Below are 57,671 nucleotides of genomic sequence, written 5' to 3'. Positions count from 1 at the left end.
TCTAACGGCTCCGTTCGCTTCAGATGGGGTTCTGAGATTTCCGGGATGTTTCGGTTCCGTATCGAAGGCCGAAGGCTGCATCAATTGTCCGATTCTTGTGTCTGTTCCTGCGTAAACAACGGCGAAGGCGTCGATGTCGGTCGCGATCCCTAGACTGATGAACCGTGAGCCCCGCAACCACAACTCGGTCCAGCACGTCCACCGCTCCAGCCGGCACCACCGGCAAGGCGGACGATCGCCCTCTCTTGATGCTTCTTGACGGGCATTCGTTGGCGTTTCGCGCCTTCTACGCGCTGCCTGCAGAGAACTTCAAGACACACAGTGGGCAGGCCACCAACGCGGTGTACGGCTTCACGTCGATGTTGATCAACCTTCTTCGTGACGAGCAGCCCACCCACTTGGCCGCGGCTTTCGACGTGTCGCGTCAGACGTTTCGCGCCGACCTGTTCCCCGAATACAAGGCGCAGCGCGCGAAGGCTCCGGACGAATTCAAGGGCCAGATCGACATCACCAAGGACGTTCTCGGCGCGCTGGGCATCCCGGTCATGGCCGAGGAAGGTTTCGAGGCCGACGACGTGATCGCCACCTTGACCACGCAGGCGGAGGCACTCGGATACCGGGTTCTCGTCGTGACCGGCGACCGCGACTCGCTGCAGCTGGTGACCGACAACGTCACTGTGCTTTACCCGAAGAAGGGTGTCTCGGAGCTCACCCGATTCACGCCGACGGCCGTCGAGGAGAAGTACAGCCTCACTCCGTCGCAGTATCCGGATTTTGCTGCCCTGCGCGGCGACCCGAGTGACAACCTCCCCGGTATCCCCGGCGTCGGCGAGAAGACCGCTACCAAGTGGATCCGTGAGTACGGCGACCTGCAGGGACTGGTCGACAACGTGGACAAGGTCCGCGGCAAGGTGGGCGACTCACTGCGGGAGAACCTCGCGAACGTCCTGCTCAATCGTCAGCTCACCGAAATGGTTCGCGACGTTCCCTTGCCGTACACGCCCGAGCAGTTGGTGTTGGCCCCGTGGGACCGCGAGAAGATTCATGCGTTGTTCGACGATCTCGAGTTCAAGGTTCTCCGCGATCGACTGTTCGCGACCCTGTCGTCGTCCGAGCCCGAAGCAGAGGAAGGGTTCGAGGTCAGCGGCGACGCACTCGCCCCGGGTGCGGTTGCCGCGTGGCTCGACGCCCACGCACGAACCGGTGAGCGTCACGGCGTGACGGTGCTCGGAACCAGAACTCCGTTCGCCGGCGACGTCACTGCACTCGCGATCGCGGCCTCCGACGGTGAATGTGCATACATCGCGGCGTCGACGGCAACACCGGAAGACGAAGCAGCTCTCGGTGATTGGCTCGCCGACGCATCGCAGCCGAAGGCGCTGCACGAAGCCAAGTGGGCGATCCATGCTCTGCGTGGGCGTGGTTGGACGCTCGGTGGACTGACCAGCGACACTGCTCTGGCCGCGTACCTCGTCCGGCCGGGCCAGCGCAGCTTCAATCTCGACGACCTCTCGCTCCGCTACCTCAAGCGTGAACTGCGCGCCGAAACATCCGGCCAGGAACAGCTTTCACTGCTCGACGACACCGAGCAGCTCGATGCCGAAGCGGCCGAGACCGCTATGCTCAGCGCTCAGGCCGTTCTCGACTTGGCGGCTGCACTGGACACCGAGTTGGAGTCGATCGAATCCAAGTCGCTCCTCTCCGACATGGAACTGCCGTTGACGATCGAGCTCGCTCAGATCGAGGCCACCGGCATCGCCGTCGACAGCGCGCATCTGCACGATCTTCAGAGCCGTTTCGCCTCCCAGGTCGCCGACGCAGCAAACTCGGCCTACGAGGTGATCGACAAGCAGATCAACCTGGGTTCGCCGAAGCAGCTGCAGGTGGTCTTGTTCGAAGAACTCGACATGCCCAAGACGAAGAAGACGAAGACGGGCTACACCACCGACGCCGAGGCGTTGCAGGGTCTGTTCGACAAGACAGGACACCCGTTCCTCGAACACCTTCTCGCGCACCGTGATGCGACGCGTATGAAGGTGACCGTCGACGGTCTTCTCAAGGCCGTAGCCGAAGACGGACGCATTCACACGACGTTCAACCAGACGGTTGCCGCGACCGGACGTCTGTCGTCGACCGATCCGAACTTGCAGAACATCCCGGTGCGAAACGACGCGGGGCGCGAGATTCGCGACGGATTCGTAGTCGGGCAAGGGTTCGACGTTCTACTCACTGCCGACTACAGCCAGATCGAAATGCGCATCATGGCGCACGTATCAGGCGACGAGGGACTGATCGAGGCATTCAACACCGGTGAGGACCTGCACAGCTTTGTCGGCTCGCGCGCATTCGGTGTACCGATCGAAGAGGTGACTCCAGAACTGCGGCGCCGGGTCAAGGCGATGTCCTACGGTCTGGCCTACGGGCTCAGTGCCTACGGATTGGCGTCGCAGCTGAAGATTTCGACCGAAGAAGCGAAGCAGCAGATGGATGCGTACTTCGCTCGTTTCGGCGGCGTGCGGGATTACCTCCACGCGGTGGTCGAGCAGGCACGTAAGGACGGCTACACCTCGACGCTCTACGGTCGTCGTCGCTACCTGCCGGACCTCAACAGCGACAACCGTCAGCGTCGTGAGGTTGCCGAACGTGCTGCCCTCAATGCGCCGATCCAGGGCACTGCGGCCGACATCATCAAGGTGGCGATGATCAACGTGCAGAAGGCTCTCGCCGACGCCGGATTGAAGTCGCGCATGCTGTTGCAGGTGCACGACGAATTGGTGCTCGAAGTGGTTGCCTCCGAGTTGGAGGAGGTCACCGCGCTGGTCAAGGACAAGATGGCCACAGCCATCGAGCTGTCGGTACCCCTGGATGTTTCAGTGGGAACCGGTCGAAGCTGGGACAGCGCGGCTCACTAGGCAGCAACGAAAAAGGCTGGGCCGGAATCGACTTCGATTCCGGCCCAGCCATTTCACGCTATTCAGCAGATGCGGTCTGCTCTGCGATCTGCTTGCGGACCTCGTCCATGTCGAGTGCCTTGACCTGAGTGACGAGCTCTTCGAGCTGAGCGGCGGGAAGCGCGCCGGCCTGGTTGAACACGAGTACGCCTTCGCGGAAGGCCATGATCGTGGGGATGGAGCGGATGTTGGCGGCCGCTGCGATTCCCTGCTCGGCCTCGGTGTCGACCTTGGCGTGAACGACGTCGGCATGCTTCTCCGAAGAGGCTTCGAACGTCGGTGCGAACTGGCGGCACGGGCCGCACCAGGAGGCCCAGAAGTCCACGAGGACGACGTCGCTGCCGTTGATCGTTTCGTCGAAGTTCTGCTGGGTGAGTGTCTGGGTGGCCACAAGGGTCCTTTCCATTGTGCGGGCTGTTGGTGTGTGCAACGCCCCGGAACCGCTGATTCTTCCCTGAGCCGATTTCAGCTTGCGTTCTCGGTCGCCCGAAACGTCCGGCGGTAGGCCTGCGGCGTGGTGCAACGCAGACGAATGAAGTGCTGGCGAAGCACGGCCCCGCCGCCGAATCCGACGCGTTCTGCGATGACGTCGACGGAGAGGTCGGAATTCTCGAGGAGGTGTTGGGCGGCCAGTACTCGCTGATCGCTGAGCCAGCGGGCGGGGGTTGTTCCCGTTTCCGCTTGGAAACGGCGCGCGAACGTGCGCGCGGACATGTTCGCGCGGGCCGCGACCATGCCCACAGTGAGGTCGAGGGCGAGGTTCTCCGTCATCCAGTCGAGGAGCGGGGCAAGGGTTGCACTCGGCGTCGAGGCGAGGGGAGTGGCAACGTACTGGGCTTGCCCACCGTCACGATGGGGCGGCACCACCATCCTTCTCGCGATGCCATTGGCAACGCGAGAACCCTGTTCTTTTCGGACGATGTGCAGGCACAGGTCAATTCCTGCCGCGGTGCCTGCGCTGGTGAACACCGGATCTTCGTCCACGTACAACACGTCCGGATCGACCTTGGCTTCCGGATACGTCTGGGCAAGCCTCTCTGCATGCCGCCAATGCGTCGTGCATCGCCTTCCGTCCAGTAGTCCAGCCGCCCCGAGGACAAACGCTCCGGTGCACAGACTCGCCACCTTGGCGCCCCGGGCTACGGCCTCGTTGAGTTTGACCAACAGGGGATCGACACTCGAGTCGGGACTCGGTGAGCACATGTACGCGTCGCCGGCGTCGTAGGTTCCGCCGGCGGACACGACGATGAGATCGGCGTCGTCGAGAGAATCGAGGTTGTACGGAACATCGATGTTGTACCCGAACCGCGTTCGGATCGGACCCGGAACTGCGGCGATCAGAGAGAAGTCGTACGTGGGGAGGCCGTCGTCGGATCGGTCGAAGCCGAAGACTTCACATGCCACGCCGAGTTCGAACGCCTCGGTCATCGGCATCAGTGGGACCACCACTTTCGCGAGCATCTTTCGAGTGTGACAGAAAAACAGGAAAGTGGCAGAAAATCGTCCAAGTCTGGCTTTTCTGCCACTACTGCCACGTGGGACATTCCGTCAGGCTGGACACATGGCAATCATCGTCGTCAGCGTCTTGGTCCTACTGGTCCTGAACGTACTAGCTCTTGCCGGCCGCACGCCCGACACTCGTCACGACGTCAGTCCGCACGGAGACTTCACCCTTTGAGGGCAAGTCTGGCCTTTCAATACACCGCAGCTGCGGTGGTGTGGGGAGCTAGTTTCCTCTTCATGAAGATCGGGCTCGAAGGTCTGTCCTTCACGCAGGTAGTTCTGTGGCGCTTGGTCTTCGGTGCGCTCGCGCTGGTTCTCGTGTCATCGGTCAGCCGGATAGGCCTACCGAGGGACTTTCGCGTCTGGAAACACATGGCTTTTCTCGCAGCGACACAATGCATCGTGCCGTGGCTGCTGTTCAGTTGGGCGGAGCAAAACATGTCCTCGGGACTCGCGAGCATCTACAACGCCACCACACCACTGATGACTATGGCTGTCTCCCTTGCCTTTCTGCCGGGGGAGACGCTGACGCGATACAAATCGCTGGGGTTGCTTCTCGGATTCGGTGGGGTGCTGATCGTATTGGCGCCGTGGAATCTCGGCGTCGGCGGAAATGTCAGTTCTCAGGTCGCTTGCCTGGGAGCGACTGCGTCGTACGGGATTTCGTTTGTCTACCTCAGACGTTTCGTGCTTCCTCTCGGCGTCGACACCCGCACAGTCGCGCTATTACAGATCAGTATCGGAGCTTTCGTGATGGTTCTGGCCTCACCGGTCATCGCAAACACGCCGATGCTCCTGACGCCGGCAGTTGTCCTGTCGATGATCGCTCTGGGCGCACTGGGGACCGGGCTCGCATTCATCTGGAACACCAATGTCGTTCAGGGGTGGGGGCCGACTGCGGCGTCCACCGTCACTTACCTCAGTCCAGTGGTGGGCGTCGCTCTCGGCGCAATAGTCTTGAACGAAAGCGTTGGCTGGAATCAGCCGGTTGGTGCACTCGCGGTGATCGCGGGAATCCTGGTGACCCGACGTGCAACCCGATCTGTCACAGCGGCGGCGTCAGTAACCACTCCGTCTTCTGTTCGCCGTCCCAGCGCCTGATCGCGCCGCTGCGCCCGTGAATCACGTCGTTACCGACCAGGGCAATGGCTTCACCCAGACATGCAGGTTCGACGCGTCGGGCGAGCGTCACATGAGGAGTCCACCCGCCGGGCTCGACGTGGGCGGGAAGCGCCGTCGAACCAACGGTTGCCTCGGCTATTTCTCGGTGCAGGTGAAGGAGTGCGCGCGAAGGAATGACCGAGCGCGCCAAGACCATCTGCTTGCCGCCGAACACGATGTAGCCACCGAGTCGGACCTCGAAGTCCGGGGCCGAGAAGCGCCGCTTCAACAGTCCGTCGACCTCCGCGGGGATCTCACGGGCGACGAACAGTGTGATGTGCGGACGGTTGGACGGGCTGTGATGAGAGGCCTGACTGGGTAAACCGGCGTCGGCGAGAAGCTGCCACTGTGCTCGGACTGCCGACTCACTCACCGGATCGAGGAGCAATTCCACCGACTGGACCATGGTGAGCAATGATTGCCTGATGACAGGTGCGAGCGCAATCGGTACTTCGGCCATGCGGCTGGGACTCATGCACGGCGACGGAATCGGCCACGAAATCGTCCCGGCGACACGGCAGATCGTGGATGCGGCGTTGTCAGCGGTTCATGCTCCGCCCGTCGAGTGGGTCGAGCTTCCGCTCGGGAGTACGGCCATCGACACTCACGGCACGCCGATTCCCGACGAAACCATCGATGCGTTGGGGCAGCTGCAGGGTTGGATTCTCGGACCCCACGACAGTGCGTCCTATCCGGAGAGGTTTCGCGGACAACTCACACCCGGCGGCGTCATCCGGAAGAAGTTCGAGCTGTTCGCGAACATTCGGCCGGCAGCGGCGTTCCCCGGTGTCAAGGCAATGGTCCCCGACATGGATCTGGTGATCGTCCGCGAGAACACCGAGGGGTTGTACGCGGATCGGAACATGGCAGTCGGCAGCGGCGAGTTCATGCCGACGCCCGACATCGCGCTGGCCGTCGGTGTGTTCACCCGCGCTGCGTGTGAACGGATCGCACGCACTGCCTTCGCGTTGGCGTCGCGACGGCGCAATCACGTCACGATCGTCCACAAAGCCAACGTCCTCACACTGACCACCGGCCTGTTCCGTGACGCCTGCCGAACAGTCGCTGCGGAGTACCCACACGTAGTCGTCGACGACGAGCACGTCGACGCGATGGCGGCGCACCTGGTTCGGCGCGGCGGCGACTTCGATGTCGTGGTGACCGAAAACATGTTCGGCGACATCTTGTCGGATCTGGCGGGCGAGCTGTCCGGTTCACTCGGAACCGCGCCGTCGATCAACGCTTCCGAGACGCAGGTCATGGCTCAGGCTGCGCACGGTGCCGCACCCGACATCGCCGGGAAGAATCGGGCGAACCCGACGGCACTGTTCCTCTCGAGTGCAATGATGCTCGACTGGCTCGGTGATGCGCGTGGCGATCGGTTGTTGTCTGCGGCAGCACGCCGGATTTCAGATGCCGTTCGCACGACCATCGCGTCGGGCATCGCGACCGCCGACCTCGGCGGTTTGGCATCGACCAGCGAATTTTCCGAAGTCGTGTACGCACACACTCTGCGTCGCTGATTCTTGTACGACAGGCCGGAATCTTGCGAAGTCGGCGACGGTGGAACTCCTGCCGTAACCTACCGTTCGACTGAATTTCGGATGGACGTTGCAAGTGCGGCGATCGACGAGTGGAGAGCAGAGTCGTGGTCGATGAAAACGCACGGGCACCAAGGCCACGTAGCGTGAGTTATGGCTCGAGCAGTGGCGGGCGTATCCGCGCCAACGTGGTGCGAGTGTTGTTGGTGGGCTTGATCGTCGCACTGTGCGGCGGGTGTGTGACCAACAACGAGGGCCTCGTTCCGGAGGGGCCGCCACTTGACATCCAGAAGGTGCCCGAGATCGCCGCCCTGTTGCCCCCGAACGTCAGGGAGTCGGGCAAGCTGCAGGTCGGGGTCAACATTCCTTACGCACCAAACGAATTCAAAGATGAGAATGGCAAAATCGTCGGCTTCGACGTCGACATCATGAACGCAGTGGCAACTGTGCTCGGGGTCGAAGCTGTCTATAACCAGGCCGACTTCGACAAGATCATCCCCGCTATCCAGTCGGGAAGCTACGACCTCGGCATGTCTTCGTTCACCGACTCCAAGGAGCGGGAGAAGTCGGTCGACTTCGTCACGTACTACAGCGCAGGTATCCAGTGGGCTCAGCGGCCGGACAATCCCGTGGACCCGAACAATGCGTGTGGGTTGCGAGTGGCGGTACAGACCACAACTACCGAGGACATCGACGAAGTACCCGCCAAGAGCGAGGCATGCGTTGCTGCGGGCAAGCCGCCCATCGAGAAGATCAAGTACGACAGTCAGGACGATGCGGCCAACGCACTCATCCTGGGTCGAGTCGACGCGTTGTCTGCGGATTCACCGGTGACCGGCTACGCGATCAAACGGAGTAAGGGGCGGATGGAAGCTGCGGGTCAGCCCTTTGATTCCGCGCCGTACGGCTGGCCGATCGTGAAGGGTTCCGCCCTTGGTCCCGCCCTGCAGCAGGCAATGCAGTACCTGATCGACAACGGCGTCTATCAACAGATCGCGCAGACCTGGAGTGTCGAGGCCGGCGTCATCGAAGTATCCAAGATCAACGGCGCGGAAAGCTGATGAACATGACAACAACTGAGACTGGCGATCCGGCGCCGATCAAGGCGATCCCACTGCGCAGACCGGGCCGATGGGTCGCAGCAGTCGTGGTGGTGGTCCTGGTAGGGCTCTTTATCTACGGTTCGGCGACCAATGAACAGTTCGGCTGGGCGACTTACCGCCAGTACCTCTTCGACGCTCGAATTTCGAAGGCCGCCTGGGTCACCATTCAACTGACAATTCTGTCGATGGCAGCCGCGATCGTTCTGGGCATCGTCCTCGCGGTAATGCGGCTGTCGCCGAACCCGGTGCTGAAGTCCGCTGCCTGGGTGTATTTGTGGGTCTTCCGCGGCACGCCCGTTTACGTCCAGCTCGTCTTCTGGGGTCTCTTCCCCTCCATATACAAGAGCATCGATCTCGGCGTTCCGTTCGTCCATCAGTTCGTGCATTTCGACATGCAGGATCTCCAGGCGGCGTTTCTCTTCGCAGTCATCGGACTCGCATTGAACGAGGCGGCGTACATGGCCGAAATCGTCCGTGCAGGTATCGCCTCGGTCAACGAAGGTCAGACCGAAGCGTCAGTGGCTTTGGGAATGACGTGGGGCCAGACGATGCGGCGAACGGTCCTTCCCCAGGCGATGCGGGTGATCATCCCACCGACCGGCAACGAATTGATCAGCTTGCTCAAGACGACTTCGCTGGTGACCGCAGTGCCGTTGAGTACCGAACTCTACGGACGAGCGAGAGACATATCCGGTGCAAATTTCGAGCCGATCCCACTCTTGATGGTCGCGGTTACGTGGTACCTCGCAATGACCAGTGTTCTCATGGTCGGCCAGTACTACGTCGAACGCCACTATTCGAAAGGGTCGACGAGGACGCTCACCACTCGCCAGCTTCAGGCACTCGCCGACGCACAGGGCAAAGAAACGGTAGTGGAGACACTCCCGGATATTCCAGGAGGAGAACGCAGATGACACCGATGGTCAAGGCAGACCGGGTCTGTAAGAACTTCGGCGCGCTCGAGGTTCTCAAAGGGGTCTCACTCGAAATCGATCCCGGCCAAGTTCTGTGCCTCGTCGGGCCGTCCGGGTCGGGCAAGTCGACGTTCTTGCGCTGCATCAATCACCTCGAGCAGGTCAACGCCGGCCGACTGTACGTCGACGGCGACCTGGTGGGCTACTCGGAGAAGAACGGAAAACTGTACGAACTTCACCCGCGAGCAGCGGCCAAACAGCGCCGCGACATCGGGATGGTGTTTCAGCACTTCAATCTGTTCCCACACCGCACCGCTCTCGAGAACATCATCGAAGCGCCGACGCAGGTGAAGCGCGTCAGTAAGAAGAAGGCTGTCGAACGAGCGAAGGACCTCCTCGATCAGGTCGGGTTGAGCGCCAAAGCCAACGCCTACCCGGCCCAGTTGTCGGGTGGTCAGCAGCAAAGAGTTGCCATCGCCCGCGCACTCGCGATGGACCCGAAGCTCATGCTGTTCGACGAGCCGACGTCCGCGCTCGACCCCGAACTGGTCGGTGAAGTTCTCACCGTGATGAAGCAGTTGGCCAAAGAAGGCATGACGATGGTGGTCGTCACCCACGAGATGGGTTTCGCCCGCGAGGTCGCCGACCAGTTGGTGTTCATGGACGGGGGAGTTGTGGTCGAGGCAGGCGAGCCGCGGGAACTCCTGGCCAATCCTCAGCACGACCGGACCAAGGCTTTCCTGTCGAAGCTGCTGTAGCCGTCAGGGTTTGACGGCGCTGAAAATTGCAGTGCCCGGAAAGAGTTGGCCGCGCAGGGGACTCCACTGTCCCCATTCGCGGTCCAACCACTCCGGCCATTCGGGCTCGATGATGTCGCGCACCTGAAGTCCGGCGGCGACGATCTCACGAACCCGGTCGCCGATGGTGCGGTGATGCTCGACGTAGGTGGGGACTCCGTTGTCATCGACCTCGACATACGGGGTGCGGTCGAAGTAGGGGAGGGTCGCGGTCAAGCCCTTCGGCCCGGGATCGTCGGGGAAGATCCATCGAATCGGATGGTTGACGGCAAAGACCCACGATCCGCCGGGACGCAGAACCCGGGCGACTTCGTTCATCACTCGCTGCGAATCGGCAACGAACGGGACGGCGCCGAACGCGGAACAGACGATGTCGAAACTCTCGTCGGCAAACGGCAGGAGTTCCGCACTTGCCTGAATCAACGGGACTGCCGGTCCGCCAGCATTCATCGCGTCCTGCCCGCGGGCGAGCATCCCCATCGAGATGTCGAGACCGACGGCCCGAGCACCATGTCCGGCGAGCCATCGGGCACACGGTGCCGAGCCGCAACCCACTTCCAATATGTCTTTGTCGACTATGTCGCCGAGCAAGTGGTGATCGCCCTCGTGCAGCCCTTCGGGGCACCAGACGAATTCACCTTCCGCGCTGTTCACGCCCAGAAACTCGCCGTGGGTTCGGTGGTAATCGTCGGCGTCGGCGTCCCACCACGCACGGCTGGCGCGGTCGCTGGCACTCGAATCGACACGGACTCGGCCGACGCCGCTGGTACCGAGAATGGAATTGGCAGCGGCATGGCGCTCGTCAGACATGAACAACACAGTAGAACGGGTGATGCGGGCGCAGGGTACCCGGGTTTGCCCGGCAAGATAGCCGACGCGTAGTCTTACTCACGCGAGTGTCTGTCATCCGACCGATTGTCTATACGAGATCTTTACCAAGGTCTCGGAATCAGTCGGACCGAGGGAGCTCGCGGTGCGCTTCCGCGGTGTGGAATGTGATCCGGTATTCGGTTGTTCGTTATTGATGCAGCTGGGTACTTCGATCTAGTACTTCACAAAGTACTTCCAACATTTGTACGCCACAGTTGCGCATCTCGTCCGACAAAATCCATCAACCGACCACAACTCGTCCGGAGCAATTCAACATATGCCCTCCACAACCGTCACCTCGCCGCAGGTTGCCATTAACGACATTGGCTCCGCCGAGGACTTCCTCGCCGCCATCGATGCCACGATCAAGTACTTCAACGATGGCGACATCGTCGAAGGAACCATCGTCAAGGTCGACCGCGACGAGGTTCTGCTCGACATCGGTTACAAGACCGAAGGCGTCATCCCTTCTCGTGAGCTCTCCATCAAGCACGACGTCGACCCCAATGAGGTCGTCTCCGTGGGAGATGCGGTCGAGGCTCTCGTCCTCACCAAGGAGGACAAAGAAGGTCGACTGATCCTGTCGAAGAAGCGCGCTCAGTACGAGCGTGCCTGGGGCACCATCGAGGAGCTCAAGGAGAAGGACGAGGCCGTCAAGGGCACCGTCATCGAGGTCGTCAAGGGCGGTCTCATCCTTGACATCGGTCTTCGTGGCTTCCTCCCCGCTTCGCTCGTCGAAATGCGTCGCGTCCGCGACCTCCAGCCGTACGTCGGCAAGGAGATCGAGGCCAAGATCATCGAGCTCGACAAGAACCGCAACAACGTGGTCCTGTCGCGCCGCGCATGGCTCGAGCAGACTCAGTCCGAGGTTCGCAGCGAATTCCTGCACCAGCTCCAGAAGGGCCAGGTCCGCAAGGGCGTCGTGTCCTCCATCGTCAACTTCGGTGCATTCGTGGACCTGGGCGGCGTAGACGGTCTGGTTCACGTTTCCGAGCTGTCTTGGAAGCACATCGATCACCCGTCCGAGGTTGTCGAGGTCGGCACCGAGGTCACCGTCGAGGTTCTCGACGTCGACCTGGACCGCGAGCGCGTCTCCCTGTCGCTCAAGGCAACGCAGGAAGATCCGTGGCGTCAGTTCGCCCGCACGCACGCCATCGGCCAGATCGTGCCCGGCAAGGTCACGAAGCTGGTTCCGTTCGGTGCATTCGTGCGCGTCGAAGAGGGAATCGAAGGCCTCGTTCACATCTCGGAGCTCGCTGAGCGCCACGTCGAGGTTCCGGACCAGGTTGTCGGCGTCGGCGACGATGCACTCGTCAAGGTCATCGACATCGACCTCGAGCGTCGTCGTATCTCGCTGTCGCTGAAGCAGGCCAACGAGGATTACAACGCCGAGTTCGATCCGTCCAAGTACGGCATGGCCGACTCGTACGACGAGCAGGGCAACTACATCTTCCCCGAGGGCTTCGATCCCGAGACCAACGAATGGCTCGAGGGCTTCGACAAGCAGCGTGAAGAGTGGGAGAACCGCTACGCCGAGGCTGAGCGTCGCCACAAGATGCACACCGCTCAGATGGAGAAGACCGCTGCAGACGAGGCCGCTGAGGCTGCCACCGCTGCTGCCGGCTACTCCTCGGAGACGGCTGCTGCAGACGACGCCGAGGCTCCGGCTGCTGCCGGCTCCGCTCCGGCCGAGTCCGCTGGCGGATCGCTTGCCAGCGATGCACAGCTCGCCGCACTTCGCGAGAAGCTGTCGGGCAACGCATAAGGATTACCGCTTGATCTGATCAGGCGAGATCTGTGAAGAACCCCGCCCCTGCACGTGCAGGGGCGGGGTTCTTTTCTCTGCCAGGTGTCACTTGCGAGCGAAGAATCAATTCAGTGAGTGAACACAAAAATGACCGGCACCGAAGGGTTGCCGGTCATTTTGTACTTCGTGAAGAGAACTCAGTTTGCGGGAGCAGGCACCCAGTAGGTGGCGGTCGCTTCGGCTGTGCGCTTACGCATCGACGCGAAGCTGTGTCGGCCTTGGCTCACGAGCATCGTGAACCATGTACGACGGTGCTCTGCCAGGGCAAAAGCAACTTCGGGAAACTCTATGCAGTGCACGCCGTTCGGCATTCCGAGGCGGTGCTGACCGTGATGGTCGCGATCTGCTCGCATGGCGTCCACTTTCTCGAGAAGGTGCAGGTACAGGTGCGTTCGCTAGAACATAACCGCACGGTCACCGAAATTGTGGTATTTGAGCCTCGAACGCCCCGGCGTGTTCGATCAGTAGGCGTGTCTGAATCTCTCGGGCGCGGAGATGAGAGACTGTCGAGTGTGTTGAGAGTTGGCCTCACTGGAGGCATCGGAGCCGGTAAGTCGACAGTGTCGAAAATCCTCAGCGAACTGGGAGCCGTCATCGTCGACGCCGACCTGATCGCCCGAGAAGTGGTCGAGCCCGGTACTCCGGGACTTGCCGCTCTGGTCGATGCATTCGGCGACGGGATTCTGTCCGAGGACGGCAGCCTCAACCGACCCGCGCTAGCGTCGTTGGCGTTTGCCGACGACACGTCACGCGGAACTCTCAACGGCATCCTCCACCCACTGATCGGTGCGCGGACGATGGAGCAGATTTCGTCTGCGCCGTCGGATGCAGTGCTCGTTCAAGATATTCCGCTGTTGGTCGAGGGTTCGATGGCGCCGGCATTCAATCTGGTCGTCATCGTTTACGTCGACGAGGAGGAACGAGTTCGGCGCTTGGTGGGCTCGCGCGGCATGCCTGAATCCGACGCTCGTGCGCGCATCGCAGCGCAGGCAAATGACGATCAGCGTCGTGCTGTTGCCGACGTGTGGCTCGACAACAGCGGAGAGCCGGGTTCACTCGACGACGTGGTCCGCGACTTGTGGGCGAATCGACTTGTTCCCTTCGAGAAGAACCTCCGCGAGGGCACGGTAGTGCGCGCACTGCCCGAGCTGACTCCAGCCGACCCGTCGTGGCCGGCGCAGGCCGAACGAATCATCGGCCGGTTGTCGTTGGCGTCCGGTGACCGTGCGCGCCGTATCGATCACATCGGATCGACCGCAGTGCCTGGTCTCGATGCCAAGGACGTGATCGACATTCAGATCACTGTCGAGCACCTCGGCGTTGCCGACGACCTCGCGGAAGATCTGGCCGCTGCCGGGTTCCCCCGGATCGAGCACATCGTCGCTGACGACCCGAAACCGTCGTACCTCGGTGGCGAGACCGATCCGGCGGTGTGGGCGAAGCGAATTCACGGAAGCGCCGATCCAGGGCGCCGCGCGAACATCCACATTCGGGTGGATGGTTGGCCGGGTCAGCAGTTCGCGATCCTCTTCCGTGACTGGCTTCGCGCCGACGCAGCGGCGCGTGCCGAATATGCCGAACTCAAGGTCAAGGCAGCCGAGAGTGCCGCCGGCATCGACGACTACGCCGCTGCGATCGATGCCTACCTGGGAGTCAAGACGCCGTGGTTCGACGCCGCTTTCCACCGGGCATGGGAGTGGGCCGAGAAATCAGGCTGGTCCCTCTAACCACTCAGCGCCACGTGACCGGCATGCCCACCGAGGTGAGCCAGGCGTCGAGATCGTGACCGTGGGCGGCGATGCCCTCGATAGCGCGGGCCGCGTTCAGCATCGCACGCTCTGACGTCTTCGGGTCGAGAATCCCGGCGGTGTTCGCCTCGAGCAATTCGTCGACGTCGAGCAATTCGACGCTGCGTCCGGTCTGCACGATCAGGTCGAGGTAGTGGTCCTCGGACGTCCAGACCTGGTCGCCGCGGATGAAGTCGCCGATGTCGACATAGAAATCCCAGTCTCGGATGTGTTCCGGGGTGAAGTGCAGGATCGACGCCCGAATTCCGAGTTCGGGAATGATCCAGGACTCCAGGTAGTGAAACCGGGGATGGTCGGCGTGGCGCGCCATGTACAGCCCCCACGGTTCTTCGCGGTAGTGCTCGACCGGGCGAACGAAGCCCTTGGGATCGACGTTGGTGTGAGCTGCGATGTCGAAGGTTTCGACCTTCGGCCGGTGAATGTGGGGACGTTCCTCGCTCATGGTCGAAGAACCTACCGCCGAACTGCATTTTCGGCTGAACGCGGACGAGCGGGCATTGTGTCGGTAGGTGCGCTTACCCTGGTTTCATGGCGTTTGCTTCCGAACATCCCGTGGTCGCGCATTCCGAGTTTCGGCCGGTTGGTGACATCGAGCGCTCAGACGCGCGCTTCGAGGTCGTCAGCCCGTACGAACCGGCAGGCGATCAGCCGGCAGCTATCGCCGAGCTGGAGAAACGGATCAACGAGGGGGAGAAGGACGTAGTCCTCCTCGGTGCGACCGGTACCGGTAAGTCGGCCACGACTGCGTGGTTGATCGAGAAGCTGCAGCGCCCAGCTCTGGTGATGGCTCCGAACAAGACTTTGGCGGCTCAGCTCGCGAACGAGCTTCGGGAAATGCTACCCAACAACGCGGTCGAGTACTTCGTCTCGTACTACGACTACTACCAACCCGAGGCGTACATCGCCCAGACGGACACCTACATCGAGAAGGATTCGTCCGTCAACGACGATGTCGAGCGGCTGCGCCACTCGGCGACGTCCAGCCTTCTGTCACGACGGGACGTGGTCGTGGTGGCCTCGGTGTCGTGCATCTACGGCCTCGGTACACCGCAGTCGTACCTCGATCGCTCGATTCAGCTGGACGTCGGTGTGGAGGTGCCGCGGGATGCGTTCCTGCGTCTGCTCGTCGACGTTCAGTACAACCGCAACGACATGGCGTTCACGCGAGGTTCGTTCCGCGTGCGCGGCGACACGGTCGAGATCATTCCGTCGTACGAAGAGCTGGCGGTCCGCATCGAATTCTTCGGTGACGAGATCGAGGCACTGTACTACCTCCATCCACTGACTGGTGACATCGTTCGCCAGGTCGACACGGTTCGTATCTTCCCGGCGACGCACTACGTCGCCGGCCCTGAACGCATGGAGCGTGCCGCCAAGGACATCGAGGCGGAACTCGAAGAGCGACTCGCCGAGCTCGAAGGCAAGGGCAAGCTCCTCGAGGCTCAGCGTCTGCGCATGCGTACGCAGTACGACCTCGAGATGATCAAACAGGTCGGATTCTGCTCCGGCATCGAGAACTACTCGCGCCACATCGACGGCCGTGGCCCTGGAACTGCCCCCGCAACCTTGATCGACTACTTCCCGGAAGATTTCCTTCTGGTCATCGACGAGTCGCACGTGACGGTTCCTCAGATCGGCGCCATGTACGAGGGCGATATGTCGCGCAAGCGAAACCTGGTCGAGTTCGGATTCCGGCTACCGTCGGCAACAGATAACCGCCCTCTGACTTGGGAAGAATTCAGTCAGCGGATCGGTCAGACCGTCTACTTGTCGGCGACACCAGGTAAGTACGAGTTGGGTCAGTCCGGCGGTGAGTTCGTCGAGCAGGTGATCCGCCCGACCGGATTGATCGATCCCGAGGTCATCGTCAAACCCACCAAGGGACAGATCGACGATCTCGTTCACGAAATCCGCGAGCGAGCGGAACGTGACGAGCGTGTGCTGGTCACGACGTTGACCAAGAAGATGTCGGAAGATCTGACCGATTACCTGCTCGAACTCGGTATTCGCGTCCGCTACCTGCACTCGGATATCGATACGCTCCGGCGAGTCGAGTTGCTCCGTCAGCTCCGCCTGGGGGAGTACGACGTGCTGGTCGGCATCAACCTCCTGCGTGAGGGACTCGACCTTCCCGAGGTGTCGCTGGTCGCGATTCTCGATGCCGACAAAGAAGGTTTCCTACGTAGCTCCACCAGCCTCATTCAGACGATCGGCCGAGCGGCTCGAAATGTATCCGGTCAAGTGCATATGTATGCGGACAAGATCACCGCTTCCATGGCGCAGGCCATCGAGGAAACCGAGCGACGACGCGAGAAGCAGGTCGCCTACAACGAGAAGATGGGCGTCGACCCACAACCTCTACGCAAGAAGATCGCGGACATTCTCGATCAGGTGTACGAGGAGGCAGAGGACACTGCGGCGTCCGTGGACGTCGGTGGTTCGGGTCGCAATGCGACGCGTGGTCGGCGTGCGCAGGGTGAGGCCGGTCGTGCGGTCAGTGCGGGTGTGTACGAGGGGCGCGACACCAAATCGATGCCTCGGGCCGAATTGGCAGATCTGGTCAAGGAACTCACCGATCAGATGATGAACGCTGCACGTGACCTTCAGTTCGAGTTGGCTGGGCGATTGCGAGACGAAATCTCGGATTTGAAGAAGGAGCTTCGAGGAATGGACGCCGCGGGTCTCAAGTAGGTCGCCTCGCGTGCGTTCGTGCTTTCGACCGCTACGGTTTCAGGTATGGATGCACAGACTGCAGGCAAGACCGCGCGGACTCTCGAACTTCTCCATTCCTTGGCGTACTTCGTCCCGGAGACGGAGAAGGAACTTGTCGGCGTCGGGTTGGAGCCTGGCCGAATGGTGTACTTTGCCGGGCGATCAGCTCCGCTCGGCGCTCCACCCGCGACTGTCGTCACGGCCACCTTCTTCAACTTCAATCCTGAATTGATCGCCAGTGTCATCCCACGTGCCTGGGAATTGGCAAGGCCCACAGAGGTTGTCGCCGCGCGGTATCGGGCAATCGACGCGGCGTACGTCCGCCTGTTCGGTGCAGACGTGACAGGATCGGCGGACATGGCCGAGGCCGCCGAACTCGTGTCGATCGCTGCCCAGAACATTCCTGGAGTGGACGGCCGCCCTCTGTACGCGGGTTGGGCGTCGCTCGACTGGCCGGCCGAGCCGCACCTGCGTTTCTGGCACGCGCTGACACTGCTGCGTGAGTATCGCGGTGACGGCCACATTGCGGCCCTTCAGACCGCGGGATTGAACGGCCTGGACGCGTTGATCACGCACACCGCGACGGGAATCGGGTTTCAGCGCAAATTCGCGCAGACTCGTCGCGGATGGTCGCAGGAACAGTGGGACGAGGCCGTCGAGAGTTTGAAGGACCGCGAACTGCTGGATCGTTCGTCCGGTGCGCTGACCGAGGACGGGCAGGACTTGCGTGACGTCGTCGAAGACCTGACGGACGACCTCGCTTTGGCTCCGTGGGATGCGCTGGGTGAGGAGGGTGCCAAGCGGTTGCTGGAATTGGCGACGCCGTGGCGTACCGCCCTGGTCGAGCAGGAAGTATTTCCGGCGGCGCTGTTCGGGCCCCGCTTTGGCAAACTTCGCTGAGTGGTCACCACCGAACAAATGTGTCTGTGACGAAGAATCACATTCACTGTGGGCTTGTGGCGTGTACTGCAAATAACACTATCCGCGGCACAATCCCGCTAATGTCAGCGCAGCGGTTGTCGAGCGGGCGCAACAGCGTTGCGCCCGGTGCCGGCCGTACCGTCCGTCCCGTAACCATGGAGGAATGAATGAGTGCCTACCGGACCGTTGTCGTAGGAACCGATGGCTCCGAGTCGTCACTGAAGGCAGTCGACAGAGCTGCCGCCATTGCCAGTGGCTCGGACGCTCAGCTCGTCATCGCGTGTGCGTACTACCCGGCTGATCCCAAGGACGTGAGCGCTGCCGCTGATGCGTTGGGTAACGAGGCCTACCAGGTCACCGGTTCCGCTCCGACCTACGAGATCCTTCGCACCGCTCGTGAGCGCGCACATGCCCAGGGGGCAAAGGATGTTGTCGAGCGCGCCGTCGTCGGCGCTCCCGTCGAATCGCTTCTCGCTTTGCTCGACGAGGTGAAGGGCGACTTGCTGGTCGTCGGAAATCGCGGATTGAACACGTTGACCGGGCGTCTACTCGGATCGGTGCCTTCCGATGCCGCTCGCAAGGCGACGTCCGATGTCCTGATCGTGCACACCGTTCGCTGAACTACCGGCAGTAGTCGGCCTCGGCCGCATCGACGAACACTTCAGCCAGCTGATCGGCGCTGGGGGGTGTTGTCGATGCGGCCGAGCCGTTTCCGGAGGTGACCATTGGTTCGCTTGCTCCGTTCAGCGATACCGCCCGCAGATTCGCGATGATCATCGCTCGATCCGTTCCGGCCGCGAGCTGCTGGCAGACGCCGTCACCGAGCGCCTGCAACATGTCGTCGGAAAAGGCGGGCGTGACCCCGGTAGACGCAAGCGCCGCCCGCAGCCTTTCTGCCTCGTCTACCGGTTTTTCGGTCGGTGCGGCAGCAACAGCAGCGATGTCGTCGCTGCCTGCAGCAGCCGTCGAACTCGAATCATCCTCTGAGCAACCGGCTGTCACCGCCGCAAGCATCCCGACGCCGATCACCACGCGAGCGATCTTGCGGATGGGTGCGGCGGAACTTGCGGGCAGGCCAAGCACGAGGGGTCATTCCTTCAGTCGTCGACACAAATTGGAGTGACACCACCATTCGTGGTGTCACGCACGAACCTACTCCGTGATGCTCACGAATCGAAGGCCAACTCTGCTGCTTCGACGCCGTCGAGAACCGAGGGGAGCGACTCGACGTGAATGATGCCGAGCCTCTGGGTAGCGCGGGTCAATGCGACGTAGAGGTCGTTCATTCCGCGTGGTGACTCGTCGAGAATGTCGGCAGGTTCGACGATCAACACTGTGTCGAACTCGAGTCCCTTGACGTCCTTGACGGACAGGACGCTTACGGTGTCACTCGCAATGCCCGCCAGATCGGCAACGACCTCGGAACCGGCGATCACTGCGGTGATACCGGGATGCGACTCGGACTCGATGCAACGGCGCACGGTCGATTCCAATTCTTCGGCCGTGGTCTTGAGCGCCCACGGCGCGAATCCGCTGTCGCGTACCGACCGGGGCACGGATTGCTCCGGGTCGATCTCTTCGAGCACACGGTGCGCGACATCCATGATCTCCGAGGGAGTTCGGTAGTTGACGGTCAGTTCGGTGAGCTTCCAGCGCTTGGCGACGTAAGGCTCGAGAATCTTCTGCCAGGACGAAGTTCCCGCGGGATCACCGGTCTGAGCTGTATCGCCGACCAACGTCATCCAGCGATTCGGTATGCGCCGCATCAGCATTCGCCACGCCATTTCGGAGAGCTCTTGGGCTTCGTCGACGATCACGTGACCGTAGGTCCAGGTTCGGTCGCCGGCAGCGCGTTCTGCCGTGGTCTGGCGCTGGCCCTGATCGTGGCGTTGGGCGAGTTGGCTGGCGTCGATCAAGTCGTACGCCATCAAGATCTCGGGATCCATCTCGTCTTCGAGATCCTGTGGTGCAGAGCCGGTGAGGATGTCGAGGGCGCCCTGAGCGTCGGCGATCTGCGCGCGCCATTCACGTTGTGCGCGTTCGCGTTCGGCGGCGTCGTCGACGCCGAGAATCTCGGCCAGTTCGTCGAGCAGGGGAGCATCGGCCGCACTGAAACCCGGTCCGACGCTCTGCAGAAGCTCGTCGCGTTGGGCGTCGTCGAGTTGCGGTGCTGCCTTGGCCAACCGCGCCGGCGACGTCCACAGTTCCGCGAGGATTTGCTGCGGCGACAATTCGGGCCACAGCTTCGCGATGGCGGACATGATGTCCGGGTCCTCACGCATCTCGTCGCGAATGTCGGCGATGTCGTCCCGACTGAGGAGTGACCCACCGTCGACGAGGTTTCCGCCGATGAGTTCGGCCATCTGCAGTGCCAACGCCTCGATGACTGCTGCCACGAAGATCGGGCGCGCCAGGTTGTGTGGGCGACGCGACGACCGAGCACGCCCGCGCGCCTTCGTGACAGTCTTGCGATCCAGTTTCAAGTCGTACGTGTCGAATCGAAGGGTTATCGGCTTCGACGGAACTTCCTGCCGATCCCGGACGGCGTTCTTGAGTACGTCGAGGATCGCGAGGGAACCCTTGATCTCACCGGCGGCGAGGGAATCCGTACGAGTCGCACGCACTCCGGGATACAGGTCCCCGATCGTCGAGAGCAGAACTCCGGTCTCGCCGAGTGAAGGAAGGACCTGGCTGATGTAGTCGAGGAACGTCGCGTTCGGCCCGATGATGAGAACACCGGCCTTGGCCAGTTGCTGACGGTAGGTGTAGAGCAAGAAGGCGGCACGGTGAAGGGCGACTGCGGTTTTACCGGTACCCGGACCGCCCTGGACGACCAAAACGCTCTTGTGCTCGGAGCGGATGATGGCATCCTGCTCACTCTGAATGGTCTCGACGATGTCGTTCATCTGACCCGTACGCGCTGCGTTCAGAGCGTCCAGGAGAGCGCTCTCACCGGCGACGCCGCCGGCTTCGGTCACCACGCCGGCGGCGCGGGCCGCGTCGAGGTCCAGATATTCGTCGTTGATGCCGGTGACTGTGCGGCTCCGACTGCGAATATGGCGTCGCCGCTTCACGCCCTCAGGTGCCGCGGGCGTCGCCAGATAGAACGGGCGCGCCATCGGAGCTCGCCAGTCGAGGAGCAGCGTTTCGTAGTCGTTGTCGGTGTCCAGGATTCCCAGTCGGCCGACGTAGCGTCGCTCGTCGTCGAAGTCGATGCGTCCGAAACACATTCCGTTCTCGGCTGCGTCGTACTTGGCGAGATCCTCGGTGTACATGGCGTTGAAGGATTCGCGTTCACTGCGTGCTTGCGGGGTTCCGCCGGTCTCGAGGAGGACCGTGCTCAAGCGAGTTTGGGCATACTTTCGAAGATCGTCGAGACGGGAGTACAACATCGTCACGTACTGCTGCTCGAGCTCTTGCTCGTTCAGTGACGGGTCCGCGTCGGGCAAAGGATCTCCTAGGCTTGATGAGAAATTCACGCGCTGCAAAAGCGCCAAGACAGTCTAGTTCCCCCAGATGAACTGCCGCATAGATACAGGTCAGGCCACCCGAAGGTGGCCTGACCTGTCTTTCGGTGCACTCAGTGCGTCAATTCGTCCTTCTTGGCGCGAGCCTTTTCGAGCGCCTTCTCGGCGCGCTTGCGAGCACGCTTACCCAGCACCTCGGTTTGCTCCGACGCCGTTTCGGCCCACTCGTTGCTCTTCTCGAGGGCGAGTTCGGCGAACTCGGAGCTGCGCTTGCTCGCCAGCTCTGCCAGTTCGGCGCTGCGCTCGCGTGCGGTCTCGGCCAGTTCGGAGCCGCGCTTCTGCGCGACTTCGAGGATGTCCGGGCCGCGTTCTTTGGCGACCTCTCCGAATTCCGCGGCTCGCTTGCTCGCGATCTCCGCGAACTCGGAGCTGCGCTCCTTGGCAAGTTCGAGCCAATCCGTGCCGTGTGCCTTCGCGGTTTCGGCAAGTTCGGAACCGCGTTCGGACGCCACCGACAGAGCGTGTTCGACGCGATCGCTCGTGTGATCGGTCTGCGATGCGACCAATGGAAGTGCTGCGGCGATAGACGCCTGGGCCTTCTTCGCGGCGCGGCGGCCACGCCAGCCGAGCGACGGCTTGCCCTCGGTGTCGACGGAGGCGATCATCAGTCCGCCGAGCAAGCTGACGTTCTTGATAAAGTTTGTGCGCTGCATCGCTCGCAGTGACGGATCGGTTTCGTTCCAGAAGTCGTGACCGGCAAGCGTGGTCGGTACCAGGCTCCCCGCGAGCACCAACGACGCGAGCCGCGGCGCCTTGCCGGTGGCCAGCAGGGCACCGCCGCCGATCTGGACGGCGGCGTTGATCTTGACGAGTGTTTCCGGATCAGCAGGCACCTTCTGCGTCACTGCTCCTGGCAGCGTCTCGACGGATTTGTCGATCAGCGGTGACGCTTTGGCTGCTCGCTGAGCGGGGTTGCGCAAAGCATCGATTCCCCCGGCGATGAAGATCGTGGAAAGCAGTGGACGAGCAATTCGACGTACCAGCATGTTTCAAGCCTCCCGATGTAGGTTCGTTTTCCACCCTAGCGATCTCACAAGGAATTGGTCCGCTTCGGCGATCCCGGCACGCCTGACCCGGTCGCCGGATTCCTGGTCGCCGAAGCGCGCTGTACTGCGACGATGACTTCTCCACTGATCCGGACACACCGTCCTGAAGTATCCGTTACCGCGTATCCGCATACGGCGTGTTCGAAGGTGTCACAGTATGCGCACCGTTCGAGCACGATGGTGTTGTGACCACCAAGATGACTCAGAACTTCGGCTCGACCCTTCCCACCGGCTGGGGACAGCTGTCGGACGAGGAGAACGAGAGAAACTGGGCGATCTTTCGTGACCGCTTTGGGTTCACGCCCGGCATCGACGCACGATCTTGGCCCGCCATCGCCGAGCCCATCCCGTCTGTGGTCTTCGATTTGGGTGCGGCGCCAGCTGCGACTCCAGGGGCGTGGGCCGCTCGCGTGGATGCGATCAACGCCGAAGCGTTGCGCTGTTTTGTCACCGATTGGAACGACGATCCCAACTTCGTCGTTCTGGATTGGCAGCATCCGGGCTATACCTTCGACGCGGAGGCACACGCTGCTGCGAAGGAGCTTGCGGAGTGGCGTGTCCCGGTCTATCCGAACGGTGACTACTACATATTCAGTCGGGACGACTTCACGGAAGGGACCTTCGGCCATCCGTGGGAACGCACGCTGTGTGTGTTCGGGGAACGGATGGTCGAAGGACTGGGCCGGACTCTGTCGACCTGGCTTCCGCGACTTCGAGTCAACGGTGAACAGGTCGACAGCCAAGTCGGTTAGCGGGGTCCAGTACGGAACAGGTGAAACGTCACCAACCGCGTTCGCGCCACTCCGCCAGGTGCGGGCGCTCGGCGCCGAGCGTCGTGTCCTTGCCATGCCCGGGGTAGACGACGGTCGCGTCGTCGTACCTTCCGAACAGCTTGTTTTCCACGTCGTCGAGCAGAGAAGTGAACTTCTCGGGGTCGGCGGTCTTGCCTACTCCGCCGGGGAAGAGTGAGTCGCCGGTGAAGAGGTGAACCTGTCCGCTCGGTTCGGTGAGAGCCAGCGCGATGGAGCCGGGCGTGTGGCCGGACAGGTGAATGACGTCGAGGCTCAAGTTGCCAACGGTCACCTTGTCGCCGTCTTCGAGGAGCACGTCCGGGGTGACGGGAAGGACCTCTGCGTCGAGGGGGTGCGCGGCGGTCGGCACCTTGGTTGCGGCGTGAACGTCTTCGAGGGCCAACCAGTGATCGCCGTGCTGGTGGGTGGTGACGATGGAATCGAAAACAGGTGCTTCCTGTTCGATAAGCGCGATGATCTTCTCGGCTTCGTTGGCCGCATCGATCAGGAGAGATTTCCCGGTCGTGGAACAGACGACGAGGTAAGTGTTGTTGTCCATGGGGCCGACCGACATCTTCGTGATGACGGCGCCTTCGACTGTGCGCCGCTGAGGGGCAGAATCGGGGGAGACCTGACCGGTGTAGGAGTCGTCGATCACGATGGGCTGATTCGTCATGAAACGCAGGCTACCTTCGAATAGGGGCAGGTAGAGCGATGGGCTCGCCTGGTGAGAAAAACGTGTCGGTGGCTCGGCCTACGATGACGATCGCTCGAGGACTCGCGTTTGCGAGGCCACTCGAGACTTCTCCGGGGGGACGGCCCCGGACGATTGACAATGAAGGGAATTGGTGTGGCGGATCGCCTGATCGTGCGGGGTGCGCGTGAGCACAATCTGCGAGGAGTCGATCTCGACCTCCCGCGAGACAGCCTGATCGTCTTCACCGGGTTGTCCGGCTCCGGCAAGTCCAGCCTCGCGTTCGACACGATCTTCGCCGAAGGTCAGCGCCGCTACGTCGAGTCGCTCTCGGCATACGCGCGTCAGTTCCTCGGTCAGATGGACAAGCCGGATGTGGACTTCATCGAGGGATTGTCTCCTGCGGTGTCGATCGACCAGAAGTCGACCAACCGCAACCCCCGTTCGACGGTGGGCACCATTACCGAGGTCTACGACTACCTCCGACTTCTCTATGCCCGCGCAGGTTCGGCGCACTGCCCGGTGTGTGGTGAGAAGATCGCACGTCAGACGCCCCAGCAGATCGTCGACCAGGTGCTCGAGATGGAGGAGGGCATCAAGTTCCAGGTCCTCGCACCAGTGGTCCGTACTCGTAAGGGCGAGTTCGTCGATCTCTTCGATCAGCTCAACACCCAGGGCTACTCGCGAGTGCGCGTCGACGGTGTCGTCCATTCGCTGGCGGATCCGCCGAAGCTCAAGAAGCAGGAAAAGCACGACATCGAAGTAGTGGTCGACCGATTGCAGGTCAAGGCGAGTTCGAAGCAGCGCCTGACCGACTCGGTCGAGACCGCACTTCGCTTGGCTGAAGGCATCGTGGTCCTCGACTTCGTCGACCGTGAAGAAAATGCACCTGATCGTGAGCGTCGTTTCTCCGAGAAGCTGGCCTGCCCGAATGGCCACGCACTCGCGATCGACGATCTCGAACCGCGCTCGTTCTCCTTCAACTCGCCCTACGGCGCCTGCCCGGAATGCACCGGCCTCGGTATCCGCAAGGAGGTCGACCCGGATCTGGTGGTTCCCGATCCCGACCTGAGTCTCGAAGACGGTGCAATCGCGCCGTGGTCGATGGGCCAGAGTTCCGAGTACTTCGGACGGTTGCTGTCCGGCCTCGGCGACATTCTCGGATTCGACATGAAGACGCCGTGGAACAAGTTGCCGGCGAAGGCCCGCAAAGCAATCCTCGAAGGCAGTGAGGAGCAGGTTCACGTCCGGTACAAGAATCGGTACGGCCGTACCCGTTCCTACTACGCGGAGTTCGAAGGTGTGATGCCGTTCTTGCACCGCCGGCTCGAACAGACCGAATCCGATCAGATGAAGGAACGCTACGACGGGTACATGCGCGACACCCCGTGCCCGGCGTGTGGTGGTGCTCGCCTGCGCCCCGAAATCCTGTCGGTAACTATCGCGGCTGGGGACTTCGGCAGTAAGTCCATCGCCGAGGTCTGTGAACTGTCGATCTCCGATTGCGCGGACTTCTTGAACAGCCTCACTCTCGGCTCGCGCGAAGAGGCGATTGCGGGTCAGGTCCTCAAGGAAGTTCAGGCACGACTCGGGTTCCTGCTCGACGTCGGCTTGGAATACCTTTCCCTCTCGCGTGCCGCTGGCACGTTGTCCGGTGGCGAGGCCCAGCGAATCCGCTTGGCAACGCAGATCGGTTCCGGACTCGTCGGCGTGCTGTATGTACTCGACGAGCCGTCCATCGGCCTGCATCAGCGTGACAATCGACGACTGATCGAAACCCTGACGCGCTTGCGCGACCTCGGCAACACGCTGATCGTCGTCGAGCACGACGAAGACACGATCCGCACGTCCGACTGGGTAGTCGACATCGGACCGTACGCCGGCGAGCACGGCGGCAAGGTCGTCCACAGCGGGCCATACGAAGAACTGCTGACGTGTGAAGAATCTCTGACCGGCGCCTACCTGTCAGGTCGTAGCTTCATCGAGGTTCCGGCCATTCGTCGACCGGTGGACCGCAAACGCCAGGTCACGGTCGTCGGAGCTCGCGAGCACAATCTCGACGGCATCGACGTGAGTTTCCCGCTGGGTGTTCTCACCGCTGTCACCGGTGTCTCCGGTTCGGGCAAGTCGACGTTGGTCAACGACATTCTCGCGACCGTCATGGCGAACAAGCTCAACGGTGCACGCCAGGTACCTGGGCGTCACACACGAATCAACGGTCTCGATCAGCTGGACAAGCTCGTGCAGGTCGATCAGTCTCCGATCGGCCGGACTCCACGATCGAACGCGGCGACGTACACCGGCGTGTTCGACAAGATCCGAACCCTGTTCGCGGCCACCACGGAAGCGAAAGTCCGCGGTTACCAGCCCGGCCGATTCTCGTTCAACGTCAAGGGCGGACGCTGCGAGGCGTGCTCCGGCGACGGAACGCTGAAGATCGAGATGAACTTCCTGCCGGATGTGTACGTGCCCTGCGAGGTGTGCCACGGCGCCCGGTACAACCGCGAAACGCTCGAGGTCCACTACAAGGGCAAGTCGATCGCGGAGGTACTCGACATGCCTATCGAGGAAGCAGCCGAGTTCTTCCAGCCGGTCACCTCAATTCACCGGTACCTCAAGACGCTGGTCGACGTCGGCCTGGGCTATGTCCGACTGGGTCAGCCGGCTCCGACTCTGTCCGGTGGTGAAGCGCAGCGCGTCAAGCTCGCCGCCGAATTGCAGAAGCGGTCCACCGGTCGCACGGTGTACATCCTCGACGAGCCCACCACGGGTCTGCATTTCGAGGACATCCGCAAGCTCCTGATCGTGATCAACGGTCTGGTGGACAAGGGCAACAGCGTGATCGTGATCGAGCACAATCTCGACGTGATCAAGACGTCGGACTGGGTCGTCGACATGGGACCCGAGGGTGGATCCGGCGGCGGAACCGTTGTGGCGCAAGGTACGCCGGAAGACGTTGCCGCGGTCCCCGAGAGCTACACGGGCAAGTTCCTCAGTGAGGTTCTCACCGCACAGCACGCGCCGGTCAAGGCCAAGCCGATCACCAAGAAGCGTGCGACGAAGGCAGTTGCCGCAAAGAAGGCCGCGCCACGGAAGAAAGCCGCTTCCGTGAGCTAGTAGAACGTGAGCAAGTAGAAGTCGGTCAGTGATGCCGGGTCGGAATCCGATCCGGCATCACTGCTTTGTCGATCAGGAAGCGGCGGCCTCGAGGATCACCTGGGCGACGTCTTCGGGGCGCGACCACATCGGCCAATGGCCGGTCGGGAGGTCGACGTACGTCACGGGGAGTTTCGCTAGTTCGGCGGCCATCGGATGACCTCCGTCGGCCATCTGGGCGATCACCGCGGAGGGGAACGTGCTGCAAACGACGGTTGACGGCACCTGGTAGCGCTTTTCGTTCGTCAGGACAATCGGCTCACGCGCGGGCCCAGCCGGTTCGGGGACCGCGTTGGCGCGGAACGTCTCCAGAGCTTTCTCGTCGAGTCCTTCGAGGCTGCTGCCGTCCGCTTCGAGCTCTGCCCACGTGGGGAGCGGAATCTCGATGACATCGGAAGCCAGATCCGGTCGCAGCGCTGCGCCGTCGGGCATGGGGCCCGAGTCGACGTAGACGATCCGAGCGACGCGATCCGGGATGCGATCGGTGACGGCGTACCCCACCGGGCCGGCGCCGCTGTGTACGACCAAGACCGTGCGCTCGTCGGAGTCCGATACGGCGTCGACGACTGCACGGACGTGAGCGTCGAAGGTGACCGCTGATCGATCTGTGTCTACTGCGTCGAGCCCGGGCAGTGTCAGGCTGGTCACGCGGGTGTCGGAACGTTCGAGGTGTGGGAGTACTGCATCCCAAGCCCATGAACCGAGCCAGAATCCGGGAACAAGAACGATGTGAGTTTTCATGTACTCACAGTGCACCCGGGTTGGTGACAACAGAGTGTCACCAATTATGTCACCGTTTGGTATCGGAATCTGAGACACTGGTGAACGTGAATCGAGCTGCGAGATTGCATGCTCTCGTCGAGGAACTTCGGCGACAGGGCGATCGAGGGACTACGTGCTCCCGATTGTCCGAGGAATTCGGTGTCACCACCCGGACGATCAAGAGGGATATCGAGACGCTGATGATGTCGGGTGCGGCGATCGAAGCGCGCTCAGGCCCCGGGGGTGGTTACCGACTCGTAGGTCGCGCCACGCTACCGCCGGTGAATTTCACTGTTCCGCAAGCAGTTTCGATCGCGTTGGCCTTGACGGCGATGGGTGATGCTCCGTTTGCGCCGGATGGACGAGCAGCGCTGGCGAAACTGCTCGATGTGATGGACGAGGAGAGTCGTCGCAAGGTCGCGGAGCTCGGTGGCCGCGTGTGGATTCGCGGTGACGGCGGGGCTCTGACGGATTCGCGCGCGAACCGGCAGGCCGTCGAGCAAGGTCTCGAGCAGAGTCGCGTCGTGTCGTTGCACTACGTGGATGGGGACGGTGCGGAGACGGTGCGGGCAGTTGAGCCGCACATTCTGGCGCAGGACCGTGGGCAGTGGTTTCTCATCGGCTGGTGTCGCCAGCGCGACGCGGTGCGGTGGTTTCGACTCGATCGAATGCGTCGGGCCACGCTGACGAACGATCACTTCACACCACGCGATTCGACCGTCTTCGGGCAACCGCCCGAAGACGCTCGGCCTGTTTCTCCCCGTAGGTGAGTGACTCAGTCGATCATGTTGCGGGCTGCGGCAACGGAATCCGTGATCAGTTCGGTCAGGGCCGTCATATCGACGTCGCTCAGCCGTTTGACGTACAGGCAGCCCTTGCCGATTTTGTGCTTGCCGAGGCGAGCGAGCGTGTCGGTGTAGTCGTCGAAGTTCAGCGACAAGTACAACGTGAGCGCGGTGGCCCTGGGGGAGAACCCGATCAGTGGGGTGTCACCTTCGTGGCCACTCGCATATCGGTAGTGCCGTGCCCCGAATCCGATGATGCTCGAGCCCCACATGACAGCAGGCTCGCCGGTTGCGGCCGACAGCAGGGAGATCAGCTCCACGGCGTCGGCGCGTTTGCGGTCGTCGACGCGTGAAATGAATGCGTCGACGTCCTCGGGCGTCGGTTGAGTCTTGTTGGCGGTTGCCAACTCAGTAGACCGGACCGGTGAACTTCTCGCCCGGTCCCTTTCCTGGCTCGTCCGGGTGCGAGGACGCCTCACGGAATGCGCGCTGCAGGGCTTGGAGGCCTTCACGGATGGGTCCGGCATGAGGGCCGAGGTATTCGACCGACGCAGTCACGAGTCCGGCAAGTGCCGTGATGACGCGACGCGCTTCGTCGAGGTCCAGGTAGGGGCTGGAAGACGGATCGGCGTCGGAGAGGCCGAGTTTTTCGGCAGCCGAACTCATCAGCATCACTGCAGCGCGGCTGATGACCTCGACCGCGGGAACTTCGGAGAGTTCGCGGACGTCGGGGTTCGCGCCGTCGGTGTTCTGTTCTGCCTCGAAGTTCTCACTCATGGATGTAAGGATTCCATCAGGCCGTGACGGTGTTGAATCGGGCCTCTCCCGGCAGCACTGGGAGCGGCACCGATTTCTTTCATCTGTGGCGACCTGTTACTCTTGTTGCAACGACCGCCTCCGACTTGTTCGGGGGCAGCAAGTGGAGTCCGACTCCCACCTCTGCGCGGCAGGTGAAACTGCAGTTCAGTGGTTCCGGTCACCTGTTATCGGAGATCATTCTTCGTCAGGTTCCTCGCTCAGTCGAGGAGATAGGTTTCGGCGTGAGCTGGATCTTATGTGATCGGTCGACATCGGGCCCCGCGGATGAGCAATCATCACAGCGGGGCTTTTTTGTTGGGGTGCGGGCGGTACGGGCTGCGTGCGGTCATGAAGACCGCACCGTTCAACCTAGGAGGCCCCATCAGCACTGAGACCCGCATCAACGATCGTATCCGCGTTCCCGAGGTTCGTTTGGTCGGACCTGGCGGCGAACAGGTAGGCATCGTGCGTGTTGAAGATGCACTCCGCTTGGCCCTTGAGGCCGACCTCGACCTGGTCGAGGTAGCTCCTGACGCCCGTCCACCGGTCTGCAAGATCATGGACTACGGCAAGTTCAAGTACGAGGCTGCACAGAAGGCACGTGAGTCACGTAAGAACCAGCAGCTGACGGTCATCAAGGAGCAGAAGCTCCGACCCAAGATCGACGACCACGACTACGAGACCAAGAAGCGCAACGTCGTTCGCTTCCTCGAAGCCGGTTCCAAGGTCAAGGTCACGATCATGTTCCGCGGACGTGAGCAGTCACGCCCCGAACTCGGCTACCGCCTTCTGCAGCGTCTGGGAGCAGACGTCGCAGATCTCGGATTCGTCGAAACCTCGGCAAAGCAGGACGGCCGAAACATGACGATGGTCCTGGCACCGCACAAGGGCGCCAAGACTCGTGTCAAGGCGCAGGAGAGCGCTCAGGCGCCAGTGGCTCAGGCTGCTCCGCGTCCGGCTCCGGCCGCACCGGCTTCCAGTGAAGCAGCTCCGGAAGCACCGGCGACCGGCGATGCCGCTCCCGAGGCTCCGGCCAGCTAGTCGATTTCCCAAGATCCACCACGTAACAAGAACTGAGGACTCCATGCCCAAGATGAAGAGCCACAGCGGCGCCTCGAAGCGATTCAAGGTGTCCGGCAGCGGAAAGCTCATGCGCCAGAAGGCCGGCCGTCGCCACCTTCTCGAGCACAAGTCCAGCAGGGTTACCCGTCGTCTCGACGGTGTCGCTGTTGTCAGCCCTGACGACGCTCCGCGCATCAAGCGCATGCTCGGCATCTGAGTCGCCCCCTTACTGACCACCCGGGGCCGTACTTTCAGCCCCTAGATTGACAGGATTTTTCAAGTGGCACGCGTAAAGAGGGCGGTCAACGCCCAGAAGAAGCGTCGTTCAATTCTTGCTGCATCCAGCGGCTACCGTGGACAGCGTTCGCGTCTGTACACCAAGGCCAAGGAGCAGCAGCTCCACTCGCTCACCTACGCGTACCGCGACCGTCGTGCGCGCAAGGGCGAGTTCCGCAAGCTGTGGATCACGCGTATCAACGCTGCAGCTCGTGCAAACGACATCACGTACAACCGCCTCATCCAGGGCCTGCGTCTGGCAGAGGTCGACGTCGACCGCAAGATCCTGGCCGAGCTCGCTGTCTCCGATGCCGAGGCCTTTGCCGGCCTGGTCGCACTCGCGAAGGCCGCTTTGCCGGCTGACGTGAACGCTCCTGCCGGAGAAGCAGCCTGATTCACGCATCACAGCAACGGCCCGTGGACCCGCTCACCGAGCGGACTCCGCGGGTCGTTTCTGCTGTCAAGCTCCTGCGCACAGCAGAACGACGCAAAGCAGGACGTTTCCTCGTCGAGGGCGAGAACTCGGTCACCGAACTGTTGAACGGTGCACTCTCGAATGGCGAGGCCCGCCCGGTACACGACCTCTTCTACACCGAGGACGCAGCCGAGCGCTATCAGCACGTCATCGATCGGGCGCAGACCGCTGGAGTTCGTGTTGCTCTTGTGACCGATCGAGCAATCAAAGCTCTCAGCGATACCGTCACGCCACCCGGTCTCGTTGCCGTCAGCGATCTACTGGACGTACCGCTGAGCGCAGCCGTCCATCAGGACACCCGCCTGCTCGCAGTGCCGGTCGAGGTCAACGAACCAGGTAACGCGGGCACCGTCATTCGCATCGCCGACGCAGTGGGTGCCGATGCGGCAATCCTCGCCGGCGACAGCGTCGATCCGCACAACGGCAAGGTCGTTCGTTCGTCGGCGGGCAGCCTCTTTCACCTGCCAGTCGTCCGCGATCGAGACACGGTGTCGGTGATCGATCAGATTCGCGCCGCCGGCATTCAGATTCTCGCGACCGCAGCCGACGGCGAAGTCGATCTCGACGAGGCCGACGAGTTGCTGAGCAAGCCGACAGCCTGGCTGTTCGGTAACGAAGCGCACGGTCTCGATCCGGCGATCGCCGCCCAGGCTGATCATCGGGTGCGGATTCCGATCCATGGCCGCGCCGAAAGCCTGAACCTCGCGACAGCGGCGGCAATTTGCCTGTACGCAAGCGCACGGGTGCAAAATCGCACCACCGATCACGGCTGAAAACGCACGCGAAGACCTCACGGAATCCCATTTGCGGAGGCCTGAGACAATACAAGAGCAGAGACAATGCTCGAGCGAGTTCGAAAGCTCGCTCGCAGTACAAGAAGTAAGCAGTACAAGAAGCACGCAGTACGAGAAGTAAACCGAGAAGCGACAGGAGCGTCACAGCCGTGGCCAAAAATGAGGGCGCGACACCGCCGGAGGTCGACGCGAGTGTACTCACCGAAGAGGCGTTGACCGCTGCGGCTGAGAACGCCGAGAAGGCGCTGGCGGACGCCGCTGACCTGGACGCGCTGGCGCACGTCAAGGTGGAGCACCTGGGGGACAAGTCCCCGATCGCCCTCGCGCGCCGGGGTCTCGGCAGCCTTCCGGGCAAGGAAAAGGCGGACGCCGGTAAGCGCGTCAACATCTTCCGCACTCGGATCAACAACGCGTACGACGCTCGTCGTGAGGTCCTCCTCGCCGAGCGTGACGCCGCGGTGTTGGTTGCCGAGGCAATCGACGTCACTCTGCCCTCCGATCGCCACCCCGCCGGGGCGCGTCACCCGATCAGCCTGATTTCCGAGCAGGTCGCCGACGTATTCGTCGCGATGGGTTGGGAAGTTGCCGAGGGCCCGGAGGTGGAGACCGAGCACTTCAACTTCGACGCGCTCAACTTCTTGCCGGATCACCCTGCCCGCACGATGCAGGACACCTTCCACCTGGCACCCGAGAACTCTCGCCAGGTGCTGCGTACCCACACCTCGCCGGTGCAGGTCCGCACGATGCTCTCGCGTGAGGTACCGATCTACGTGGTGTGCCCGGGCCGCACGTTCCGCACCGACGAACTCGATGCGACGCACACGCCTGTCTTCTCGCAGGTCGAGGGCCTGGCCGTCGACAAGGGCCTGACCATGGCCAACCTGCGCGGAACTCTCGACGCGTTCGCTCGTGCCCTTTTCGGCCCCGAGACGCGTACCCGTATGCGCCCCAATTACTTCCCGTTCACGGAACCGTCGGCCGAGGTCGACGTCTGGTTCGCGAACAAGAAGGGCGGCGCAGGCTGGGTCGAGTGGGGTGGCTGCGGCATGGTCAACCCGAACGTTCTGCGCGCCAGCGGTATCAATCCCGACGAGTACTCGGGTTTCGCATTCGGCATGGGCCTCGAGCGGACCCTGCAGTTCCGCAACGGTATCCCGGACATGCGCGACATCGTCGAAGGTGACGTGCGTTTCACGCTGCCCTTCGGTGTCGCAGGCTGACCGATCCGGTCCGCGGAACCTTCACAAAGACTTATCGACAAACGAGAGAGCTGAGCAGACGTGCGAGTAGCGCAATCCTGGCTGACCGAGATCCTGCAGCGGGCAACTCCCAACTGGGAGGTGACCCCGGAAGAGCTGGACGCCGGGTTCGTCCGGGTGGGACTCGAAGTCGAGGAACTCGACACACTCGAGGCGATCGACGGCCCGTTGGTCGTCGGCAAGGTCGTCTCCATCACCGAACTGACCGAGTTCAAGAAGCCGATCCGCTTCTGCCAGGTCGAGGTCGGCGAACCCGAGCCTCGCGGCATCGTCTGTGGCGCGCGTAATTTCAACGAGGGTGACCTCGTCGTCGTTGCGTTGCCCGGCGCGGTGCTGCCCGGCGGATTCGAAATCGCCACTCGCAAGACGTACGGCCAGGTGTCCGACGGCATGATCTGCTCCGTCTCGGAACTCGGTATCGGCAAAGACCATTCGGGCATCTTGGTGCTCGAGCCCGGTACCGCCGAACCCGGCGCGGACGGCAACGAGTTGCTCGGTCTCGGTGACACGATCATCGAACTGAACATCACCCCGGACCGTGGCTACTGCTTCTCGGTCCGCGGTCTCACGCGAGAACTCGCGTGCGGCTTCGATCTCGAATACGCCGATCCCGCTTCGGTTCCCGCTCACCCGGCTGAGGGTGAAGCCTGGCCGGTGCGCCTCGAACCGGAGTCCAAGGCTTCGCGTTTCGTGATGCGGAAGATCACGGGTATCGATCCGCAGGCAGTGAGCCCGTGGTGGCTGCAGCGTCGACTGCTGCTCTCGGGTGTTCGCCCGATCTCGCCGGCAGTCGACGTCACCAACTATGTGATGCTCGAACTCGGTCAGCCTCTGCACGCGTTCGATGCGACCGCAGTGCAGGGCGACCTGGTGGTCCGTCGCGCCAAGGCGGGGGAGAAGCTGACGACGCTCGACGACGTCGAACGCACGCTCGATCCCGAAGACGTTGTCATCGCCGACGATTCCGGAGTCATCTCGCTGGCTGCCGTCATGGGCGGCGCAACCACCGAGGTGGGAACGGCAACGACGGACATCCTCCTCGAAGGAGCTACTTGGGATCCGCTCGCAGTCTTCAAGACGGCGCGCCGGCACAAGCTGCCGAGTGAGGCGAGCAAGCGTTTCGAGCGCGTCGTCGATCCGGCAATTCCGCTCGCGGCCGTCGACCGCGCAGCCGCTCTGCTGGTCGAGATTGCCGGCGGACGGATCGAACCGGTCCTGACCGACGTGGGCGATGTCGCCCCTCGCGCTGCCATTCGCATGGATATCGACCTGCCCGACCGTGTCGCCGGAGTCACGTACCCCAACGGCACCGCAGCTCGCCGCCTCACCCAGGTTGGCTGCAACGTCGAGGTCGGCGTCAGCGAAGAAGGACACGGCCAGTTGGTCGCGACGCCGCCGTCGTGGCGTCCGGACCTGGTGCAGCCTGCGGACCTCGTCGAGGAAGTTCTTCGCCTCGAAGGTCTCGAGCAGATCCCGTCTGTGCTTCCCGCCGCTCCGGCCGGACGTGGGTTGACTCCGTCGCAGCGGCGAAAGCGCACGGTCTCGAAGGCCGTGGCTCACGCCGGTTACGTCGAGGTCCTTCCTCCGGTCTTCCTGCCGACGAACGTCTTCGACGTCTGGGGCCTCGACGCGGATGATCCGCGCCGCAACACCAGCAAGGTCCTCAACCCGCTCGAAGCCGATCGTCCGGAGTTGGCGACCACGCTGCTCCCGGGTCTGCTGGAGATCCTGGCTCGCAACGCTTCTCGCGGTCAGCGTGATCTGTCGCTGTACGGCATCGCGCAGGTCGTCCTGCCGGGCCCCGACACCAAGCCGGTGGATGCATTGCCGGTGGATCGTCGTCCGACGGACGAGCAGATCGCGAACCTGATCGCGTCGTTGCCGGCTCAGCCCGTGCACATCGCTGCAGTGTTGAGTGGTTTGCGTGAGCCGAGCGGCCCCTGGGGTCCTGGCCGTCAGGCCGAGGCTTCGGACACTTTTGCAGCCGTGCGGGTCATTGCAGCTGCAGCAGGCGTCGAGGTGGAATTGCGTGCGGCGCAGTACCTGCCGTGGCATCCCGGCCGTTGCGCCGAGGTTGTCGTTGACGGCAACGTAGTCGGTCATGCGGGCGAACTGCATCCGGCTGTTCTCGAGCGTGCGGGATTGCCTGCGCGCACTTGTGCACTGGAGATCGACCTCGACGCTTTGCCGTTGGTCGAGAACCTGCCGGCGCCGCGCATTTCGCCCTTCCCCGCAGTGCTCCAGGACGTGGCGGTTGTTGTCGATCGCGATATTCCTGCGGCGAAGGTCCAGGAAGCTCTGCGTTCCGGCGGCGGCGAACTTCTCGAAGACATTCGCCTCTTCGACGTCTTCGAGGGCGAGCAGGTCGGTGAAGGCCGCAAGTCGCTCGCGTTCGCGTTGCGATTCCGTGGTGTCGACCGGACGCTGACCGAGGACGAGGCCAGTGCCGCGCGTGATGCGGCAGTGGAGGCGGCTTCCAAGGCCGTCGGTGCGCAGATGCGCGGCTGATTTCCTCAACTGATCACAGAGCCCACGTCCATCCCAGGTGGTCGTGGGCTCTGTCGTGTTATCGGCTTTTCGACTGAGGTGAATCGGAAAGCCACACATCTGGCGCAACGGTGTCCGTCCGTCGCCCCTGCTGGTCGAGCACGTGGCCGAGCAGTTTGCGCAGATATAGCACGATGGATCGTTCCGTGACGCAAAGACCCGGAATCTCCTTGCGCAGACGAGTTTCGAATGCATCGAGTTCTGCAGGAGAATGCAGCCACAACTGAACCACCAGGTTGTCGGGGCCGACTACAGCGAAGCAGTTTCGAACTTCCGACGCCCGACTCAGCACTCGTCCCGCCGTATCGAGAAGCTCGGGTTCGACGCGGCACCACAAAGTGGCGAGCACGGGAAGGCCGGCCAGCGGCCGCGCGAATTCACACCGCAGCGCCACCAACCCCGAAGACATGAGCCGGTCGATCTGGCGTTTGCACGCAGCGGGACTGACACCGATCGCGTCGGCCAACTCCTTCATGGGAGTGCGCCCGTCGTAAGCGAGCTTCGTCAGAACCTTGCGATCCTGTTCGGATATCCCGGTCGGCCGAGCGCGCACGGCAGGACGGTTTTCGCTGGTGGTCAGCACACCCTTCTCGGACGGTGCCAGCGCATTGAGTCTCCATCGCCCACCTTCGGTGAACCAGCGTGTGATGATCGAGGTTCGTGTCGCCAGTACACCGTCGATCGTTGCGACGTCTTCCGAGATGAAGCGCGACATCGACGCCAGATCCGCGGTACCGGCTGTGACGAGCAGATCTGCTCTGCCCGTTGATGCTTCGATGGTCACGGCGTGGGCCGAGCGAGTCAGCCGTGCCGTGATGGTGTCGAGAAGAGCAGGTGAGCAATCGATTTCGATGGTCGCTGTGACGATGCTGCCCAGCACCTGTGGCCCTGGAGTGACCGTGACCCAGGCCAACGACGATTCGGAGAGTCGATTCCAACGACGGGCGAGAGTCGCGGCGTCGAGTTCGAGTGGTTCGGCCAACGAAAGCCACTTCGATCGCGGTGCGAGCTGGAGCGCATTGATTATCCTCAGATCGATTTCATCTATCCTGCGACCGTTGCCGGCATCTGGTGCACTCATAACGTCATTATCCGGCATATTGCTGCAAGATTCGGACTATCTGCGACGCTCGACGGATGATCACAGAGGAGAAGTACGCGCTGATCGGAGCGGGCCCGTCTGGATTGGCCGGCGCGCGAAACCTCGATCGGGCCGGGATAGCGTTCGACGGCTTCGAGAGCCACGACGACGTCGGTGGGCTCTGGGACATCGACAACCCGCACAGCACCGTCTACGAGTCGGCGCACCTCATCTCTTCGAAGGGCACCACCGCATTCGCGGAGTTCCCTATGGCGGATTCGGTGGCCGACTACCCGAGCCACGTCGAACTTGCCGATTATTTCCGCGACTACGCCGATACTCACGATCTTCGCAGGCACTTTGCCTTCGGCACTACCGTCGCCGACGTTTCGCCGGTCGATTCGCTGTGGCAGGTCACCACGCGCAGTCGCAGCGGTGAGACAACAGTCGCGCGGTATCGAGGCGTGATCATCGCGAACGGAACGCTGTCGAAGCCGAACATGCCGACTTTCCGGGGCGACTTCACCGGCACGTTGATGCACACGAGCCAGTACCGCAGCGCCGAGATCTTCCGCGGGAAGAAGGTACTGGTCATCGGGGCGGGCAACAGTGGATGCGACATCGCCGTCGATGCCGTCCACCAGGCCGAGTGCGTCGACCTGAGCGTTCGGCGAGGCTACTACTTCGTCCCCAAGTATCTGTTCGGCCGACCCTCGGACACCTTGAATCAGGGAAAGCCGTTGCCGCCGTGGATCAAACAACGCGTCGACACCTTGGTACTCAAGCAGTTCACGGGTGATCCGGTGCGGTTCGGATTTCCGGCACCGGACTACAAGATCTACGAATCGCATCCGGTCGTGAACTCGTTGATCCTGCACCACATCGGGCACGGTGATGTGCACGTGCGCGCCGACGTCGACCGGTTCGAGGGGAGAACGGTGCGGTTTGTCGACGGATCGTCTGCCGACTACGACCTCGTTCTCTGCGCCACGGGGTATCACCTCGACTATCCCTTCATCGCGCGCGAGGACTTGGACTGGTCGGGCGCTGCCCCGGACCTGTTCCTCAACGTCGCGAGTCGCCGCCACGACAATCTCTTTGTTCTCGGCATGGTCGAAGCATCCGGTCTCGGATGGCAGGGCCGTTTCGAGCAGGCCGAGTTGGTGGCCAAATTGATCACCGCACGTACCGAAGCCCCCGCCGCGGCGCGGGAATTCTCGGCGGCGGCGGCCGGTCCTCCTCCCGATCTGTCCGGGGGATACAAGTACCTGAAGTTGGGACGAATGGCCTACTACGTGAACAAGGACGCCTACCGATCGGCGATCAAGCGACACATCGGACTGCTTGATGCCGCTCTGACGAAGGGAGGACAGTGATGCCGATCGACGACGTGGTGCTCAACTTCAACCCGGGATCGTTGATGATCCTCAACGTGGTGCTGGCCGCGATCATGCTGGGGATCGCCCTCGACACCTCGGTCGACGACTTTCGTCGTGCGCTCACCAAACCCAAGGCGATGGCGGTGGGTATTGCTGCGCAGTTCCTGCTGTTGCCGGCAGTGACTTTTCTCCTGACGCTGATTCTCTCGCCGGCTCCGTCGGTAGCACTCGGCATGATCCTGGTGGCGTGCTGCCCGCCAGGGAACATCTCGAACGTCCTGACTCACCGGGCGGGCGGCGACGTCGCACTCTCGGTGTCCATGACGGCGGTGTCGAACGTCCTCGCGATCTTCCTCATGCCGCTCAATCTTGCGTTCTGGGGGAGCCGACGCCCGGAGACCGACGCTCTGTTGCAGTCCGTGAACCTGAATGCGCTCGAGATGGTCGCGCAAATCGCCCTGATCATCGGTGTGCCGTTCGTTCTCGGCATCTGGGCGGCACGAAGGTTTCCGGAGATCGCCGCGAAAGCGCAGCCTTGGGTGAAAAACGGTTCGTTGGTGGCGTTGTTGATCTTCATCGTCGCGGGGGTGTCGGGGAATGCGTCGTACTTCGTCGACTACATCGGGGTGGTACTGCTCGCGGTCTTCCTGCACGACACGGTTGCCCTCGCACTGGGATACTTCTGCGGCGCCGTCACCGGGTTGAACGAATACAGCCGTCGCGCCGTCTCTTTCGAGGTCGGCATCCGCAATGCGGGGCTGGGGCTTGGCCTGGTGTTCACGTTCTTCGACGGGCTCGGTGGCATGGCCGTCGTGGCCGGCTGGTGGGGAATCTGGGACATCATCGCCGGGTTGGCTCTGGCGACGATCTGGTCCAAGCGACGCGCCCGAAAGGCGGTACCGGCATGACCGTCGCACTCGTCACGGGCGGGAACGGGTTCCTGGGTACCGCTGTCATCGACGCACTGATCGCGCAGGGCATCGCCGTCGTCTGTGTCGACCTCACGGTCAAGGACACGCCGGACGATCGCATCCGCCGCGTCAGGGCGGACGTCTGCGACCCCACAGAGTTGGGGCGGGTGTTCGGTCAGTACCGACCGAACGTCGTGATCCACCTTGCGTCCATCGTGAATCCCGGCAAGAACACGACAGCAGAGCAGGAGTATCGCGTCGACGTCGACGGGACACGAAACGTGCTCGCGGCCTGCGTCGAACACGGGGTTGGACGGGTCGTCGTGTCTTCGTCCGGAGCGGCGTACGGCTACCACTCCGACAGCCCACCGTGGATCACCGAGGACGTACCTGTCCGAGGCAACGACGAATTCACATACAGTCGCCACAAACGCCTGGTCGAAGAGATGCTCGCCGAATATCGCGTCGAACACCCGGAGTTGGGACAGGTTGTCTTCCGGATCGGCACGATCTTGGGTGAGAGCGTCGACAATCAGATCACCGCGTTGTTCGATCGCCGCAAGCTGCTCAAGGTTGCCGGGAGCGACAGCCCCTTCGTCTTCGTCTGGCACACCGATGTCGCGGGCGCTTTTGCGGAGGCCGTGACCGGAAACCAAGTGGGCATCTTCAATGTCGCGGGCGACGGCTCGTTGACCGTCGACGAGTTGGCTTCCCGGATGGGCAAGAGCACGGTGACGCTTCCTGCATGGTTGTTGCGAGGCGTTCTACGCGTCGGACGGCGATTGGGCGTAACGGAACACGGTCCGGAGCGCGTCGGATTTCTCCAGTACCGACCGGTTCTCGACAATCGGCGGCTCAAGGAACAGTTCGGATACGTCCCCGAATATTCGAGCGAGGAAGCATTTGCCGCGTATCTCGCGTCACGCTGACCCCTTCGACGGACGGTCGTGGAAGGATCGGAATTGTCCGTCGGCGTTTTCGAGAAGGGACTGACAGTGTCACGAAATGATGGGCCCGAACATGATGGGTCCGAGCACGATGGGTCCGTGCACCAGGTAGTCGAGGCCGCCAGTGCACTCGACGACAAGGACTTCCTCGCGGTCGTCCGCGCAGTGGTCGAGCGTCGTCCGAGCTTGTCGGTCCTTCTTTCCGTGGTGGACACCGCTGCCGCGAGCCTCGAGCCGCACCGTGTAGAGGACGACAACACGATCACGGACGCCGAAGAAGTCGAACTGCCCGACACCGTTGTGGAGGTCGACGAGATCATCGACGTCCCGGTGGTACTTGCGACCGACCCGAGAATTCCCGAACCCGACTACACCGAAGGGGGAGTCCCCACTTTCGACCGTGTTCGGGAGAAGATAGAGGGGCGCTTCGGTACTTCCATAGGTTCGGCCGAATTGGCACACGAGAGTCCTGCCGGAAAGTCCGTCGACGAGCAGTGGGACGAGCGCCAGAAGGCCGCAAAGGCCAAGCTCGAGGAGATTCGACGATCCATGGGTAAGTAATTATGCATTCCGATGCACAATGATGCATACTGTGTGACATGACTGAAGGTGGTACGACCGAGAACGCACGCAAGCCGATCAGAGTCGCCGTTGCCGGCGCCAGTGGGTACGCCGGTGGTGAGGTTCTGCGTCTGCTCCTCGGGCACCCGTCCTACGCCGACGGCAGTCTGGTGATCGGTTCGCTGACCGCCGGTGGCAACGCCGGTTCGACGCTCGGTGAGCATCATCCGCACTTGCTTCCACTCTCTTCGCGGGTACTCGAAGAGACCACTGTCGAGATCCTCTCGGGTCACGACGTCGTCTTCCTCGGTCTCCCACACGGAAATTCGGCTCAGTACGCCAAGTTGCTGCCCGAGTCGACGGTCATCATCGACTGCGGCGCGGACTTCCGGCTGCAGGATCCCGCAGCCTGGGAGAAGTACTACAAGAGCGCTCATGCCGGCACCTGGCCCTACGGTCTTCCTGAATTGCCCGGTGCCCGTGAGAAATTGGTAGGCGCAACCCGCATCGCCGTTCCGGGCTGCTACCCGACGGCAGCGAGCCTCGCGCTGGCCCCCGCCGTTGCCGCGGGGATCGTGGACTCACACGTGAACGTGGTTGCGGTCAGTGGCACTTCGGGCGCCGGCCGGGCACCGAAGGCTGATCTGCTGGGTTCCGAGGTCATGGGCTCCGTCCGTGCGTACGGCGTCGGCGGTGTCCATCGCCACACCCCTGAGATCATTCAGAATCTCTCGGCCGCAGGCGGCAAGGACATCAGTGTCTCCTTCACTCCGGTGCTCGCGCCCATGCCGCGCGGCATCCTCGCGACCTGCACGGCAGCCACCACGGCCACCGAAGAGCAGGCACGCGAAATCTACGAAAAGGCATACAACGACGAGCCGTTCATTCATGTGCTGCCTGCCGGCATCTTCCCGCAGACCGGCGCTGTGATCGGATCCAACGCCGTGCAGATCGGGGTCACCGTGGACGCCGACGCCGGTCAGCTCGTTGTCATCTCGGCAATCGACAATCTCACCAAGGGCACCGCCGGTGGCGCGGTGCAATCGATGAATCTCGCCCTTGGCCTACCCGAGACCGCAGGTCTCTCTACCGTGGGAGTAGCTCCGTGAGCACCGACAATCCGCAGCAGATCGACAACGCAATCGAGCCTGACGCGACCGTTGCAGACGTGGTTCACGTCGCCGGGGGACGTCTGCTCCGCACGCAGGGCGTCACCGCACCTGCCGGATTCCGCGGTGCCGGAATTGCTGCCGGTATCAAGAAGAGTGGCAAGTCGGACCTCGCATTGGTGCTCAACGAGGGACCCGATCTGGCCGCTGCCGGCGTCTTCACCCTGAACAAGGTCAAGGCAGCTCCGGTGCTCTGGTCTCAGCAGGTCCTGACGACGGGCAAGCTGCGCGCGGTGGTGCTCAACTCGGGCGGCGCGAACGCCTGCACGGGCGCGGGTGGATTCCAGGATGCACACAAGACTGCCGAGGAAGTTGCTTCGGCACTGAGTAATTGGGGCACCGAGACGGGCGCGATCGAGGTCGCTGTCTGTTCGACCGGACTTATCGGTGACCGCTTGCCCATGGACAAGCTGATCCCCGGTGTCACCGAGGTGGTGCACGAACTGGCCGGCGGAATCTCCGGCGGCACCGACGCGGCATACGCGATCATGACCACCGATACCGTGCCGAAGCAGGCGTCGCTGCACCACGCGAACAAATGGAACGTCGGCGGAATGGCCAAGGGCGCAGGCATGCTCGCGCCTGCGCTGGCCACGATGTTGTGCGTCGTCACGACCGATGCTGTCGCAACGGCCGAGCAGCTCGATATTGCTCTGCGCGCCGCCACCCACCTGAGCTTCGATCGCCTCGACGTCGACGGCGCCACGTCCACCAACGACACAGTGCTCCTGTTGGCCTCCGGCGCCAGCGGTGTCACGCCGACGCAGGACGAACTGAACGCCGCAGTGCTGGCCGTGTGTGATGACCTCGCGGATCAGTTGATGGCAGACGCCGAGGGTGTCACCAAGCGGGTCAAGGTGACGGTTCGCGGCGCGGCGTCCGAGTCCGATGCGTTGATCGGCGCCCGGACCATCGCCCGCGACAGCCTGGTCAAGACAGCGCTTTTCGGTTCCGATCCCAATTGGGGTCGCGTTCTCGCCGCAGTGGGTATCGCTCCCATCGAGCTCGATCCCGATCGAATCAGTGTGTCCTTCAACGGGAGTCCCGTCTGCATCGACGGCGTCGGTGCTCCGGGGGCGCGTGAGGTGGACCTGAGTGGGATCGACATCGAACTCGACATCGATCTGGGAATCGGCAACGAGTCCGTGAGCATTCGCACCACGGACCTCTCGCATGCTTACGTCGAAGAGAACTCGGCGTATTCGTCATGACCGAGACGTATCCCGTGATCAGCGAGCATCAGAAAGCGCATGTCCTCGCCGACGCGCTGCCGTGGCTGCAGCGATTCCGCGACAAGGTGGTCGTGGTCAAGTACGGCGGAAACGCCATGATCGACGAGACGCTCAAAACGGCATTTGCCGCCGACATGGCGTTCCTGCGGACTGTCGGCATCCATCCCGTCGTCGTGCACGGCGGTGGCCCGCAGATCAACGCGATGCTGGCACGCCTTGGCATGAAGGGTGAGTTCCGCGGTGGTTTCCGTGTGACGACGCCCGAGGTGATGGACGTCGTGCGGATGGTGCTTTTCGGTCAGGTCGGCCGTGAACTCGTCGGCTTGATCAACGCGCACGGTCCTTACGCGGTCGGTATCTCCGGTGAAGATGCGCACCTGTTCACCGCTACTCGACGCACTGTTGCGGTCGAGGGGGAGCAGACCGACATCGGGCTGGTCGGGGACGTCACCACCGTGAACCCAGACGCGGTACTCGATCTCATTGCGGCAGGACGTATTCCGGTCGTCTCGACCATCGCACCCGACGCCGACGGTGTCGTCCACAACATCAACGCCGATACCGCTGCTGCAGCACTGGCCGAGGCGATCGGTGCCGAGAAGCTCGTTGTCCTCACCGACGTCGAGGGCCTGTACACCGATTGGCCGGACCGAGCCTCACTGGCCACCGAAATCGACACCGACGCCCTGGCCCAGTTGTTGCCGAGTCTCGACGCCGGCATGGTGCCCAAGATGGAGGCCTGCCTTCGCGCGGTGCGCGGAGGTGTGCCGTCGGCGCACGTGATCGACGGTCGGCTCGAACATTCAGTCCTACTCGAACTTTTCACCGGTGAAGGAATCGGCACGATGGTCGTGCCGGGTTCCTCGGTCGCCGGTCCCCAGCAGGGAGCTATCTCATGAGCACAATCGATCTGCAGCAGCGGTGGTCCGCTTCGCTGATGAACAATTACGGCGTACCCCGGGTTGCTCTCGTCCGCGGTGACGGCGCCGTACTCACCGACGCCGACGGCAAGCAGTACGTCGACTTCCTGGCAGGAATCGCGGTCAACATCCTCGGACACGGACATCCGGCCGTCGTCGAAGCCGTCACTACTCAGTTGTCGACACTCGGCCATGTTTCCAACCTGTACGCCAGCGAGCCGGTCGTCGAGTTGGCGGAGCAGTTGCTCGCTCATCTCGGCAACGTCACCGGGCGCGCGTTCTTCTGCAACTCCGGTACCGAGGCGAACGAGGCTGCCTTCAAGCTCGCTCGCGCCACCGGCCGGAAGAAGATCATCGCAGCCGAAGGCTCCTTCCACGGTCGCACGATGGGGGCACTCGCTCTGACGGGTCAGCCGGCCAAGCGGGCGCCGTTCGAACCGATGCCCGCCGGTGTCGAGTTCGTGCCGTACGGCGACGTCGAGGCACTCGAGCAGGCCGTCGATTCCGACACCGCCGCTGTGTTCCTCGAACCGATCATGGGTGAGGGCGGCGTCGTGGTGCCACCCGAGGGATACCTCGTCGAGGCTCGGCGGATCACCGCCGAGCGCGGTGCACTTCTCGTGCTCGACGAAGTGCAGACCGGCATCGGCCGGACCGGCTGGTTCTACGCCCATCAGGCAGTCGGCATCGTTCCGGACGTCATCACCCTCGCGAAGGGACTCGGTGGCGGAATGCCGATCGGCGCCTGCATCGCGACCGGGGCAACGGCCGAGTTGTTCGGACCGGGTAAGCACGGTACGACGTTCGGTGGCAATCCGGTGTGTGCTGCGGCGGCACTTGCCGTGCTGAAAACCATTGCAGCGGAAGACCTGATCTCACGCGCCGACAGCTTGGGTAAGTCGATCTCGGCGGGCATCGAAGATCTGGGCCATCCGTTGGTCGACTACGTACGGGGATCAGGACTGTTGCTGGGTGTCGTGCTGACCGAGGACGTCGCGCCGGCGGTGGAAAACGCAGCGCGCGAAGCCGGGTACCTTGTGAATGCAGCGCAACCCGGAGTGATCCGGTTGGCGCCGCCGCTCATCCTCACGGACGAGCAGGCCGAAACCTTCGTGGCAGCACTACCTGCCATCTTCGACAGTGCACTATCGGCTGACCAGCCGGGGGAGAAGTGACTACCGTGGTGAAACACTTTCTCAGGGACGACGATCTGACTCCTGCGCAGCAGGCCGAAGTTCTGGAACTCGCTGCGATTCTCAAGAAGGACCCGTTCGCTCGGCGTCCGCTCGAGGGTCCCCGCGGAGTCGGTGTCATCTTCGAGAAGAACTCGACGCGTACACGTTTCTCGTTCGAGATGGGCATCGCACAGATGGGCGGTCACGCTGTCGTCGTCGACGGGCGCAGCACTCAACTCGGTCGTGAAGAGACCTTGGCGGACACCGGACGCGTTCTCTCCCGCTACGTCGACGCCGTCGTGTGGCGCACGTTCGGCCAGAAGCGCCTGGAGCAAATGGCTACGGGCGCAACGATTCCCATCGTCAATGCATTGTCCGACGAATTTCATCCCTGTCAGGTTCTGGCCGATCTGCAAACGCTGATCGAACAGAAGGGTGAGCTCAAGGGGCTGAAGCTGACCTACCTGGGCGACGGCGCCAACAACATGGCTCACTCGCTGATGCTCGGCGGAGTGACCGCAGGCATCGACGTCACCATCGCAAGCCCCGCCGGCTTCGAACCGGCGGACTGGGTCGTGGCAGCAGCACGCAAACGCGCCGAGGAAACCGGCGCGACCATCACCCTGACGCAGGACCCACAGGCCGGCGTCGTCGGCGCCGACGCGTTGGTCACCGACACCTGGACCTCGATGGGTCAGGAGAACGACGGGCTCGATCGGGTCGGACCTTTCCGTCCGTTCCAGATCAACAAGGAGCTGCTCGCAAAGGCAGATCCGAAGGCCGTCGTCCTGCACTGCCTGCCCGCGCATCGCGGCGAAGAAGTCACCGACGAGGTTCTCGACGGGCCGCAGAGTGTTGTCTGGGACGAGGCGGAGAACCGTCTGCACGCCCAGAAGGCATTGCTCGTGTGGCTGCTGGAACAGCGAACCCAACTGGACCCGGCGTGAGCGTCGCTCCCACTCGGGCTGGTCGCCAGTCGCGCATCATCGCGCTTCTGGCGGCTCACCCTGTCCGAAGTCAGACGGAGCTGGCGGCCTTGCTCGGTGCCGAGGGCATCGAAGCAACGCAGGCGACGCTCTCGCGTGACCTCGAAGAGCTGGGAGCGGTGAAACTGCGTGCCGCCGACGGCGGCGCCGGTGTTTACGTGGTGCCGGAGGACGGGAACCCGGTACGCGGTGTGGCCGGCGGTACCGACCGCCTCTCACGGCTGTTGGGTGAGTTGTTGGTCTCCACCGATTTCAGCGGCAACATGGCGATCCTCCGGACACCGCCGGGAGCCGCGCACTACCTCGCGAGCGCACTGGATCGGTCCTCGATGCCGGACATCGTGGGCACGATCGCCGGAGATGACACCATCTTCGTAGTGGCCCGGGAACCGCTTTCCGGAGCGGAACTCGCGGCCATGATCGAATCGCTCGCCTGACCCCTTATTCTTTGATAGAGATTTTCAACCGAAGGAGCACAAAAACCATGGCCGATCGCGTCGTACTCGCCTACTCGGGCGGGCTGGACACTTCTGTTGCCATCAGTTGGATCGGTAAGGAGACCGGCGCTGAAGTTGTCGCCGTCGCCATCGATCTGGGGCAGGGTGGCGAGGACATGGAGGTCGTGCGTCAGCGCGCGATCGACTGCGGCGCAGTCGAATCCGTTGTCGTCGACGCCCGCGACGAGTTCGCGGACGAATACTGCCTGCCGACCATCGCGGCCAACGCCCTGTACATGGACCGCTACCCGCTCGTCTCGGCCATCAGCCGTCCGCTGATCGTCAAGCACATCGTCGAAGCTGCACGCTCGCACGGCGGCACCATCGTCTCGCACGGTTGCACCGGTAAGGGCAACGACCAGGTTCGCTTCGAGGTCGGATTCGGCGCCCTCGCACCCGACCTGCAGGTCATCGCACCGGTCCGCGACTACGCCTGGACCCGCGAGAAGGCCATCGCCTTCGCCGAAGAGAACAACATCCCGATCAACGTCTCCAAGAAGTCGCCGTTCTCGATCGACCAGAACGTCTGGGGCCGCGCCGTCGAGACCGGATTCCTCGAGGATCTGTGGAACGCGCCGACGAAGGACGTCTACGACTACACCCAGGACCCGACGGTCAACTGGAACGCACCCGACGAGCTCATCATCAGCTTCGACAAGGGCCGCCCGGTCGCCATCGACGGCCGCCCGGTGTCGGTTCTCGAAGCCATTCAGGAACTGAACAAGCGCGCAGGCGCTCAGGGCGTCGGCCGTCTCGACGTCGTCGAGGACCGTCTCGTGGGCATCAAGAGCCGTGAGATCTACGAAGCTCCCGGCGCGATGGTTCTCATCACCGCACACCAGGAACTCGAGCACGTCACCCTCGAACGCGAACTCGGTCGCTACAAGCGTCAGATGGAGCAGCGTTGGTCCGAGCTGGTCTACGACGGCCTCTGGTTCTCGCCCCTCAAGGACGCACTGGACACGTTCGTCAACAAGACGCAGGAACGCGTTACCGGCGACATCCGTCTCTTCCTGCACGGTGGAGCCATCACCGTCAACGGTCGTCGCAGCCCGGAGTCGCTCTACGACTTCAACCTCGCGACGTACGACGAGGGCGACAGCTTCGACCAGTCCGCATCGAAGGGCTTCGTCGAGATCCACGGTCTGTCGTCGAAGGTCGCCGCGAAGCGCGATCTGGGACTCTGAGCCATGACGGCTCGCGGTGACGGAGACGCCCAAAAACACGGCACCAACGAAGGTGCGCTGTGGGGCGGGCGGTTCGAGTCCGGACCGGCCGCTGCCATGGCGGCGCTGAGCAAGTCGACTCACTTCGACTGGGTCCTCGCTCCGTACGACGTGCGGGCGTCGCAGGCGCATGCGCGTGTGCTGAACAAGGCCGGTCTGCTCAGCGAAGCCGACCTCGCGACGATGCTCGACGGTCTCGACCGTCTGGCGGCAGATGTCGCCAGTGGCGCCTTCGGACCCAGTGATTCGGACGAGGACGTACACGGCGCACTCGAGCGTGGTCTGATCGAGCGCGTCGGGCCTGAGGTCGGTGGACGCCTGCGTGCCGGTCGTTCACGTAACGACCAGGTGGCCACGCTGTTCCGCATGTGGCTTCGGGATGCGGTCCGCCGCATCTCCACCGGAGTTCTCGACGTGGTCGACGCATTGGCGACTCAGGCCGGGGCGCATCCGGATGCCGTGATGCCGGGCAAGACGCACCTGCAGGCGGCTCAGCCGGTCCTGTTGGCGCATCACCTGCTCGCTCACGCACATCCACTGTTGCGGGACGTGCAGCGCCTTCGCGACTTCGACGTGCGAGCTGCGGTGTCCCCGTACGGTTCCGGTGCACTCGCCGGTTCCTCACTCGGACTCGATCCCGAAGCGATTGCGGCGGAACTGAAGTTCGACAGCTCGGCCGAGAACTCGATCGACGCAACGGCTTCGCGTGATTTCGCAGCCGAGGCAGCGTTCGTGCTCGCAATGATCGGTGTCGATCTCTCCCGTATGGCGGAAGAGATCATCATCTGGAGCACACCGGAGTTCGGCTACATCACGCTTGCCGACGCGTGGTCGACGGGATCGTCGATCATGCCGCAGAAGAAGAATCCGGATGTCTCGGAACTCACGCGCGGTAAGTCGGGTCGTTTGATCGGCAACCTGACCGGATTGTTGGCGACGCTCAAGGCTCAGCCGCTGGCGTACAACCGCGATCTGCAAGAGGACAAGGAACCGGTTTTCGACTCGGTTGCGCAGCTCGAGATGCTGCTCCCGGCCATCACCGGTCTGGTGCAGACGCTCGAGTTCCACACCGAACGCATGGCGGAACTAGCTCCGGCCGGGTTCACGTTGGCCACCGACATCGCGGAGTGGATGGTGCGTCAGGGCGTGCCGTTCCGGGTTGCACACGAGGCTGCTGGAGCGTGTGTGCGTGTCGCCGAAGCGCGAGGCGTCGGACTCGAAGATCTCACGGACGAGGAACTGGCCGGCGTCGACAGCGCGCTGACACCCGCTGTTCGTGAGGTGCTGACAGTCGAGGGTTCCATCGCTTCGCGCAACGCGCGAGGCGGCACCGCGGGGGTGCGGGTTGCCGAGCAGCTGGACGGAGTCAAAGCAGTGGCGCAGTCACTGCGGGAATGGACCCTGTGACCTCGCGGTCACGAGTGTTGTCGCTCTCTTTTCGGCAGTAGTCCTTCGGTCGTACGCGGTCAGGTAGCAGAATTTGCTCCCTGACCGCGTACGCGTATTCGTCGTCAGTAGGCTTGTCGCGCGCGGGAAAAATGAGACTGACGTCACATGGTGAGTAACTTGGGAGTGAAATGGTGGGATTGAATTCCAAGTCTGTGCTGGGCCCGATTCGTCGGGTGGTTGCGACAGCACAAAACGGCCTCGAGGTCGTCCGGTTGGGTGGGCTGGAAACGGATGCGACCACGTCGCCGTTCGAGATCGTCGAACGCGCAGCGATGTATCGGCTACGGCGCTACTTCCCGGACAGTGACCCGGAAACCGTCGGCGCACCGATCTTGCTGATCCCGCCGATGATGATGTCGGCGAACGTGTACGACGTGACCCGTGACCAGGGCGCTGTGGGAATTCTGCACGAGATGGGCCTTGATCCCTGGGTCGTCGATTTCGGTTCGCCCGACTCCGAAGAGGGCGGTTGGGATCGTAACCTCGCCGATCACATCATCGCTCTCAGCGACATCGTCGATCACATCCACCGTCACACCGGAAAAGATGTTCACATCTCCGGTTATTCGCAGGGTGGCATGTTCGCCTATCAGGCTGCCGCGTATCGGCGTAGTCGAAACATCGCCAGCGTCATCACCTTCGGCAGTCCGGTCGACACACTCGCCGCGCTACCCTTCGGCATCCCGGCGGGATTGGCAACCAAGGGTGCAGATTTCCTCGCCGATCACGTCTTCAATCGCCTGGCGGTCACCGGGTGGATGGCCCGTACCGGGTTCCAGTTGCTCGATCCCGTGAAGACGCTGAAGATGCGCGTCGACTTTCTGCTTCAACTGCACGACCGTGAGGCGTTGCTTCCGCGGGAGCAGCAACGCCGCTTCCTCGCGACCGAGGGTTGGGTCGCGTGGTCGGGGCCCGCGGTAGCCGAACTGCTCAAGCAGTTCATCGTGCACAACCGAATGATGACAGGTGGGTTCGTCATCAAGGATCAATTGGTCTCGCTCGCCGAGATCACCTGCCCCATCCTGGCATTCGTCGGTGAGGTCGACGACATCGGCCAGCCGCAAGCGGTTCGAGGCATCAGTCAAGCCGCTCCGCGGGCGAAGGTCTACGAATCTACCTTGCGTGCAGGCCATTTCGGTTTGGTTGTCGGTTCCACCGCGGCCAATCACACCTGGCCGACCACCGGTGAATTCGTACAGTGGACCGAGACGGGTGGACCCCTCCCGGACCGTATCGCGAACATGGTCTACGGCGCCGACCTCGAAGACCAGACCGGTGTGTCGATCAGCAATCGGATCATCCACACCGTCGCCTCGGTCGCTGAAGTAGGTGCAGGAGTCACCAAGGGAATCAGTGACCTTGCCGCCGGTGCGTTGCGCGGCACTTTCGAATTGTCGGGAGAAGCGGCACGAGCGTTGCCACGTCTGGCTCGACTCAACCAGATTCAGCCGCACACCAAAATCTCGCTGAGCCAGTTGCTGGCGGAGCAGCGTCGAAAGGCGCCGAACGGCGAGTGCTTCCTCTTCGACAATCGCGTGCACACCTATGAAGCGGTCAACGCGCGTATCGACAATGTCGTGCGTGGATTGATCTCCGTGGGAGTGCGTCCGGCAGCGCATGTCGGTGTCCTGATGGAGACCCGCCCCAGCGCACTCGCGGCCATCGCGGCCCTGTCGCGACTTGGTGCCGTCGCGGTCATGCTTCCGCCAGGCTCCGACATCACGGCGGCGGTCAAGCTGGGGTCGGTCGATCGGATCATCACCGATCCGGAAAACGTCGATGCTGCAGTGGTTACCGGTCGGCCGGTACTGGTGCTCGGCGGCGGCGATGCCCGTGGCCTCGAGGTGGATCCGTCACACGACGTGATCGATCTCGAACAAATCGATCCGACGAAGGTCAATCTGCCCGGGTGGTACCGACCGGATCCCGGTGTCGCCCGCGAACTCGCCTTCATCATCTTTGCGGAATCCGGCGGTGTGCTCGAAGCCAAGCAGATCACCAACTACCGGTGGGCACTGTCGGCCTTCGGCACGGCCACGGCGGCAGATCTCGATCGCGGTGACACCGTGTACTGCCTTGCACCACTCCATCATTCGTCGAGTCTGCTCGCGACCATCGGTGGTGCCATGGCCGGTGGCTCACGCATTGCGCTCTCACGTGGACTGAACCCCGCGAGGTTCGTCGAGGAAATCCACCGCTACGGCGTGACGGTCGTGAGTTACACGTGGTCGATGATGCGCGAGATACTCGACGAGGATCTTCTTCTCATCGACGGTAGTCATCCGGTCCGCCTGTTCATCGGTTCGGGCATGCCCCATGGTCTGTGGAAGCGGACAACGGAGGCGTTCGACCCCGCGCAGGTACTCGAGTTCTATGCGTCGACCGAAGGCGACGTGATTCTTGCCAATGTTGCAGGCTCCAAAGTTGGTTCCAAGGGGCGCCCACTGCCGGGTAGCGCGCAGGTGCGGTTGGCGGCATACGACCCGCTGAGTGGTCGGCTCCTCGAGAACGGAAACGGATTTGTCCGTGAGTGCGCCGAAGACGAGGTCGGATTGCTGCTCGGGCGCGCGGGATTCACCGCCGATCTCTCGGGCGGAGCCATGCGAGGTCTCTTCCAAGCCGGCGATTCGTGGATTCCCACCGAAAATCTCTTCCGCCGGGACGCCGACGGCGACTACTGGCTGATCGACCACAAGAACACGGTCATTTCCACGGTCCGCGGTCCCGTGTTCACCCAGCCGATCGTCGACGCGTTGTCGAGTGTGGCGCGGGTGGATCTTGCCGTCGCATACGGAGTCGGTGACGCGCCGCATCAGCTCGCGGTCGCTGCCGTGACATGGCGTCCGGGGCGGCAGTTCCGTTCTGCCGAGCTTGCAGAGGCCCTCTCGCGCATCGCTTTCGACGCTCGTCCGGATATCGTGCACGTGGTTGACGAGATTCCGGTGGGTTCGTCGTACCGTCCGAGCTCCACTGCGTTGGCTGCGGCCGGATTGCCGGCGCCGGGGCCACGGACCTGGTTCCTCGATTCCGAGTCGCAGTCGTACAAGCGGCTGACCAAGGCAATTGCCGCGCAGTTGATGCCGACGAGGGTGAGCACCGGAGCACGGTAGCCTGAGGACATTCTGTTTGATCGGTTCGAGAGGACACACGTGGCTATTGATTCGACGTTGCTCAGCATTTTGGCCTGCCCCCAGGACAAAGGCCCGCTGTTGCTGGTCGGGGACGAGTTGCTCTACAACCCGCGCCTGCGTCGTGCCTACCCGATCGAGAACGGCATTCCCGTTCTGTTGATCGACGAGGCACGCGATGTAGCGGACGACGAGCACGAAAAGTTGCTCGCACGGGCTGAAGGCTAGATCGGCAACTCACCGGTCAGGTACCGCTGGAGGTTCGGAGCCACCAGCGGTACCAAAGCGTCGACGCTCAATGATGCGAGTGGTTCGAGTCCGAGCACATATCGCGTGACAAGCAGTCCGGCCATCTGAGATGCCACCAATTCCGCTCTGATCAAGCCGGTACCAGGTGGTGTGTCCACCCGCGGAATGATGTCGCGCAATACGACATCGAGCAGAAAGCTCTGGATCAACTGCGATCCGTCGCCGGAAATGGCTGATCGAAAAGCCGCCAGAATCGCCGGCTGGTGTTCCGAATCCCATAGCCCGATCACCGCCCGGAGAAGGCTTTCGCCGAGGTTTTCGGTCGGGGAGGTGTGAACCGGTCCCAGTACCTTTGCTGGATCGATCGGTAGCGCGATCGCAGCGGTGAACAACTGCTCCTTGCTCCCGAAATGGTGATGAATCATAGCCGGATCGACGTCAGCGGCCGCAGCTATCGATCGAACGGTTGTTCGTCGAAAACCGTTCTGGGAGAACGCCCGTCGCGCCGAATCGAGAATCTGCGCGCGAGTCTCCGACTTGCCCGGTCGTCGCCCCGAACGAGTCGGCGTCGGCGCGGTGCTGTCGTCGGTCATGGAGTGCGGCGATCGAGTGTGGCCGCGGCCAGCGATAGCGCGGCGGCGGCGAAGCCCGCCATGACGGCGAGATCACGCCACATCTGACCCGTCGCGTCGGCATGAATCGACACTTGCTGAAGTGCGTCGACGGCGTAGCTCAAGGGGAGGACGTTGCTGATCCATTCGAGCCAGGTCGGCAATTGGTCGCGCGGTACCAGGAGTCCGCAGAGGAAGAGCTGTGGAACCACAACTACCGGCATGAATTGCACCGCTTGGAACTCAGTCTTCGCGAATGCGCTGGCCAACAGGCCTAGCGCAACGCCCAGTATTGCGCCGAGAACTGCAATGACGATGACCCAGGCAAGACTGCCGGCGATGGTGAGTCCCAGGAATCCGAAAGCAACCGCGCACGCGAGGGCTGCCTGAGCGGCGGCGGAGAGCGAAAATGCCGCCCCGTATCCGGCGAGAAGGTCGAGTTTGCCCATCGGTGTGGTGAGCAGGCGCTCGAGTGTGCCTGAACTGCGTTCGCGTTGCATCGCGATGGACGTGACCAGGAACATGACGACAAACGGCAAGATTCCCAACATCGTGATCGCCACTCGTTGGAAGAGCGAAACCTGGCCGGGTGGCGTCGGGACGTCTTGGTAGAGGAAATAGAGCAGAATCATCAGTAACGACGGGACCAACAAGATCATGGCCACCGTGCGGTGATCTTGGCGGAGCTGAAGCAGAATGCGTACGGTCGTAGCACCGAAGATCCTGATGCTCATGATATTTCGCCTCCGACGGGTGAAGTCCGAATCAGCGCGAGAAAGGCGTCCTCGAGCCGTTCACATCTGGTTTTGGCGCGCAATTCATCGGGTGTGAGTTGAGCGAGGAGGTGCCCGTCTCGCATCAGGATCAGCTCAGCGCAGTGGTCGGCCTCATCCATGACGTGGCTGGAGACCAACAGGGTGGTTCCGCTGCGAGCAAGGTCAGCGAATCGTTCCCACAATTCGACGCGAAGCACCGGATCGAGGCCGACGGTCGGTTCGTCGAGGATCAACACATCAGGTGACGCCACCAACGCGCAAGCCAGCGAGACTCGCCCGCGTTGACCACCAGACAGATCGGCGGCGGTCTGGTCGGCGTATCGGCTCAATCCGACGGCGTCGACCGCTGCTGCGACGTCGGCGCCGGACTTGCCGTAAAGAGCGCCGAAGTACTGGACGTTTCGAGTGACCGTCAGGTCGCCGTACACGCTGGGGGATTGGGTGACATATCCGACCCGGTGGCGAAGAGCAACGGAACCGGCGAGATCGCCCAGCACTCTGACCTCACCACTTTCGACGATCTGTGTTCCGACAATCGCGCGCATCAGGGTTGTCTTGCCGCAGCCGGACGGGCCGAGCAGTCCGGTGATCGATCCTGCTGATACCTGCAGGTCAAGCGAGTGAAGAACTTCGTGCTTGCCGCGAATGACTCGTAGTCCGCGGATATCTATTGCCGGCGTTGTGGTCACGGTTCGCCTCGTTTCAATAATTCATCACTTGTTGAATTATGCGACTCGGCCGACTGATGAGTCAACGGCGTGGGCACAATCGAAGGGTGAGCATCGAGACCTTGGAAAATGTGGAGAACCCGTTGGAAGCGGGCCTGACAATTCTCGGCTCGACCCTGACCGTCGACGACATCTCGCTGAGGATCGTCGAGGTCGAGGCGTACGGAGGGGAGAAGGACGGGCCATGGCCGGATCCGGCAGCACATTCGTATCGGGGGAGAACGCCGCGGAACAGCGTGATGTTCGGGCGGGCGGGGCGTCTCTACGTCTACCGCAGCTATGGAATGCACTTTTGTATGAACATCTCGTACGGCCCGGATGGTGTCGCGGGTGGTGTTCTGCTCCGAGCGGCAGAAATCGAGGCCGGTCACGATGTGGTGTCTGCTCGGAGATCGCCGGATCGACCATCTCACCAATGGGCCAGAGGGCCGGGTAATCTCGGTGCTTCTGTCGCAATCACGTTGGCGGACAACGGAACAGACGTGTTCAACCCTGCCTCTCGGATTCGGCTCGAATTGGGGGAGTCGAAGGAATGGGTGAGCGGACCGCGGGTGGGGGTCAGTACCGCGGCGGAGGTTCCGTGGCGCCTGTGGATTCCGGACTCGCGAGCGGTGTCCGCGTATCGCCGAAGCCCGCGAGCGCCGGTCATTTCGTGAAGATGGGATGATCGAGTCCGTGACTGAGAATATTCTCGACGAACTGACCTGGCGCGGGCTGATCGCCCAATCAACCGATCTCGACGCTTTGCGTAAAGATCTCGAGGCCGGACCGGTCACGTTGTATGCGGGCTTCGACCCGACAGGACCGAGCCTGCACGCAGGTCACCTGGTTCCGCTCCTCGCGCTCAAGCGGTTTCAGCGCGCCGGCAACCGCCCGATCGTTCTTGCCGGCGGTGCAACGGGCCTGATCGGAGACCCCCGTGACGTCGGGGAACGGACGATGAACTCCGCCGATACCGTCGCGGACTGGGCAGGTCGCATCCGTGGTCAGCTCGAACGATTCGTGGATTTCGACGATTCGCCGACGAGCGCGGTCATCGAGAACAACATGAACTGGACCGGCAAGATGTCGGCCATCGACTTCCTGCGTGATGTCGGCAAACACTTCTCCGTGAACGTCATGCTTGCGCGTGACACCGTGAAGCGTCGTCTCGAGTCGGACGGGATGTCGTACACCGAGTTCAGCTACATGCTGCTCCAGGCCAACGACTACCTGCACTTGCGACGCGACCTCGGCTGCACTCTGCAGGTCGGCGGGTCCGATCAGTGGGGCAACATCATTGCCGGCGTCGAACTCAACCGTCGTGTCGACGGTGAGAGCGTTCATGCAATGACGGTTCCGCTGGTGACCTCGGCCGATGGCAAAAAGTTCGGAAAGTCGACCGGTGGCGGAAGTTTGTGGCTCGACCCCGAGATGACCAGCCCGTACGCCTGGTACCAGTACTTCGTGAACACTGGCGACGCCGACGTGATCAAGTACCTGCGCTGGTTCACCTTCCTGACTGCGGACGAACTCGCGGAGCTGGAGACTGCAACAGCGGAGCGGCCGCATGCGCGAGAAGCGCAGAAGCGACTTGCCGCGGAGATGACGACCTTGGTTCACGGGGAACACAACACCCGTGCTGTCGAGCTCGCCAGTCAGGCGTTGTTCGGCAAGGCGGAGCTGGCGGAACTCGACGAGTCGACGCTAGCCGCGGCGCTGAAAGAAGCATCGGTCAGCGAATTGGCGCCGGGGGAGCCGCGCACGATCATCGATCTGCTCGTGACGAGCGGGTTGTGCGAGAGCAAGGGGGCCGCTCGACGCGCCGTGAAAGAGGGCGGTGCTTCGGTGAACAACCAGAAGGTGTCGGCCGACGACTGGGAGCCCACCGCATCCGATCTGCTTCACGGCAGCTGGTTGGTCGTCCGGCGCGGAAAGCGCAACTTCGCCGGCGTGAGAATCCTTCCAAACTGACGTGTGTGGGGTCACAGTTGTCTTGCGGGGCTCCTGTGGCCGCTGGTGGCCCGCCTCCGGGCGGGCTACCAGCGGATTTAACCTGTCGAACATCTGCGACCTGCACGTTTGACGCTCAGTTTTCATTCGCGTAACTTTGTCCAAGTCAGAGCGACACGGACACCAACCCCGACCGACAGGCCGGGGAAACGCGGTTGGACGAAGTCGGAGACAATCACGCTCAGCGGGAACTTGCTTCCCTGGAGCGAACAAGCTAAGATTGTAACCCTTGCCCCGGAGCTTTCAACCTGGTTGAAGTGATGGTGTGTGCGTGTTCTTTGAGAACTCAACAGTGTGTCGATGAATGTCAGTGCCAAAATTTTTTGGTACTTCACATCCGCGAATGATCAACCGCCTCTTGGGGTTTGGTTGGTTTGTGTGTGGTGTGAGTATTTTTCGTCGGTGATTGTTCATTCTTCCGTCTGAATGGTTGCCGACACATTTTTTGCTAGTTGAGTTTTTTTGCTAGTGATTTGACTCTTTTTGTCTATGACTGATTAGTGGGCTTGCCCGCGAAATCTAGAGTCTTCAACGGAGAGTTTGATCCTGGCTCAGGACGAACGCTGGCGGCGTGCTTAACACATGCAAGTCGAG

53 protein-coding genes and 1 rRNA gene are annotated in these 57,671 nt (G+C 62.5%); 37 read left to right on the top strand and 17 right to left on the bottom strand.

What is annotated here, in order from left to right; all coding sequences use genetic code 11:
- The first annotated feature begins 164 nt into the window (after positions 1 to 164).
- Positions 165 to 2,912, top strand: a complete 2,748-nt coding sequence (gene polA / locus PCS43_RS29200) for a DNA polymerase I (protein WP_064074467.1) — start codon at positions 165 to 167, stop codon at positions 2,910 to 2,912.
- A gap of 58 nt (positions 2,913 to 2,970) precedes the next feature.
- Here the strand turns inward: polA and trxA are convergent, their stop codons facing one another.
- On the bottom strand, positions 2,971 to 3,342 hold the full coding sequence (gene trxA / locus PCS43_RS29195) for a thioredoxin (RefSeq protein ID WP_003944106.1): 372 nt from the start codon (positions 3,340 to 3,342) through the stop codon (positions 2,971 to 2,973).
- A 74-nt stretch (positions 3,343 to 3,416) separates the two neighbouring features.
- Positions 3,417 to 4,412 carry a helix-turn-helix domain-containing protein gene (locus tag PCS43_RS29190; protein ID WP_003944097.1) on the bottom strand — a complete coding sequence of 332 codons (996 nt, stop codon included), beginning with the start codon at positions 4,410 to 4,412 and terminating at the stop codon, positions 3,417 to 3,419.
- A gap of 213 nt (positions 4,413 to 4,625) precedes the next feature.
- Between PCS43_RS29190 and PCS43_RS29185 the strand changes: the two genes are divergently transcribed.
- A complete protein-coding gene (locus PCS43_RS29185) occupies positions 4,626 to 5,555 on the top strand; it encodes a DMT family transporter (RefSeq protein WP_209908765.1) in 930 nt (309 codons plus the stop codon).
- On the opposite strand, the gene PCS43_RS29180 is transcribed toward PCS43_RS29185, so the two are convergent.
- Complete coding sequence (locus tag PCS43_RS29180) at positions 5,500 to 6,075, bottom strand: 2'-5' RNA ligase family protein (protein ID WP_209908762.1); 576 nt, start codon at positions 6,073 to 6,075, stop codon at positions 5,500 to 5,502. The two genes, PCS43_RS29185 and PCS43_RS29180, sit on opposite strands and share 56 nt — an antisense overlap.
- Between PCS43_RS29180 and PCS43_RS29175 the strand changes: the two genes are divergently transcribed.
- The 4 genes from PCS43_RS29175 (at position 6,041) to PCS43_RS29160 (ending at position 9,931) form a co-directional block, all read left to right on the top strand.
- Positions 6,041 to 7,138 (top strand): isocitrate/isopropylmalate dehydrogenase family protein, encoded by a 1,098-nt coding sequence (locus tag PCS43_RS29175; protein WP_050656520.1) that lies wholly within the window; start codon positions 6,041 to 6,043, stop codon positions 7,136 to 7,138. The genes PCS43_RS29180 and PCS43_RS29175 overlap by 35 nt on opposite strands.
- Positions 7,139 to 7,344: 206 nt before the next feature.
- Positions 7,345 to 8,217: an ABC transporter substrate-binding protein gene (locus PCS43_RS29170; RefSeq protein ID WP_007728735.1), complete on the top strand. Its 873-nt coding sequence runs from the start codon at positions 7,345 to 7,347 to the stop codon at positions 8,215 to 8,217.
- Complete coding sequence (locus tag PCS43_RS29165; RefSeq protein WP_003944035.1) at positions 8,217 to 9,173, top strand: amino acid ABC transporter permease; 957 nt, start codon at positions 8,217 to 8,219, stop codon at positions 9,171 to 9,173. Before PCS43_RS29170 ends, PCS43_RS29165 begins: the two co-directional genes overlap by 1 nt.
- Positions 9,170 to 9,931: an amino acid ABC transporter ATP-binding protein gene (locus PCS43_RS29160; RefSeq protein ID WP_003944053.1), complete on the top strand. Its 762-nt coding sequence runs from the start codon at positions 9,170 to 9,172 to the stop codon at positions 9,929 to 9,931. Before PCS43_RS29165 ends, PCS43_RS29160 begins: the two co-directional genes overlap by 4 nt.
- Before the next feature lie 3 nt (positions 9,932 to 9,934).
- On the opposite strand, the gene PCS43_RS29155 is transcribed toward PCS43_RS29160, so the two are convergent.
- A complete protein-coding gene (locus tag PCS43_RS29155) occupies positions 9,935 to 10,780 on the bottom strand; it encodes a class I SAM-dependent methyltransferase (RefSeq protein ID WP_007728737.1) in 846 nt (281 codons plus the stop codon).
- A gap of 337 nt (positions 10,781 to 11,117) precedes the next feature.
- On the opposite strand from PCS43_RS29155, the gene rpsA reads away from it, so the two are divergent.
- Positions 11,118 to 12,605, top strand: a complete 1,488-nt coding sequence (gene rpsA, locus PCS43_RS29150) for a 30S ribosomal protein S1 (protein WP_003944095.1) — start codon at positions 11,118 to 11,120, stop codon at positions 12,603 to 12,605.
- 179 nt (positions 12,606 to 12,784) lie between these two features.
- On the opposite strand, the gene PCS43_RS29145 is transcribed toward rpsA, so the two are convergent.
- Positions 12,785 to 13,000: a hypothetical protein gene (locus tag PCS43_RS29145; protein ID WP_003944056.1), complete on the bottom strand. Its 216-nt coding sequence runs from the start codon at positions 12,998 to 13,000 to the stop codon at positions 12,785 to 12,787.
- 159 nt (positions 13,001 to 13,159) lie between these two features.
- Between PCS43_RS29145 and coaE the strand changes: the two genes are divergently transcribed.
- Positions 13,160 to 14,374 (top strand): dephospho-CoA kinase, encoded by a 1,215-nt coding sequence (gene coaE, locus PCS43_RS29140; protein ID WP_047272286.1) that lies wholly within the window; start codon positions 13,160 to 13,162, stop codon positions 14,372 to 14,374.
- A 4-nt stretch (positions 14,375 to 14,378) separates the two neighbouring features.
- Here the strand turns inward: coaE and PCS43_RS29135 are convergent, their stop codons facing one another.
- Entirely contained in the window at positions 14,379 to 14,897 is a 519-nt protein-coding gene (locus tag PCS43_RS29135; protein WP_073513275.1) for a DUF402 domain-containing protein, read from the bottom strand.
- 86 nt (positions 14,898 to 14,983) lie between these two features.
- On the opposite strand from PCS43_RS29135, the gene uvrB reads away from it, so the two are divergent.
- The 3 genes from uvrB to PCS43_RS29120 all read left to right on the top strand — a co-directional run bounded on the left by uvrB (position 14,984) and on the right by PCS43_RS29120 (position 18,708).
- Positions 14,984 to 17,146 carry an excinuclease ABC subunit UvrB gene (gene uvrB, locus PCS43_RS29130; protein WP_007728743.1) on the top strand — a complete coding sequence of 721 codons (2,163 nt, stop codon included), beginning with the start codon at positions 14,984 to 14,986 and terminating at the stop codon, positions 17,144 to 17,146.
- A gap of 45 nt (positions 17,147 to 17,191) precedes the next feature.
- Positions 17,192 to 18,067 carry an SCO6745 family protein gene (locus PCS43_RS29125; protein WP_007728746.1) on the top strand — a complete coding sequence of 292 codons (876 nt, stop codon included), beginning with the start codon at positions 17,192 to 17,194 and terminating at the stop codon, positions 18,065 to 18,067.
- A 188-nt stretch (positions 18,068 to 18,255) separates the two neighbouring features.
- Entirely contained in the window at positions 18,256 to 18,708 is a 453-nt protein-coding gene (locus tag PCS43_RS29120; RefSeq protein WP_003944055.1) for a universal stress protein, read from the top strand.
- Position 18,709: 1 nt separating this feature from the next.
- On the opposite strand, the gene PCS43_RS29115 is transcribed toward PCS43_RS29120, so the two are convergent.
- The 3 genes from PCS43_RS29115 to PCS43_RS29105 all read right to left on the bottom strand — a co-directional run bounded on the left by PCS43_RS29115 (position 18,710) and on the right by PCS43_RS29105 (position 22,601).
- Positions 18,710 to 19,171, bottom strand: a complete 462-nt coding sequence (locus PCS43_RS29115; RefSeq protein WP_003944104.1) for a DUF732 domain-containing protein — start codon at positions 19,169 to 19,171, stop codon at positions 18,710 to 18,712.
- Between the two features lie 83 nt (positions 19,172 to 19,254).
- Entirely contained in the window at positions 19,255 to 21,537 is a 2,283-nt protein-coding gene (locus tag PCS43_RS29110; RefSeq protein WP_050656522.1) for a HelD family protein, read from the bottom strand.
- A 131-nt stretch (positions 21,538 to 21,668) separates the two neighbouring features.
- Positions 21,669 to 22,601 (bottom strand): DoxX family protein, encoded by a 933-nt coding sequence (locus tag PCS43_RS29105; protein ID WP_003944048.1) that lies wholly within the window; start codon positions 22,599 to 22,601, stop codon positions 21,669 to 21,671.
- A gap of 245 nt (positions 22,602 to 22,846) precedes the next feature.
- Here PCS43_RS29105 and PCS43_RS29100 point away from each other — a divergent pair, with 245 nt between their 5' ends.
- Entirely contained in the window at positions 22,847 to 23,413 is a 567-nt protein-coding gene (locus PCS43_RS29100) for a DUF2716 domain-containing protein (RefSeq protein WP_230793111.1), read from the top strand.
- A 28-nt stretch (positions 23,414 to 23,441) separates the two neighbouring features.
- Here the strand turns inward: PCS43_RS29100 and PCS43_RS29095 are convergent, their stop codons facing one another.
- Entirely contained in the window at positions 23,442 to 24,128 is a 687-nt protein-coding gene (locus PCS43_RS29095) for an MBL fold metallo-hydrolase (RefSeq protein ID WP_030536735.1), read from the bottom strand.
- 174 nt (positions 24,129 to 24,302) lie between these two features.
- Here PCS43_RS29095 and uvrA point away from each other — a divergent pair, with 174 nt between their 5' ends.
- Positions 24,303 to 27,263 (top strand): excinuclease ABC subunit UvrA, encoded by a 2,961-nt coding sequence (gene uvrA / locus PCS43_RS29090; RefSeq protein WP_024487477.1) that lies wholly within the window; start codon positions 24,303 to 24,305, stop codon positions 27,261 to 27,263.
- Positions 27,264 to 27,335: 72 nt separating this feature from the next.
- On the opposite strand, the gene PCS43_RS29085 is transcribed toward uvrA, so the two are convergent.
- Positions 27,336 to 28,043 (bottom strand): alpha/beta fold hydrolase, encoded by a 708-nt coding sequence (locus PCS43_RS29085; protein ID WP_042450480.1) that lies wholly within the window; start codon positions 28,041 to 28,043, stop codon positions 27,336 to 27,338.
- An 80-nt stretch (positions 28,044 to 28,123) separates the two neighbouring features.
- On the opposite strand from PCS43_RS29085, the gene PCS43_RS29080 reads away from it, so the two are divergent.
- Positions 28,124 to 28,834 carry a helix-turn-helix transcriptional regulator gene (locus tag PCS43_RS29080; RefSeq protein WP_047270467.1) on the top strand — a complete coding sequence of 237 codons (711 nt, stop codon included), beginning with the start codon at positions 28,124 to 28,126 and terminating at the stop codon, positions 28,832 to 28,834.
- 5 nt (positions 28,835 to 28,839) lie between these two features.
- Here PCS43_RS29080 and PCS43_RS29075 read toward each other — a convergent pair whose 3' ends face one another.
- Positions 28,840 to 29,256 (bottom strand): DUF1801 domain-containing protein, encoded by a 417-nt coding sequence (locus PCS43_RS29075; RefSeq protein ID WP_003944044.1) that lies wholly within the window; start codon positions 29,254 to 29,256, stop codon positions 28,840 to 28,842.
- 1 nt (position 29,257) lies between these two features.
- Entirely contained in the window at positions 29,258 to 29,626 is a 369-nt protein-coding gene (locus PCS43_RS29070) for a DUF1844 domain-containing protein (protein WP_007736262.1), read from the bottom strand.
- Between the two features lie 369 nt (positions 29,627 to 29,995).
- On the opposite strand from PCS43_RS29070, the gene infC reads away from it, so the two are divergent.
- The 6 genes from infC (at position 29,996) to pheT (ending at position 36,021) form a co-directional block, all read left to right on the top strand.
- Positions 29,996 to 30,688 carry a translation initiation factor IF-3 gene (infC, locus tag PCS43_RS29065; RefSeq protein WP_003944008.1) on the top strand — a complete coding sequence of 231 codons (693 nt, stop codon included), beginning with the start codon at positions 29,996 to 29,998 and terminating at the stop codon, positions 30,686 to 30,688.
- 43 nt (positions 30,689 to 30,731) lie between these two features.
- Complete coding sequence (gene rpmI, locus PCS43_RS29060; RefSeq protein WP_003944043.1) at positions 30,732 to 30,926, top strand: 50S ribosomal protein L35; 195 nt, start codon at positions 30,732 to 30,734, stop codon at positions 30,924 to 30,926.
- A 63-nt stretch (positions 30,927 to 30,989) separates the two neighbouring features.
- Positions 30,990 to 31,379, top strand: coding sequence for a 50S ribosomal protein L20 (gene rplT, locus PCS43_RS29055; protein WP_003944011.1), 390 nt, complete (start codon positions 30,990 to 30,992; stop codon positions 31,377 to 31,379).
- A 23-nt stretch (positions 31,380 to 31,402) separates the two neighbouring features.
- The gene (locus PCS43_RS29050) at positions 31,403 to 32,233 is read left to right on the top strand and encodes a TrmH family RNA methyltransferase (protein WP_209908754.1); all 831 of its coding nucleotides are present in this window, start codon (positions 31,403 to 31,405) and stop codon (positions 32,231 to 32,233) included.
- Positions 32,234 to 32,403: 170 nt separating this feature from the next.
- A complete protein-coding gene (pheS, locus tag PCS43_RS29045; protein ID WP_209908750.1) occupies positions 32,404 to 33,474 on the top strand; it encodes a phenylalanine--tRNA ligase subunit alpha in 1,071 nt (356 codons plus the stop codon).
- A gap of 60 nt (positions 33,475 to 33,534) precedes the next feature.
- Entirely contained in the window at positions 33,535 to 36,021 is a 2,487-nt protein-coding gene (gene pheT, locus PCS43_RS29040; RefSeq protein WP_063316070.1) for a phenylalanine--tRNA ligase subunit beta, read from the top strand.
- A gap of 58 nt (positions 36,022 to 36,079) precedes the next feature.
- Here the strand turns inward: pheT and PCS43_RS29035 are convergent, their stop codons facing one another.
- A complete protein-coding gene (locus PCS43_RS29035) occupies positions 36,080 to 37,141 on the bottom strand; it encodes an Lrp/AsnC family transcriptional regulator (protein ID WP_209908746.1) in 1,062 nt (353 codons plus the stop codon).
- A 56-nt stretch (positions 37,142 to 37,197) separates the two neighbouring features.
- On the opposite strand from PCS43_RS29035, the gene PCS43_RS29030 reads away from it, so the two are divergent.
- From PCS43_RS29030 to PCS43_RS28965, 14 genes are all read left to right on the top strand, one after another.
- Entirely contained in the window at positions 37,198 to 38,517 is a 1,320-nt protein-coding gene (locus PCS43_RS29030; RefSeq protein WP_003944004.1) for a flavin-containing monooxygenase, read from the top strand.
- The gene (locus PCS43_RS29025; RefSeq protein ID WP_042450555.1) at positions 38,517 to 39,428 is read left to right on the top strand and encodes a bile acid:sodium symporter family protein; all 912 of its coding nucleotides are present in this window, start codon (positions 38,517 to 38,519) and stop codon (positions 39,426 to 39,428) included. The genes PCS43_RS29030 and PCS43_RS29025 overlap by 1 nt, the downstream gene beginning before the upstream one ends.
- Positions 39,425 to 40,360, top strand: a complete 936-nt coding sequence (locus tag PCS43_RS29020) for an SDR family oxidoreductase (RefSeq protein ID WP_042450491.1) — start codon at positions 39,425 to 39,427, stop codon at positions 40,358 to 40,360. The genes PCS43_RS29025 and PCS43_RS29020 overlap by 4 nt, the downstream gene beginning before the upstream one ends.
- A gap of 117 nt (positions 40,361 to 40,477) precedes the next feature.
- On the top strand, positions 40,478 to 40,939 hold the full coding sequence (locus tag PCS43_RS29015) for a hypothetical protein (RefSeq protein WP_021344370.1): 462 nt from the start codon (positions 40,478 to 40,480) through the stop codon (positions 40,937 to 40,939).
- 38 nt (positions 40,940 to 40,977) lie between these two features.
- On the top strand, positions 40,978 to 42,048 hold the full coding sequence (argC, locus tag PCS43_RS29010; RefSeq protein ID WP_042450492.1) for an N-acetyl-gamma-glutamyl-phosphate reductase: 1,071 nt from the start codon (positions 40,978 to 40,980) through the stop codon (positions 42,046 to 42,048).
- 32 nt (positions 42,049 to 42,080) lie between these two features.
- The gene (argJ, locus tag PCS43_RS29005; protein WP_042450560.1) at positions 42,081 to 43,319 is read left to right on the top strand and encodes a bifunctional glutamate N-acetyltransferase/amino-acid acetyltransferase ArgJ; all 1,239 of its coding nucleotides are present in this window, start codon (positions 42,081 to 42,083) and stop codon (positions 43,317 to 43,319) included.
- Entirely contained in the window at positions 43,316 to 44,239 is a 924-nt protein-coding gene (argB, locus tag PCS43_RS29000) for an acetylglutamate kinase (protein WP_007736229.1), read from the top strand. Before argJ ends, argB begins: the two co-directional genes overlap by 4 nt.
- Complete coding sequence (locus tag PCS43_RS28995) at positions 44,236 to 45,435, top strand: acetylornithine transaminase (RefSeq protein ID WP_007736227.1); 1,200 nt, start codon at positions 44,236 to 44,238, stop codon at positions 45,433 to 45,435. Before argB ends, PCS43_RS28995 begins: the two co-directional genes overlap by 4 nt.
- The gene (argF, locus tag PCS43_RS28990) at positions 45,432 to 46,382 is read left to right on the top strand and encodes an ornithine carbamoyltransferase (RefSeq protein WP_021334039.1); all 951 of its coding nucleotides are present in this window, start codon (positions 45,432 to 45,434) and stop codon (positions 46,380 to 46,382) included. Before PCS43_RS28995 ends, argF begins: the two co-directional genes overlap by 4 nt.
- Positions 46,379 to 46,858 carry an arginine repressor gene (locus PCS43_RS28985; protein ID WP_007736224.1) on the top strand — a complete coding sequence of 160 codons (480 nt, stop codon included), beginning with the start codon at positions 46,379 to 46,381 and terminating at the stop codon, positions 46,856 to 46,858. The genes argF and PCS43_RS28985 overlap by 4 nt, the downstream gene beginning before the upstream one ends.
- 47 nt (positions 46,859 to 46,905) lie before the next feature.
- Positions 46,906 to 48,105, top strand: a complete 1,200-nt coding sequence (locus PCS43_RS28980; protein ID WP_007736221.1) for an argininosuccinate synthase — start codon at positions 46,906 to 46,908, stop codon at positions 48,103 to 48,105.
- Positions 48,106 to 48,108: 3 nt separating this feature from the next.
- Complete coding sequence (argH, locus tag PCS43_RS28975; RefSeq protein WP_042450495.1) at positions 48,109 to 49,551, top strand: argininosuccinate lyase; 1,443 nt, start codon at positions 48,109 to 48,111, stop codon at positions 49,549 to 49,551.
- A 170-nt stretch (positions 49,552 to 49,721) separates the two neighbouring features.
- On the top strand, positions 49,722 to 52,703 hold the full coding sequence (locus tag PCS43_RS28970) for an acyl-CoA synthetase (RefSeq protein WP_007736206.1): 2,982 nt from the start codon (positions 49,722 to 49,724) through the stop codon (positions 52,701 to 52,703).
- A gap of 39 nt (positions 52,704 to 52,742) precedes the next feature.
- Positions 52,743 to 52,949, top strand: coding sequence for a Trm112 family protein (locus PCS43_RS28965; protein WP_003944045.1), 207 nt, complete (start codon positions 52,743 to 52,745; stop codon positions 52,947 to 52,949).
- Here PCS43_RS28965 and PCS43_RS28960 read toward each other — a convergent pair.
- The 3 genes from PCS43_RS28960 to PCS43_RS28950 are packed head-to-tail and all read right to left on the bottom strand — an operon-like array spanning position 52,946 to position 55,046.
- Positions 52,946 to 53,563 carry a TetR/AcrR family transcriptional regulator gene (locus tag PCS43_RS28960; protein WP_042450497.1) on the bottom strand — a complete coding sequence of 206 codons (618 nt, stop codon included), beginning with the start codon at positions 53,561 to 53,563 and terminating at the stop codon, positions 52,946 to 52,948. The genes PCS43_RS28965 and PCS43_RS28960 overlap by 4 nt on opposite strands.
- Entirely contained in the window at positions 53,560 to 54,315 is a 756-nt protein-coding gene (locus PCS43_RS28955; RefSeq protein ID WP_042450499.1) for an ABC transporter permease, read from the bottom strand. The genes PCS43_RS28960 and PCS43_RS28955 overlap by 4 nt, the downstream gene beginning before the upstream one ends.
- A complete protein-coding gene (locus PCS43_RS28950; RefSeq protein ID WP_270923157.1) occupies positions 54,312 to 55,046 on the bottom strand; it encodes an ABC transporter ATP-binding protein in 735 nt (244 codons plus the stop codon). The genes PCS43_RS28955 and PCS43_RS28950 overlap by 4 nt, the downstream gene beginning before the upstream one ends.
- Positions 55,047 to 55,132: 86 nt before the next feature.
- On the opposite strand from PCS43_RS28950, the gene PCS43_RS28945 reads away from it, so the two are divergent.
- The 3 genes from PCS43_RS28945 to PCS43_RS28935 form a co-directional block, all read left to right on the top strand.
- A complete protein-coding gene (locus PCS43_RS28945; RefSeq protein WP_003944023.1) occupies positions 55,133 to 55,741 on the top strand; it encodes a DNA-3-methyladenine glycosylase in 609 nt (202 codons plus the stop codon).
- Positions 55,742 to 55,760: 19 nt separating this feature from the next.
- Positions 55,761 to 57,038, top strand: a complete 1,278-nt coding sequence (tyrS, locus tag PCS43_RS28940; protein WP_007736194.1) for a tyrosine--tRNA ligase — start codon at positions 55,761 to 55,763, stop codon at positions 57,036 to 57,038.
- 567 nt (positions 57,039 to 57,605) lie between these two features.
- Positions 57,606 to 57,671, top strand: a 16S ribosomal RNA gene (locus tag PCS43_RS28935); the annotation flags it as partial.

Origin of the sequence: Rhodococcus sp. C-2, assembly GCF_027854095.1 — a bacterium.
Lineage (GTDB): Bacteria > Actinomycetota > Actinomycetes > Mycobacteriales > Mycobacteriaceae > Rhodococcus_F > Rhodococcus_F qingshengii.
Note: the sequence above shows the minus strand (reverse complement) of the source record. Positions and strands in the feature narration are given on the sequence as shown.

Coding starts and splice junctions, on each gene's coding strand:
- PCS43_RS29190 (WP_003944097.1), bottom strand. CDS start 4,412: ATGCTCGCGAAAGTGGTGGTCCCACTGATGCCGATGACCGAGGCGTTC.
- PCS43_RS29175 (WP_050656520.1), top strand. CDS start 6,041: ATGACAGGTGCGAGCGCAATCGGTACTTCGGCCATGCGGCTGGGACTC.
- PCS43_RS29180 (WP_209908762.1), bottom strand. CDS start 6,075: ATGGCCGAAGTACCGATTGCGCTCGCACCTGTCATCAGGCAATCATTG.
- PCS43_RS29165 (WP_003944035.1), top strand. CDS start 8,217: ATGAACATGACAACAACTGAGACTGGCGATCCGGCGCCGATCAAGGCG.
- PCS43_RS29160 (WP_003944053.1), top strand. CDS start 9,170: ATGACACCGATGGTCAAGGCAGACCGGGTCTGTAAGAACTTCGGCGCG.
- PCS43_RS29155 (WP_007728737.1), bottom strand. CDS start 10,780: ATGTCTGACGAGCGCCATGCCGCTGCCAATTCCATTCTCGGTACCAGC.
- rpsA (WP_003944095.1), top strand. CDS start 11,118: ATGCCCTCCACAACCGTCACCTCGCCGCAGGTTGCCATTAACGACATT.
- PCS43_RS29145 (WP_003944056.1), bottom strand. CDS start 13,000: ATGCGAGCAGATCGCGACCATCACGGTCAGCACCGCCTCGGAATGCCG.
- PCS43_RS29135 (WP_073513275.1), bottom strand. CDS start 14,897: ATGAGCGAGGAACGTCCCCACATTCACCGGCCGAAGGTCGAAACCTTC.
- uvrB (WP_007728743.1), top strand. CDS start 14,984: ATGGCGTTTGCTTCCGAACATCCCGTGGTCGCGCATTCCGAGTTTCGG.
- PCS43_RS29125 (WP_007728746.1), top strand. CDS start 17,192: ATGGATGCACAGACTGCAGGCAAGACCGCGCGGACTCTCGAACTTCTC.
- PCS43_RS29120 (WP_003944055.1), top strand. CDS start 18,256: ATGAGTGCCTACCGGACCGTTGTCGTAGGAACCGATGGCTCCGAGTCG.
- PCS43_RS29105 (WP_003944048.1), bottom strand. CDS start 22,601: ATGCTGGTACGTCGAATTGCTCGTCCACTGCTTTCCACGATCTTCATC.
- PCS43_RS29095 (WP_030536735.1), bottom strand. CDS start 24,128: ATGACGAATCAGCCCATCGTGATCGACGACTCCTACACCGGTCAGGTC.
- PCS43_RS29085 (WP_042450480.1), bottom strand. CDS start 28,043: ATGAAAACTCACATCGTTCTTGTTCCCGGATTCTGGCTCGGTTCATGG.
- PCS43_RS29070 (WP_007736262.1), bottom strand. CDS start 29,626: ATGAGTGAGAACTTCGAGGCAGAACAGAACACCGACGGCGCGAACCCC.
- infC (WP_003944008.1), top strand. CDS start 29,996: ATGAAGACCGCACCGTTCAACCTAGGAGGCCCCATCAGCACTGAGACC.
- rpmI (WP_003944043.1), top strand. CDS start 30,732: ATGCCCAAGATGAAGAGCCACAGCGGCGCCTCGAAGCGATTCAAGGTG.
- PCS43_RS29035 (WP_209908746.1), bottom strand. CDS start 37,141: ATGAGTGCACCAGATGCCGGCAACGGTCGCAGGATAGATGAAATCGAT.
- PCS43_RS29030 (WP_003944004.1), top strand. CDS start 37,198: ATGATCACAGAGGAGAAGTACGCGCTGATCGGAGCGGGCCCGTCTGGA.
- PCS43_RS29025 (WP_042450555.1), top strand. CDS start 38,517: ATGCCGATCGACGACGTGGTGCTCAACTTCAACCCGGGATCGTTGATG.
- PCS43_RS29020 (WP_042450491.1), top strand. CDS start 39,425: ATGACCGTCGCACTCGTCACGGGCGGGAACGGGTTCCTGGGTACCGCT.
- argC (WP_042450492.1), top strand. CDS start 40,978: ATGACTGAAGGTGGTACGACCGAGAACGCACGCAAGCCGATCAGAGTC.
- argB (WP_007736229.1), top strand. CDS start 43,316: ATGACCGAGACGTATCCCGTGATCAGCGAGCATCAGAAAGCGCATGTC.
- PCS43_RS28995 (WP_007736227.1), top strand. CDS start 44,236: ATGAGCACAATCGATCTGCAGCAGCGGTGGTCCGCTTCGCTGATGAAC.
- PCS43_RS28980 (WP_007736221.1), top strand. CDS start 46,906: ATGGCCGATCGCGTCGTACTCGCCTACTCGGGCGGGCTGGACACTTCT.
- argH (WP_042450495.1), top strand. CDS start 48,109: ATGACGGCTCGCGGTGACGGAGACGCCCAAAAACACGGCACCAACGAA.
- PCS43_RS28970 (WP_007736206.1), top strand. CDS start 49,722: ATGGTGGGATTGAATTCCAAGTCTGTGCTGGGCCCGATTCGTCGGGTG.
- PCS43_RS28960 (WP_042450497.1), bottom strand. CDS start 53,563: ATGACCGACGACAGCACCGCGCCGACGCCGACTCGTTCGGGGCGACGA.
- PCS43_RS28955 (WP_042450499.1), bottom strand. CDS start 54,315: ATGAGCATCAGGATCTTCGGTGCTACGACCGTACGCATTCTGCTTCAG.